The organism is Enterobacter sp. 50793107, from assembly GCF_001463365.1.
Taxonomy (GTDB): domain Bacteria; phylum Pseudomonadota; class Gammaproteobacteria; order Enterobacterales; family Enterobacteriaceae; genus Enterobacter; species Enterobacter cloacae.
Genome location: NZ_LNII01000166.1, coordinates 55879 through 113549, shown reverse-complemented (window position 1 = coordinate 113549; position 57671 = coordinate 55879). Strand labels below are relative to the sequence as shown.

At 57.0% G+C, this 57671-nt stretch carries 46 protein-coding genes (2 of these 46 only partly in view); 31 read left to right on the top strand and 15 right to left on the bottom strand.

The features are described from left to right. The 10 genes from livK to ugpQ form a co-directional block, all read left to right on the top strand. Positions 1 to 893, top strand: partial view of a high-affinity branched-chain amino acid ABC transporter substrate-binding protein LivK gene (gene livK, locus APU11_RS23865; RefSeq protein WP_028028112.1) — the 3' portion only. It extends 217 nt beyond the left edge of the window; the window shows 893 of its 1110 coding nt (coding positions 218-1110); its start codon lies off the left edge, out of view; it ends in the stop codon at positions 891 to 893. A 46-nt stretch (positions 894 to 939) separates the two neighbouring features. Continuing rightward, complete coding sequence (gene livH, locus APU11_RS23860; protein ID WP_013099131.1) at positions 940 to 1866, top strand: high-affinity branched-chain amino acid ABC transporter permease LivH; 927 nt, start codon at positions 940 to 942, stop codon at positions 1864 to 1866. Next, a complete protein-coding gene (gene livM, locus APU11_RS23855; protein ID WP_014833590.1) occupies positions 1863 to 3140 on the top strand; it encodes a branched chain amino acid ABC transporter permease LivM in 1278 nt (425 codons plus the stop codon). The genes livH and livM overlap by 4 nt, the downstream gene beginning before the upstream one ends. After that, on the top strand, positions 3137 to 3904 hold the full coding sequence (gene livG, locus APU11_RS23850) for a high-affinity branched-chain amino acid ABC transporter ATP-binding protein LivG (RefSeq protein ID WP_013099129.1): 768 nt from the start codon (positions 3137 to 3139) through the stop codon (positions 3902 to 3904). Before livM ends, livG begins: the two co-directional genes overlap by 4 nt. A 1-nt stretch (position 3905) precedes the next feature. Then, complete coding sequence (gene livF, locus APU11_RS23845) at positions 3906 to 4619, top strand: high-affinity branched-chain amino acid ABC transporter ATP-binding protein LivF (RefSeq protein WP_013099128.1); 714 nt, start codon at positions 3906 to 3908, stop codon at positions 4617 to 4619. Between the two features lie 255 nt (positions 4620 to 4874). Then, the gene (gene ugpB / locus APU11_RS23840; RefSeq protein WP_047351941.1) at positions 4875 to 6191 is read left to right on the top strand and encodes a sn-glycerol-3-phosphate ABC transporter substrate-binding protein UgpB; all 1317 of its coding nucleotides are present in this window, start codon (positions 4875 to 4877) and stop codon (positions 6189 to 6191) included. Between the two features lie 102 nt (positions 6192 to 6293). Continuing rightward, complete coding sequence (ugpA, locus tag APU11_RS23835) at positions 6294 to 7181, top strand: sn-glycerol-3-phosphate ABC transporter permease UgpA (RefSeq protein WP_045900947.1); 888 nt, start codon at positions 6294 to 6296, stop codon at positions 7179 to 7181. Then, positions 7178 to 8023, top strand: a complete 846-nt coding sequence (ugpE, locus tag APU11_RS23830) for a sn-glycerol-3-phosphate ABC transporter permease UgpE (RefSeq protein WP_013099125.1) — start codon at positions 7178 to 7180, stop codon at positions 8021 to 8023. Before ugpA ends, ugpE begins: the two co-directional genes overlap by 4 nt. A gap of 1 nt (position 8024) precedes the next feature. Further along, entirely contained in the window at positions 8025 to 9095 is a 1071-nt protein-coding gene (locus APU11_RS23825; RefSeq protein WP_058650520.1) for a sn-glycerol-3-phosphate import ATP-binding protein UgpC, read from the top strand. Beyond that, on the top strand, positions 9092 to 9838 hold the full coding sequence (ugpQ, locus tag APU11_RS23820; protein ID WP_058650519.1) for a glycerophosphodiester phosphodiesterase: 747 nt from the start codon (positions 9092 to 9094) through the stop codon (positions 9836 to 9838). The genes APU11_RS23825 and ugpQ overlap by 4 nt, the downstream gene beginning before the upstream one ends. Here the strand turns inward: ugpQ and APU11_RS23815 are convergent. Continuing rightward, positions 9822 to 10199 (bottom strand): DUF2756 family protein, encoded by a 378-nt coding sequence (locus APU11_RS23815; RefSeq protein ID WP_013099122.1) that lies wholly within the window; start codon positions 10197 to 10199, stop codon positions 9822 to 9824. The genes ugpQ and APU11_RS23815 overlap by 17 nt on opposite strands. A 122-nt stretch (positions 10200 to 10321) precedes the next feature. On the opposite strand from APU11_RS23815, the gene ggt reads away from it, so the two are divergent. Continuing rightward, positions 10322 to 12067 carry a gamma-glutamyltransferase gene (gene ggt / locus APU11_RS23810; RefSeq protein ID WP_072193873.1) on the top strand — a complete coding sequence of 582 codons (1746 nt, stop codon included), beginning with the start codon at positions 10322 to 10324 and terminating at the stop codon, positions 12065 to 12067. A 54-nt stretch (positions 12068 to 12121) separates the two neighbouring features. Here ggt and yhhY read toward each other — a convergent pair whose 3' ends face one another. Then, positions 12122 to 12610: an N-acetyltransferase gene (gene yhhY, locus APU11_RS23805; protein ID WP_013099120.1), complete on the bottom strand. Its 489-nt coding sequence runs from the start codon at positions 12608 to 12610 to the stop codon at positions 12122 to 12124. A gap of 309 nt (positions 12611 to 12919) precedes the next feature. Here yhhY and APU11_RS23800 point away from each other — a divergent pair, with 309 nt between their 5' ends. The 5 genes from APU11_RS23800 (at position 12920) to gntU (ending at position 17871) form a co-directional block, all read left to right on the top strand. Then, a complete protein-coding gene (locus APU11_RS23800) occupies positions 12920 to 13957 on the top strand; it encodes an oxidoreductase (protein WP_029883600.1) in 1038 nt (345 codons plus the stop codon). Between the two features lie 123 nt (positions 13958 to 14080). Beyond that, positions 14081 to 14776 (top strand): pirin family protein, encoded by a 696-nt coding sequence (locus tag APU11_RS23795; RefSeq protein ID WP_000639796.1) that lies wholly within the window; start codon positions 14081 to 14083, stop codon positions 14774 to 14776. A gap of 101 nt (positions 14777 to 14877) precedes the next feature. Continuing rightward, complete coding sequence (gene gntR, locus APU11_RS23790; RefSeq protein ID WP_014833579.1) at positions 14878 to 15873, top strand: gluconate operon transcriptional repressor GntR; 996 nt, start codon at positions 14878 to 14880, stop codon at positions 15871 to 15873. Positions 15874 to 15999: 126 nt separating this feature from the next. After that, the gene (gene gntK / locus APU11_RS23785; RefSeq protein ID WP_038420757.1) at positions 16000 to 16527 is read left to right on the top strand and encodes a gluconokinase; all 528 of its coding nucleotides are present in this window, start codon (positions 16000 to 16002) and stop codon (positions 16525 to 16527) included. A 3-nt stretch (positions 16528 to 16530) separates the two neighbouring features. Further along, entirely contained in the window at positions 16531 to 17871 is a 1341-nt protein-coding gene (gntU, locus tag APU11_RS23780; RefSeq protein WP_014833577.1) for a gluconate transporter, read from the top strand. A gap of 587 nt (positions 17872 to 18458) precedes the next feature. Here gntU and APU11_RS23775 read toward each other — a convergent pair. Together APU11_RS23775 and yhgN are read right to left on the bottom strand one after the other, a co-directional pair. Continuing rightward, entirely contained in the window at positions 18459 to 18905 is a 447-nt protein-coding gene (locus APU11_RS23775) for a hypothetical protein (protein WP_058650518.1), read from the bottom strand. Positions 18906 to 19297: 392 nt separating this feature from the next. Further along, positions 19298 to 19891: an NAAT family transporter YhgN gene (gene yhgN / locus APU11_RS23770; RefSeq protein WP_003861574.1), complete on the bottom strand. Its 594-nt coding sequence runs from the start codon at positions 19889 to 19891 to the stop codon at positions 19298 to 19300. A gap of 177 nt (positions 19892 to 20068) precedes the next feature. Here yhgN and asd point away from each other — a divergent pair, with 177 nt between their 5' ends. From asd to glgP, 6 genes are all read left to right on the top strand, one after another. Next, positions 20069 to 21172, top strand: coding sequence for an aspartate-semialdehyde dehydrogenase (asd, locus tag APU11_RS23760; RefSeq protein ID WP_058650517.1), 1104 nt, complete (start codon positions 20069 to 20071; stop codon positions 21170 to 21172). 239 nt (positions 21173 to 21411) lie between these two features. After that, positions 21412 to 23598 (top strand): 1,4-alpha-glucan branching enzyme, encoded by a 2187-nt coding sequence (glgB, locus tag APU11_RS23755; RefSeq protein WP_058650516.1) that lies wholly within the window; start codon positions 21412 to 21414, stop codon positions 23596 to 23598. Further along, positions 23595 to 25592, top strand: a complete 1998-nt coding sequence (gene glgX, locus APU11_RS23750) for a glycogen debranching protein GlgX (protein WP_058650515.1) — start codon at positions 23595 to 23597, stop codon at positions 25590 to 25592. Before glgB ends, glgX begins: the two co-directional genes overlap by 4 nt. Further along, a complete protein-coding gene (glgC, locus tag APU11_RS23745) occupies positions 25585 to 26880 on the top strand; it encodes a glucose-1-phosphate adenylyltransferase (RefSeq protein WP_013099110.1) in 1296 nt (431 codons plus the stop codon). Before glgX ends, glgC begins: the two co-directional genes overlap by 8 nt. Further along, on the top strand, positions 26880 to 28313 hold the full coding sequence (gene glgA / locus APU11_RS23740) for a glycogen synthase GlgA (protein WP_013099109.1): 1434 nt from the start codon (positions 26880 to 26882) through the stop codon (positions 28311 to 28313). Before glgC ends, glgA begins: the two co-directional genes overlap by 1 nt. Before the next feature lie 18 nt (positions 28314 to 28331). Continuing rightward, positions 28332 to 30779, top strand: a complete 2448-nt coding sequence (glgP, locus tag APU11_RS23735) for a glycogen phosphorylase (protein ID WP_013099108.1) — start codon at positions 28332 to 28334, stop codon at positions 30777 to 30779. Positions 30780 to 30865: 86 nt separating this feature from the next. Here glgP and glpD read toward each other — a convergent pair whose 3' ends face one another. Beyond that, positions 30866 to 32374: a glycerol-3-phosphate dehydrogenase gene (glpD, locus tag APU11_RS23730; RefSeq protein WP_020687762.1), complete on the bottom strand. Its 1509-nt coding sequence runs from the start codon at positions 32372 to 32374 to the stop codon at positions 30866 to 30868. Between the two features lie 250 nt (positions 32375 to 32624). Between glpD and glpE the strand changes: the two genes are divergently transcribed. Genes glpE through APU11_RS23710 form a run of 3 tightly spaced genes read left to right on the top strand, consistent with a single transcriptional unit; the run spans position 32625 to position 34610 of the window. Beyond that, positions 32625 to 32957, top strand: coding sequence for a thiosulfate sulfurtransferase GlpE (gene glpE, locus APU11_RS23720; protein ID WP_014833569.1), 333 nt, complete (start codon positions 32625 to 32627; stop codon positions 32955 to 32957). A 47-nt stretch (positions 32958 to 33004) separates the two neighbouring features. Beyond that, on the top strand, positions 33005 to 33835 hold the full coding sequence (glpG, locus tag APU11_RS23715) for a rhomboid family intramembrane serine protease GlpG (RefSeq protein WP_013099104.1): 831 nt from the start codon (positions 33005 to 33007) through the stop codon (positions 33833 to 33835). A gap of 16 nt (positions 33836 to 33851) precedes the next feature. Beyond that, the gene (locus APU11_RS23710; protein WP_013099103.1) at positions 33852 to 34610 is read left to right on the top strand and encodes a DeoR/GlpR family transcriptional regulator; all 759 of its coding nucleotides are present in this window, start codon (positions 33852 to 33854) and stop codon (positions 34608 to 34610) included. Positions 34611 to 34671: 61 nt separating this feature from the next. Here the strand turns inward: APU11_RS23710 and malT are convergent, their stop codons facing one another. Continuing rightward, positions 34672 to 37377 carry an HTH-type transcriptional regulator MalT gene (gene malT / locus APU11_RS23705; protein ID WP_038985030.1) on the bottom strand — a complete coding sequence of 902 codons (2706 nt, stop codon included), beginning with the start codon at positions 37375 to 37377 and terminating at the stop codon, positions 34672 to 34674. A 584-nt stretch (positions 37378 to 37961) separates the two neighbouring features. Here malT and malP point away from each other — a divergent pair. Both malP and malQ read left to right on the top strand, forming a co-directional pair. After that, the gene (gene malP, locus APU11_RS23700; protein ID WP_023619866.1) at positions 37962 to 40355 is read left to right on the top strand and encodes a maltodextrin phosphorylase; all 2394 of its coding nucleotides are present in this window, start codon (positions 37962 to 37964) and stop codon (positions 40353 to 40355) included. Between the two features lie 9 nt (positions 40356 to 40364). Further along, the gene (gene malQ / locus APU11_RS23695) at positions 40365 to 42443 is read left to right on the top strand and encodes a 4-alpha-glucanotransferase (RefSeq protein WP_023619865.1); all 2079 of its coding nucleotides are present in this window, start codon (positions 40365 to 40367) and stop codon (positions 42441 to 42443) included. A gap of 110 nt (positions 42444 to 42553) precedes the next feature. Here the strand turns inward: malQ and gntT are convergent, their stop codons facing one another. From gntT to gntX, 3 genes are all read right to left on the bottom strand, one after another. Then, complete coding sequence (gntT, locus tag APU11_RS23690) at positions 42554 to 43870, bottom strand: gluconate transporter (protein WP_013099097.1); 1317 nt, start codon at positions 43868 to 43870, stop codon at positions 42554 to 42556. Positions 43871 to 44259: 389 nt separating this feature from the next. After that, positions 44260 to 44835 (bottom strand): Fe-S biogenesis protein NfuA, encoded by a 576-nt coding sequence (nfuA, locus tag APU11_RS23685; protein WP_013099096.1) that lies wholly within the window; start codon positions 44833 to 44835, stop codon positions 44260 to 44262. A gap of 61 nt (positions 44836 to 44896) precedes the next feature. Continuing rightward, positions 44897 to 45580 carry a DNA utilization protein GntX gene (gene gntX, locus APU11_RS23680; RefSeq protein ID WP_038420751.1) on the bottom strand — a complete coding sequence of 228 codons (684 nt, stop codon included), beginning with the start codon at positions 45578 to 45580 and terminating at the stop codon, positions 44897 to 44899. Between the two features lie 35 nt (positions 45581 to 45615). Here gntX and bioH point away from each other — a divergent pair, with 35 nt between their 5' ends. Beyond that, positions 45616 to 46398 carry a pimeloyl-ACP methyl ester esterase BioH gene (gene bioH / locus APU11_RS23675; protein ID WP_060578731.1) on the top strand — a complete coding sequence of 261 codons (783 nt, stop codon included), beginning with the start codon at positions 45616 to 45618 and terminating at the stop codon, positions 46396 to 46398. Here the strand turns inward: bioH and feoC are convergent. The 5 genes from feoC to greB form a co-directional block, all read right to left on the bottom strand. Further along, positions 46370 to 46609, bottom strand: coding sequence for a [Fe-S]-dependent transcriptional repressor FeoC (gene feoC, locus APU11_RS23670; protein WP_013099093.1), 240 nt, complete (start codon positions 46607 to 46609; stop codon positions 46370 to 46372). The genes bioH and feoC overlap by 29 nt on opposite strands. Before the next feature lie 8 nt (positions 46610 to 46617). Next, entirely contained in the window at positions 46618 to 48936 is a 2319-nt protein-coding gene (gene feoB, locus APU11_RS23665; RefSeq protein ID WP_058650514.1) for a Fe(2+) transporter permease subunit FeoB, read from the bottom strand. A gap of 30 nt (positions 48937 to 48966) precedes the next feature. Beyond that, complete coding sequence (feoA, locus tag APU11_RS23660) at positions 48967 to 49194, bottom strand: ferrous iron transporter A (protein ID WP_010436417.1); 228 nt, start codon at positions 49192 to 49194, stop codon at positions 48967 to 48969. 334 nt (positions 49195 to 49528) lie between these two features. Further along, positions 49529 to 51859: a Tex family protein gene (locus tag APU11_RS23655; RefSeq protein WP_013099091.1), complete on the bottom strand. Its 2331-nt coding sequence runs from the start codon at positions 51857 to 51859 to the stop codon at positions 49529 to 49531. 86 nt (positions 51860 to 51945) lie between these two features. Next, positions 51946 to 52419 (bottom strand): transcription elongation factor GreB, encoded by a 474-nt coding sequence (gene greB / locus APU11_RS23650; protein WP_013099090.1) that lies wholly within the window; start codon positions 52417 to 52419, stop codon positions 51946 to 51948. 232 nt (positions 52420 to 52651) lie between these two features. On the opposite strand from greB, the gene ompR reads away from it, so the two are divergent. Both ompR and envZ read left to right on the top strand, forming a co-directional pair. Continuing rightward, positions 52652 to 53371, top strand: coding sequence for a two-component system response regulator OmpR (gene ompR, locus APU11_RS23645; RefSeq protein WP_006177890.1), 720 nt, complete (start codon positions 52652 to 52654; stop codon positions 53369 to 53371). Further along, complete coding sequence (gene envZ / locus APU11_RS23640; RefSeq protein WP_029882169.1) at positions 53368 to 54714, top strand: two-component system sensor histidine kinase EnvZ; 1347 nt, start codon at positions 53368 to 53370, stop codon at positions 54712 to 54714. The genes ompR and envZ overlap by 4 nt, the downstream gene beginning before the upstream one ends. A gap of 125 nt (positions 54715 to 54839) precedes the next feature. Here the strand turns inward: envZ and pckA are convergent, their stop codons facing one another. Further along, positions 54840 to 56459, bottom strand: a complete 1620-nt coding sequence (gene pckA / locus APU11_RS23635) for a phosphoenolpyruvate carboxykinase (ATP) (protein ID WP_014833557.1) — start codon at positions 56457 to 56459, stop codon at positions 54840 to 54842. A 335-nt stretch (positions 56460 to 56794) separates the two neighbouring features. Between pckA and APU11_RS23630 the strand changes: the two genes are divergently transcribed. Beyond that, positions 56795 to 57671 carry the 5' portion of a DUF4153 domain-containing protein gene (locus APU11_RS23630; RefSeq protein WP_058650513.1) on the top strand. The gene runs 872 nt beyond the window's last position, so only the first 877 of its 1749 coding nucleotides appear in the window; its start codon is at positions 56795 to 56797; its stop codon lies off the right edge, out of view.

Sequence of the window (57671 nt, the reverse complement as noted above, 5' to 3'; positions counted from 1 at the left end):
ACGACGCCTGCGATCCAAAACAGGCCGTCGCGGTGGCGAACAAAATCGTGAACGATGGCATCCAGTATGTGATCGGCCATCTGTGCTCATCGTCCACTCAGCCTGCGTCTGATATCTACGAAGACGAAGGTATTCTGATGATTACCCCTGGTGCCACCAACCCGGAGCTGACCCAGCGCGGCTACCAGCACATTATGCGTACCGCCGGTCTGGACTCCTCCCAGGGGCCGACCGCGGCGAAATACATCCTCGAGACGGTTAAACCGCAGCGCATTGCCATTATTCATGACAAACAGCAGTACGGCGAAGGCCTGGCGCGTTCCGTTCAGGACGGGCTGAAAAAAGGCGGCGCAAATATTGTCTTCTTCGACGGGATTACCGCGGGTGAGAAAGATTTCTCTGCGCTGATCGCCCGTCTGCAAAAAGAGAATATCGACTTCGTTTACTACGGTGGTTATTACCCGGAAATGGGCCAGATGCTGCGCCAGGCGCGCTCTGTCGGTCTGAAAACCCAGTTCATGGGTCCAGAAGGCGTGGGTAACGCCTCCCTGTCTAACATCGCCGGGGATGCCGCTGAAGGCATGCTGGTGACAATGCCAAAACGCTATGACCAGGATCCGGCGAACAAGGCTATCGTGGATGCGCTCAAGGCGCAGAAGAAAGATCCAAGTGGTCCATACGTCTGGATCACCTACGCCGCCGTGCAGTCACTGGCCACCGCGCTGGACCGTACTGGCAGCAAAGAACCGCTGGATCTGGTGAAAGATTTAAAAGCACACGGGGCGAACACCGTGATTGGGCCGCTGAACTGGGATGAGAAAGGCGATCTGAAGGGATTTGAATTTGGTGTCTTTAAGTGGCACGCCGACGGTTCGTCTTCGGCCGCCAAATAATTATCCCGCCGCCCGGACCGCCGGGCGGGTATAAAAAGGTTTGCATATGTCCGAGCAGTTTCTCTATTTCCTGCAGCAGATGTTTAACGGCGTCACGCTGGGAAGCACCTACGCGCTGATTGCCATCGGCTATACGATGGTGTACGGCATTATCGGCATGATCAACTTCGCCCACGGCGAGGTGTACATGATCGGTAGCTACGTCTCCTTTATGATTATCGCCGCCCTGATGATGATGGGTATCGACAGCAGCTGGCTGCTGGTCGCCGCCGGGTTTGTCGGCGCGATTGTGATTGCCAGCGCCTACGGCTGGAGCATCGAGCGGGTGGCCTACCGGCCGGTACGCAGCTCCAAGCGCCTGATTGCCCTGATCTCCGCGATTGGGATGTCTATCTTCCTGCAAAACTACGTCAGCCTGACCGAAGGCTCGCGCGATGTGGCGCTGCCAAGCCTGTTCAACGGCCAGTGGATTGTCGGCGCCAGCGAAAACTTCTCTGCCTCTATCACCACCATGCAACTGGTGATCTGGGTGGTGACCTTTATTGCGATGCTCGCTCTGACGCTCTTCATCCGCTACTCCCGCATGGGACGCGCCTGCCGCGCCTGCGCGGAAGATTTGAAGATGGCGAGCCTGCTCGGCATCAACACTGACCGCGTGATTGCGCTCACTTTTGTGATCGGCGCGGCGATGGCGGCCGTCGCAGGCGTCCTGCTCGGCCAGTTCTACGGCGTAATTAATCCGTACATCGGCTTTATGGCCGGGATGAAAGCCTTTACCGCGGCGGTACTGGGCGGTATCGGCAGTATTCCTGGCGCGATGATTGGCGGCCTGATTCTGGGCGTGGCAGAAGCGCTCTCCTCAGCGTATCTGAGTACCGAGTATAAAGACGTGGTGTCGTTTGCCCTGCTGATTCTGGTTCTGCTGGTGATGCCTACCGGTATTCTGGGTCGTCCGGAGGTAGAGAAAGTATGAAACCGATGCATTTTGCAATGGCGCTGCTCTCTGCCGCCATGTTCTTCGTGCTGGCGGGCGTCTTTATGGGCGTTCAGTTAGAGCTGAACGGCACAAAGCTTGTGGTAGACACCGCCGCTGACATTCGCTGGCAGTGGGTCTTTATCGGCACCGCCGTGGTGTTCCTGTTCCAGCTGCTGCGTCCGCTGTTCCAGAAAACGCTGAAAGGCGTCTCGGGACCGAAGTTTGTCCTGCCGGCTATCGATGGCTCCACCGTTAAGCAGAAGCTGTTCCTCGTGGCGCTGCTGGTGGCTGCGGTGGCGTGGCCGTTCGTGGTCTCGCGCGGCACGGTAGATATCGCCACCCTGACCATGATCTACGTTATTCTGGGTCTGGGTCTGAACGTGGTAGTGGGGCTCTCTGGCCTGCTGGTACTGGGCTACGGCGGTTTCTACGCCATTGGCGCGTATACCTTTGCGCTACTGAACCACTATTACGGTCTCGGCTTCTGGACGTGCCTGCCGCTGGCGGGGCTGGTCTCTGCCGCTGCAGGTTTCCTGCTTGGCTTCCCGGTGCTGCGCCTGCGCGGTGACTACCTGGCGATTGTGACCTTGGGCTTCGGCGAAATCGTCCGTATCCTGCTGCTCAACAATACCGAGGTGACTGGCGGCCCGAACGGGATTAGCCAGATCCCGAAACCAACCTTCTTTGGTCTGGAGTTCAGCCGTACCGCCCGTGAAGGCGGCTGGGATACCTTCAGCAACTTCTTTGGCGTGAAGTATGATCCGTCCGACCGCGTCATCTGGCTCTACATGGTGGCGCTGCTGCTGGTGGTCATCACGCTGTTCGTGATTAACCGCCTGCTGCGTATGCCGCTGGGCCGCGCGTGGGAAGCGCTGCGTGAAGATGAAATCGCCTGCCGTTCCCTGGGCCTCAACCCGACCCGCATTAAGCTGACTGCGTTCACCATCAGCGCCGCGTTTGCCGGTTTTGCCGGCACGCTGTTTGCCGCGCGTCAGGGCTTTGTCAGCCCGGAATCGTTCACCTTTGCCGAATCCGCCTTTGTGCTGGCGATTGTGGTGCTCGGCGGAATGGGTTCGCAGTTTGCCGTTATCCTCGCCGCCATTCTGCTGGTGGTCTCACGCGAGCTGATGCGTGACTTTAACGAATACAGCATGCTGATGCTGGGTGGTTTGATGGTGCTGATGATGATCTGGCGTCCGCAGGGTCTGCTGCCGATGACTCGTCCACAGCTGAAGCTGAAGAACGGGCAAGCAAAAGGAGAGCAGGCATGAGTCAGCCATTATTATCCGTTAACGGTCTTATGATGCGTTTTGGCGGCCTGCTGGCGGTCAACAATGTGAATCTGGATCTGCACAAGAAAGAGATCGTCTCCCTGATTGGCCCGAACGGTGCGGGAAAAACCACAGTCTTTAACTGCCTGACCGGTTTCTACAAGCCGACGGGCGGCACCATCATGCTGCGCGACCAGCATCTGGAAGGGCTGCCGGGCCAGCAGATTGCCCGCATGGGCGTGGTGCGTACTTTCCAGCACGTGCGTCTGTTCCGCGAGATGACGGTGATTGAGAACCTGCTGGTGGCACAGCATCAGCAGCTGAAAACCGGTCTGTTCTCCGGCCTGCTGAAGACGCCAGCCTTCCGCCGGGCGCAGAGCGAAGCGCTGGATCGTGCGGCAACATGGCTTGACCGTATCGGTCTGCTGCCGCATGCCAACCGCCAGGCAAGTAACCTTGCGTACGGTGACCAGCGTCGCCTTGAGATTGTGCGCTGCATGGTAACGCAGCCGGAAATCCTGATGCTCGATGAACCCGCTGCGGGCCTGAACCCGAAAGAGACCAAAGAGCTGGACGAGCTGATTGCTGAGCTTCGCGATCATCACGACACCACTATCCTGCTGATTGAGCACGATATGAAGCTGGTAATGGGGATCTCTGACCGTATCTACGTGGTGAACCAGGGAACGCCGCTGGCAAACGGCACGCCGGATGAGATCCGCAACAACCCGGACGTGATCCGCGCATACCTGGGTGAGGCATAAGATGGAAAAAGCGATGTTAACGTTTGACAAGGTAAGTGCCCACTACGGCAAGATCCAGGCGCTGCACGACGTCAGCCTGCATATCAATCAGGGCGAAATCGTCACCCTGATTGGGGCTAACGGCGCGGGCAAAACCACGCTGCTTGGTACCCTGTGCGGCGACCCGCGCGCCACCAGCGGTCGGATTGTGTTTGATGGCAAAGACATCACCGACTGGCAGACCGCCAGAATCATGCGTGAAGCGGTGGCGATAGTCCCTGAAGGGCGTCGCGTCTTCTCGCGCATGACGGTGGAAGAGAACCTGGCGATGGGCGGCTTCTTCGCTGACCGCGACCAGTATCAGTCCCGTATCAAGTGGGTGTACGAACTCTTCCCGCGCCTGTGGGAGCGTCGTATTCAGCGTGCGGGGACCATGTCCGGCGGTGAGCAGCAGATGCTGGCGATCGGCCGCGCCCTGATGAGCCAGCCGCGCCTGCTGCTGCTGGATGAACCGTCGCTGGGTCTTGCGCCAATTATCATTCAGCAGATCTTCGACACCATTGAACAGCTGCGTAAAGAAGGGATGACCATCTTCCTCGTCGAGCAGAATGCCAACCAGGCGCTGAAGCTCGCCGATCGCGGTTACGTGCTGGAGAACGGCCACGTGGTGCTTGAAGATACCGGCGATGCGCTGCTGGCCAATGAAGCGGTGCGGAGTGCGTATTTAGGCGGATAGGTAAAAGCAAAATGGCAACGCACGTTGCCATTTTTAGTGTTTTCTCCCTCTCCCTGTGGGAGAGGGCCGGGGTGAGGGCACCATACCGCACCCAACCACACCCCAAACCCCTTCACACAACCATCATCCCGCTGACCTTTTGTTGTCACTTATCTGTAAACAAACAGTTATTTTTCTGTCATTCGAGCATGTCATGTTACCTCGCGAGCATAAAACGCGTGATATCGCGCATCCGGCACAATAAGAGAGATGACAATGACATCGTTACGACACACAGCTTTGGGTCTGGCACTGGGTCTGGCTTTTGCGACGAACGCAATGGCTGTGACGACCATTCCGTTCTGGCATTCCATGGAAGGGGAGTTGGGTAAAGAGGTTGACTCCCTGGCGCAGCGTTTCAACGACTCCCATCCGGATTACAAAATTGTGCCGGTGTACAAAGGTAACTACGAGCAGAGCCTGAGCGCGGGCATTGCCGCCTTCCGTACCGGTAATGCGCCTGCCATTTTGCAGGTATACGAAGTAGGCACCGCGACCATGATGGCCTCCAAAGCCATCAAACCGGTCTACGAAGTGTTCAAAGAGGCGGGGATCAACTTCGACGAATCCCAGTTTGTGCCGACCGTAGCGGGTTACTACACCGATTCTAAAACCGGCCATCTGCTGTCTCAGCCGTTTAACAGCTCGACGCCGGTGCTGTACTACAACAAAGACGCCTTTAAGAAAGCCGGTTTAGACCCGGAGCAGCCGCCAAAAACCTGGCAGGATCTGGCGGAGTACACCGCGAAGCTGAAAGCGGCGGGGATGAAGTGCGGCTACGCCAGCGGCTGGCAGGGCTGGATCCAGATTGAAAACTTCAGTGCCTGGCACGGCTTGCCGGTAGCCACCAAAAACAACGGTTTCGATGGCACCGACGCGGTACTGGAGTTCAACAAGCCAGAGCAGGTGAAGCACATCGCGCTGCTGGAAGAGTTGAACAAGATGGGTGATTTCAGCTACTTCGGACGTAAAGACGAATCCACCGAGAAGTTCTACAACGGTGACTGCGCCATTACCACCGCCTCGTCCGGCTCGCTGGCGGATATTCGTCACTACGCCAAATTCAACTATGGCGTGGGCATGATGCCGTACGACGCAGACGTGAAAGGCGCGCCACAGAACGCCATCATCGGCGGAGCAAGCCTGTGGGTGATGCAGGGTAAAGACGCCGGCACCTACAAAGGAGTGGCCGAGTTCCTCGACTTCCTGGCGAAACCTGAAAACGCGGCCGAATGGCACCAGAAAACCGGCTACCTGCCGATCACCAAAGCTGCCTATGACCTGACCCGCGAGCAGGGCTTCTACAGCAAGAATCCGGGTGCGGATATCGCGACGCGTCAGATGCTGAACAAGCCGCCGTTGCCGTTCACCAAAGGCCTGCGTCTGGGCAACATGCCGCAGATCCGCACCATTGTCGACGAAGAGCTGGAAAGCGTCTGGACCGGCAAGAAAACGCCACAGCAGGCGCTGGATTCAGCGGTAGAGCGCGGAAATCAGCTGCTGCGCCGCTTTGAGCAGTCCACCAAATCGTAAAAAAATGCCCGGTGGCGCTGCGCTTACCGGGCCTACGACGTGCCATATGTAGGCCGGGTAAGGCGTAGCCGCCACCCGGCACTGTTCAGGAACCAAATCTCAATGTCATCATCCCGTCCGGTGTTTCGTTCCCGCTGGCTGCCGTATCTGCTGGTCGCGCCTCAGCTGGTCATCACCGTTATCTTCTTTATCTGGCCTGCGGGCGAAGCGCTCTGGTACTCGGTGCAAAGCGTTGATCCGTTTGGACTCTCCAGCCAGTTTGTTGGCCTGGACAACTTCACCGCGCTGTTCCACGACAGCTACTACCTGGATTCTTTCTGGACGACGATCAAATTCAGCGCGCTGGTCACCGTGAGCGGCCTTGTTGCCTCGCTGTTCTTCGCCGCGCTGGTGGATTACGTGGTGCGTGGCAGCCGTGTGTATCAGACCCTGATGCTGCTGCCCTACGCCGTAGCACCAGCGGTCGCCGCCGTGCTGTGGATCTTCCTGTTTAACCCCGGACGCGGGTTAATTACCCATTTTCTGGCGGAATTCGGATACGACTGGAACCACGCCCAGAACAGCGGCCAGGCGATGTTCCTGGTGGTGTTCGCCTCGGTGTGGAAGCAGATCAGCTACAACTTCCTGTTCTTCTTTGCCGCGCTACAGTCCATTCCGCGTTCGCTGGTGGAAGCCGCCGCCATTGACGGTGCAGGCCCGATCCGCCGCTTCTTCAGGCTGTCGCTGCCGCTGATTGCCCCGGTGAGTTTCTTCCTGCTGGTGGTGAACCTGGTGTATGCCTTTTTCGACACCTTCCCGGTCATCGACGCGGCCACCGCCGGTGGCCCGGTGCAGGCCACGACGACGCTGATTTATAAAATCTACCGCGAAGGTTTTGCCGGGCTGGATCTCTCGGCCTCCGCCGCGCAGTCCGTCGTGCTGATGTTCCTCGTCATCATCCTCACGGTGGTGCAGTTCCGCTATGTCGAAAGTAAGGTGCGCTACCAATGATTGAGAACCGTCGCGGGCTGACGATTTTCAGCCATACCATGCTGATTCTGGGGATTATCGTCATCCTCTTTCCGCTGTACGTGGCGTTTGTCGCCGCCACGCTGGACACCAAAGCGGTGTTCGACACGCCGATGACGCTGATCCCAGGCACGCATCTTTTTGAGAACATGAAAACCATCTGGACCCAGGGCGTGGGGGCCAACAGCGCGCCGTTCTGGCTGATGATGCTCAACAGCTTCATCATGGCGTTCGGCATTACGGTGGGCAAAATCACGGTGTCGATGCTCTCGGCCTTCGCCATCGTCTGGTTCCGCTTTCCGCTGCGTAACCTCTTCTTCTGGATGATTTTTATCACCCTGATGCTGCCGGTGGAGGTGCGTATCTTCCCGACGGTGGAAGTGATCGCCAACCTGAAGATGCTCGACAGCTACGCGGGCTTAACCCTGCCGCTGATGGCATCTGCGACCGCCACCTTCCTGTTCCGCCAGTTCTTTATGACGCTGCCGGACGAGCTGATTGAAGCCGCGCGCATTGACGGCGCCTCACCGATGCGCTTTTTCCGCGACATCGTGCTGCCGCTGTCGAAAACCAACCTCGCGGCGCTGTTTGTGATCACCTTTATCTACGGCTGGAACCAGTACCTGTGGCCGCTGCTGATTATTCAGGACGTCAACCTCGGCACCGCCGTGGCGGGCATCAAGGGCATGATCGCCACCGGCGAAGGCACCACCCTCTGGAACCAGGTGATGGCGGCGATGCTGCTCACCCTTATCCCCCCGGTCGTTATCGTTTTAGCCATGCAGCGTGCGTTTGTGCGTGGTTTAGTGGACAGTGAGAAATAAGATGGCAGGTTTAAAACTTCAGGCAGTGACCAAAAGCTGGGATGGCAAAACCCAGGTGATTCAGCCGCTCACCCTCGACGTGGCGGACGGGGAGTTCATCGTGATGGTCGGCCCGTCCGGTTGCGGCAAATCCACGCTGCTGCGCATGGTGGCCGGGCTTGAGCGCGTCTCCTCCGGCGATATCTGGATTGACCGCCAGCGCGTGACCGAGATGGAGCCCAAAGATCGCGGCATCGCGATGGTGTTCCAGAACTACGCCCTCTATCCGCACATGAGCGTGGAAGAGAATATGGCCTGGGGGCTGAAAATCCGCGGCATGGGCAAGGGGCATATCGAGGAGCGGGTGAAAGAGGCGGCGCGCATTCTGGAGCTGGATGGCCTGCTTAAGCGCCGTCCGCGCGAGCTCTCCGGCGGCCAGCGCCAGCGCGTGGCGATGGGGCGTGCCATCGTGCGCGATCCGGCGGTGTTCCTGTTCGATGAACCGCTCTCTAACCTTGACGCCAAGCTGCGCGTGCAGATGCGTCTGGAACTGCAGCAACTGCATCGCCGTCTTAAAACCACCTCCCTGTACGTGACGCACGATCAGGTCGAAGCCATGACCCTTGCCCAGCGGGTGATGGTGATGAACAAAGGCGTTGCCGAGCAGATTGGCACGCCGGTGGAGGTGTACGAAAAACCGGCCAGCCGTTTTGTGGCGAGCTTTATCGGCAGCCCGGCAATGAACCTGCTGGAAGGGCGGATCAGCAGCGCGGGCACCCACTTTGAGCTGGAAAGCGGGATGGCATTGCCCATCAACTGGTACTATCGTGGCTACGCCGGGCGTAAGATGACGCTCGGTATTCGCCCGGAGCATATTGGTTTAACCTCTCAGGCGGACGGCGGCGTGCCGTTGGTGATGGACACGCTGGAGATGTTGGGTGCAGATAACCTGGCGCATGGACGCTGGGGCGAGCAAAAAATGGTGGTGCGTCTGCCGCATCAGGAACGCCCGAAAGCAGGCAGCACGCTGTGGCTGCATCTGCCGGAAAATCACCTGCACTTATTTGACGGTGAAACAGGACAACGACTATGAGCAACTGGCCTTATCCCCACATCGTCGCCCACCGTGGCGGCGGTAAACTGGCGCCGGAAAATACCCTGGCGGCAATTGATGTTGGCGCACGCTACGGCCACACGATGATTGAGTTTGACGCCAAGCTGTCGAAAGACGGCGAAATTTTCCTGCTGCATGATGACAATCTCGAACGCACCAGCAACGGCTGGGGCGTGGCGGGGGAACTGCCGTGGCGCGATCTGCTGAAGGTGGATGCCGGAAGCTGGTTCAGCGGCGAGTACAAAGGCGAACCGTTGCCGCTGCTGGCGGAAGTGGCCGACCGTTGTCGTCAACACGGGATGATGGCTAACATCGAAATCAAACCGACGACCGGTACCGGGCCGCTCACGGGCAACGTGATTGCGCTGGCCGCGCGCGAGCTGTGGGAAGGCATGACGCCACCGCTGCTGTCGTCATTTGAGATTGATGCCCTTGAAGCGGCACAGGCTGCGGTGCCGGAGCTGCCGCGCGGGCTGCTGCTGGACGAGTGGCGCGAGGACTGGCGTGAGCTGACCACCCGCTTAGCGTGCGTGTCGATCCATCTCAATCATAAGCTGCTGGATGAGGCGAGGGTTAAGATGCTGAAAGCGGCAGGGCTGCATATTCTGGTGTATACCGTCAACAAACCCCAGCGTGCGGCTGAGCTTCTGCGCTGGGGTGTGGACAGCATCTGTACCGATGCGATTGACCTGATCGGCCCGGATTTTAGTTCTGTGGATTAAGCATACTGCCATTCGACTGCGACGGCAGCATATGCTGCTGTCCGCTGCCTGACGAACTCATCCCTCCCAGCATCCCGCCGTTTTTATTCGGCAGCGGTTGCTCGCGCATCTGCCCCTGCTGCACGCGCTGGGTGTTAGTGTTCATCTGATTTTGCAGGCTCTGCTGCTGCATTCGGGTCTGCGTGTTCAACTGCTGGTTCAGCATCCCTTTTTGCTGTTGCTGCTGACTCATCATCTCCGTCTGCATACGCTGCTGGCTCGGAATGACATAGCCCGGCTGGTTAGGGTTATTCATCGTATTGAGTGGCTGTGCAAGTGCGGCAAACGGGAGCAACGCCGTAAGGATCAGGAAGCGTTTCATGATCTTCTCCTTCTTTGAGGTTTCTCTTAAGTTTACCCCGAATTCACCATGACGATGATTTTTTAGGAGTTGTGAACCAGGCTTAAGCGGGGAATATGGCTCCCTTCACCTGGAGAACAATAATGATGAAACCAACCCTTTTGCGCTGGGTCGCCATCGCTGCGCTGATGGCAGGCGGTACATTTAGCGTGGCGGCTAACCCGCCTGCGGCTCCTCCGGTCTCTTATGGCGTGGAGGAAGATGTGTTTCATCCCGTGCGGGCCACGCACGGGATGGTGGCCTCGGTGGATGCGCTGGCAACGAAAGTGGGCGTCGATATTCTCAAACAGGGCGGTAATGCGGTGGATGCCGCGGTGGCGGTCGGCTATGCGCTGGCGGTAACACACCCGCAGGCGGGGAATCTGGGCGGCGGCGGCTTTATGATGCTGCGCACCAAAGACGGGAAGACGACGGCTATCGACTTCCGCGAAATGGCGCCTGCTCAGGCCTCCCGCGATATGTTCCTTGACGATCAGGGCAACCCGGACAGTAAAAAATCGCTGACCTCGCACCTTGCGTCCGGTACGCCGGGCACCGTCGCAGGCTTCTCGCTGGCGCTGGAAAAATACGGCACGATGCCGCTGAACAAAGTGGTCCAGCCTGCCATTAAGCTGGCGCGCGACGGCTTTGTGGTGAACGACGCCCTGGCCGATGACCTTAAAACCTACGGCAGCGAAGTCATTCCGAACCATGAAAACAGCAAGGCGATCTTCTGGAAAGACGGAGAGCCGCTGAAGAAGGGCGATAAGCTGGTGCAGAAGAACCTTGCCAAAAGCCTGGAGCTGATTGCGGAGCATGGCCCGGACGCCTTCTACAAAGGGGCGATTGCCGACCAGATTGCCAAAGAGATGCAAAAGAACGGCGGGCTCATCACCAAAGCGGATCTGGCGGAGTATAAGGCGGTGGAGCGCGAGCCAATTAGCGGCACCTACCGTGGCTATGAGGTCTTCTCCATGCCGCCGCCGTCCTCTGGCGGGATCCACATCGTGCAGATCCTCAATATTCTGGAAAACTTCGATATGCACAAGTTTGGCTTCGGCAGTGCCGATGCCATGCAGGTGATGGCCGAGGCGGAAAAACGCGCCTATGCCGACCGCTCGGAATACCTTGGCGACCCGGACTTTGTGAAGGTGCCGTGGCAGGCGCTGACCAACAAAGCGTATGCCAAATCCATTGCCGATCAGATCGACATCAATAAGGCTAAGCCGTCGAGCGAGATCCGCCCCGGCAAGCTGGCACCGTATGAAAGTAACCAGACCACCCACTTCTCGGTGGTGGATAAAGACGGTAACGCGGTGGCGGTTACCTATACGCTCAATACCACCTTTGGAACCGGTATTGTGGCGGGCAACAGCGGCATTCTGCTGAACAACGAGATGGATGACTTCTCTGCCAAACCGGGCGTACCGAACGTCTACGGGCTGGTCGGTGGGGATGCCAACGCGGTGGGGCCGAAGAAACGTCCGCTGTCGTCGATGTCACCAACCATTGTGGTGAAAGACGGCAAAACCTGGCTGGTAACCGGCAGCCCCGGTGGCAGCCGGATTATCACCACCGTGTTGCAGATGGTGGTGAACAGTATCGACTTTGGTATGAACGTGGCGGAGGCGACCAACGCCCCACGCTTCCATCACCAGTGGCTGCCGGATGAACTGCGCGTCGAGAAGGGCTTTAGCCCGGACACCCTCAAACTACTGGAGCAGCGCGGACAGAAGGTAGCGGTGAAAGAGGCGATGGGCAGCACCCAGAGCATTATGGTGGGGCCGGACGGGGCGCTGTTTGGCGCGTCAGACCCGCGGTCGGTGGATGATTTAACGGCGGGGTATTAATCTGTTGTGTAATTCCCTCTCCCGGTGGGAGAGGGTTAGGGTGAGGGCAACAAACTACTTCATTCGCGCCATATAATACGCATCCACATACTCGCCGTTGCGCAGGGCATAACGCTTGCCTGTGCCTTCAATCTCAAATCCGTGTTTTTTGTACACCGCAATCGCCGGCTCGTTATCGACAAACACCGTCAGCTCAATGCGGTCAACGCGCAGCCAGTTATCGCACATATCAATCATGGTGCGCATCAGTGCGCTGGCAACGCCCCGGTTTTGCCACTGCGCGCCTACACAGATCCCAAAATCAGCCACATGGCTGCGGCGCGGGCGTTGCGCAACGGCGATGCACAGGTGTCCGGCAACGGTGCCGTCGATACATGCGACCAGCTGTTTAATGCCCGGCTGGTCGGATAGCCGCTCTTGCCACATCTGCTCAGAGGGATGAGGAACCTGTAGCGTGTTGTGGTACACCTCCGGCTGGGCGTGGATCTGACGAATGGCGTCATAATCTTTCGGTTCCGCATGGCGTATCACTATCTCACTCATTCCTTATTCCTCAGTCAGTTAAACATCCTTTCCAACATCAGTGACTTTGAAATTTGAGTCAACCGCTATTTTTTGCAAAAAGTATTGGACAAGTGCGAATGAGAATGATTATTATTGCTCTGCATTCAGGAAGACCACTACGGGAACCTGAAAGCACGACATTGCTCACATTGCTTCCAGTATTACTTTAGCCAGCTTTTAGCTGGCTTTTTTTTGTCCATTTTCGCCCTCTCCCCGTGGGAGAGGGCTGGGGTGAGGGCAAAACATGCGCTATGGTAAAACCCAGTAACCTTCCAAAAGGACTGAGCTATGACCTTACATTGCGCATTTATTGGATTTGGTAAAAGTACGACCCGCTATCACCTTCCGTATGTTCTCAACCGTAAAGACAGCTGGCATGTGGCGCATATCTACCGCCGCAGCGCGAAGCCGGAAGAGCAGTCTCCGCAGTATTCCCATATTCATTTCACCAGCGATCTCAATGAAGTACTGGGCGACCCGCAGATTACACTGGTCATCGTCTGTACCCATGCCGACAGCCATTTCGACTATGCGAAACGCGCGCTCGAGGCGGGTAAAAACGTGCTGGTAGAAAAACCCTTCACCCCGACCATCGCTGAAGCGAAAACCCTCTTCGCACTGGCGAAAAGCAAAGGGCTGACCGTCACGCCGTATCAGAACCGTCGCTTCGACAGCTGCTTCCTGACGGCGAAAAAGGCGATTGAGAGCGGCAAGCTTGGCGACATCGTCGAAATGGAAAGCCATTTTGACTATTACCGCCCAGTGGCGGAGACCAAACCCGGCCTGCCGCAGGACGGTTCCTTCTACGGTCTTGGCGTCCATACCATGGACCAAATCATCTCCCTGTTTGGCCGCCCGGACCACGTGGCGTATGACATTCGCAGCCTGCGTAATAAAGCCAACCCGGACGATACTTTTGAAGCGCAGCTGTTCTACGGCGACCTGAAAGCCATCGTTAAAACCAGCCATCTGGTGAAAATCGACTACCCGAAATTTATCGTTCACGGCACGAAAGGTTCGTTTATCAAGTACGGTATCGATCAGCAGGAGACCAGCCTGAAGGCCAATATCATGCCGGGTGAAGCGGGCTTTGCGGCGGATGATTCGGTTGGCGTACTGGAGTATGTGAACGCAGAAGGTGTGACGGTCAGAGAAGAGCTGACGCCTGAAACCGGCGACTATGGTCGCGTCTACGACGCGCTGCATGCAACCCTGACCCGCGGTGTGGCGAATTACGTCAAGGAATCTGACGTTCTGACCAACCTCGAAATCCTCGAACGGGCCTTCGAACAGGCTTCTCCTGCCACGGTAACCCTTGCGAAATAAGCAAAAATGGCTCCTCTACACTTGTTCATAATTTTTGAACAGAGGAGTCAATTTTCACCCTCTATGATCCCAGGCTGTTTGCGTCCACACTTACTTCATCGAAACGAACTGAGGGTGAAAACAATGATCTACTTACGCAAAGCAAACGAACGTGGTCACGCGAATCATGGCTGGCTGGACTCATGGCATTCATTCTCGTTTGCCGACTACTACGACCCGAACTTCATGGGCTTCTCTGCACTGCGCGTGATTAACGATGACGTGATTGATGCAGGCCAGGGCTTCGGTACCCACCCGCATAAAGACATGGAAATCCTGACCTATGTGCTGGAAGGGGCGGTTGAGCACCAGGACAGCATGGGTAACAAAGAGCAGGTTCCGGCGGGCGAGTTCCAGATCATGAGCGCGGGTACCGGTGTTCGTCACTCGGAGTACAACCCGAGCAAAACGGAAAAACTGCACCTGTATCAAATCTGGATCATTCCAGAAGAAACCGGCATCACGCCGCGCTACGAGCAGCGCCGCTTCGACGCCAAACAGGGCAAACAGCTGGTGCTCTCCCCGGATGCGCGTGAAGGTTCGCTGAAAGTGCATCAGGATATGGAACTGTACCGCTGGGCGCTGGCAAAAGACGAACAGTCTGTACACCAGATCGCCGCGAACCGCCGCGTCTGGATCCAGGTGGTGAAAGGTGAAGTGTCCATCAACGGCACCAAAGCGACAACGGCAGATGGTCTGGCCATCTGGGATGAGCAAGCGCTCTCCGTGCATGCCGACAGCGAAAGTGAAATTCTGCTGTTTGATCTGCCACCGGTGTAATAAATCATAAATAAATGCCCATCCTTCCCTTTGACAGGGGAAGGATGGGCTTTGTCCGTGATAAACTGAGCAAATCTCTCTCTTCAAGATTTCTCAGGACGATGAAAAAGAAACGCCCCGTACTTCAGGATGTCGCCGATCGTGTTGGTGTGACCAAAATGACGGTCAGCCGTTTTTTACGTAACCCGGAACAGGTTTCCGTAGCGTTGCGTGGCAAGATTGCCGCTGCTCTCGATGAACTGGGTTATATCCCTAACCGCGCACCCGATATTCTCTCCAATGCTACCAGTCGTGCGGTGGGCGTCCTCCTGCCTTCTTTAACCAACCAGGTCTTTGCCGAAGTGTTGCGCGGTATTGAAAGCGTCACGGATGCGTTTGGTTACCAGACCATGCTGGCACACTACGGCTACAAACCGGAACTGGAAGAAGAACGTCTTGAATCGATGCTTTCCTGGAACATCGATGGCCTGATTTTAACTGAACGTACTCACACCCCCCGTACGCTGAAGATGATCGAAGTGGCCGGGATCCCGGTGGTGGAACTGATGGACAGCCAGTCGCCGTGCCTTGATATTGCCGTGGGTTTTGACAACTTCGAAGCGGCGCGGCAGATGACGGCGGCGATCATCGCGCGCGGTCATCGTCATATCGCCTACCTGGGTGCGCGTCTTGATGAACGTACTATCATCAAACAGAAGGGATACGAGCAGGCGATGCTTGACGCAAATTTAACCCCGTACAGCGTGATGGTGGAGCAGTCCTCTTCCTATACGTCGGGTATTGAGCTGATGCGGCAGGCACGGCGCGAGTATCCACAACTGGACGGTATTTTCTGTACCAACGATGACCTTGCGGTCGGTGCAGCGTTCGAATGCCAGCGTCTGGGGCTGAAGATCCCCGATGATATGGCGATAGCCGGTTTCCACGGCCATGACATCGGCCAGGTGATGGAGCCGCGTCTGGCGAGCGTCCTGACACCGCGTGAACGCATGGGCCGCATTGGCGCAGAACGCCTGCTGGCGCGCATTCGCGGTGAAGCGGTTACGCCAAAAATGTTAGATTTAGGTTTCACCTTGTCACCGGGTGGATCTATTTAATCCGACAAATTTGAAGTAGCTCACACTTATTCACATCGCGCACGTTTGGATATTGCTTCTCTTTTGCCCCGGCAGGACAATGTTACCGATAACTGTTACCCGTAACAATTGACTGAGGGACACCCTTTGAGCACGACTAATCATGATCACCACGTTTACGTCCTGATGGGCGTTTCCGGTAGCGGTAAATCTGCCGTGGCAAGCGAAGTGGCGCATCAACTTAATGCGGCGTTTCTTGATGGCGACTTCCTCCATCCGCGCAGCAACATCATGAAGATGGCCTCCGGCGAGCCGCTGAACGACGACGACCGTAAACCGTGGTTACAGGCGCTGAACGATGCCGCGTTTGCCATGCAGCGCACCAATAAAGTTTCCCTGATCGTCTGCTCTGCGCTGAAAAAAACCTACCGCGATCTGCTGCGTGACGGCAACCCGAACCTCTCTTTCATCTACCTGAAAGGCGATTTCGACGTCATCGAAAGCCGTCTCAAGGCGCGCAAAGGCCACTTCTTCAAAACCCAGATGCTGGTCACACAGTTCGAAGCGCTGCAGGAGCCAGGTGAAGATGAAAAAGACGTCTTAGTGGTTGATATCGATCAGTCACTGGAGGGTGTTGTTGCCAGCACCATCGAGGTCATTAATAAAAGGCAGTAAGTTTTGAGTACATTAACGCTAGTTTTGACAGCAGTGGGTTCGGTATTGCTGCTGCTGTTTTTAGTGATGAAAGCGCGTATGCATGCTTTTGTTGCTTTGATGGTGGTTTCTATTGGTGCAGGTCTCTTTTCCGGTATGCCGCTCGACAAGATCGCTGCGACGATGGAAAAAGGGATGGGGGGCACACTGGGCTTCCTGGCTATTGTGGTCGCGCTGGGCGCGATGTTTGGCAAGATCCTGCATGAGACGGGCGCGGTCGACCAGATTGCCGTCAAGATGCTGAAATCGTTTGGTCACAGTCGTGCACACTATGCGATTGGGCTGGCCGGTCTGATCTGCGCGCTGCCGTTGTTCTTTGAAGTGGCCGTGGTGCTGCTGATTAGCGTGGCGTTCTCCATGGCGCGCCATACCGGTACTAACCTTGTGAAGCTGGTTATTCCGCTGTTTGCGGGCGTGGCGGCAGCCGCGGCGTTTCTGCTGCCGGGGCCTGCGCCGATGCTGCTGGCTTCCCAGATGCACGCCGACTTTGGCTGGATGATCCTGATTGGCCTGTGCGCGGCAATCCCGGGAATGATTATCGCCGGTCCGCTGTGGGGCAACTTCATCAGCCGCTACGTTGAACTGCATATTCCTGATGATATTACCGAGCCGCACCTGGGCGAAGGTAAAATGCCGTCCTTCGGCTTCAGCCTGTCTCTGATCCTGCTGCCGCTGGTGCTGGTGGGTTTGAAAACCATTGCCGCGCGCTTTGTACCGGTGGGCTCTACCGCGTACGAATGGTTCGAATTTATCGGTCACCCGTTCACGGCAATTCTGGTGGCGTGTCTGGTGGCGATTTATGGCCTGGCGATGCGTCAGGGGATGCCGAAAGACCGCGTGATGGAAATCTGCGGTGCTGCGCTGCAGCCAGCGGGCATTATCCTGCTGGTGATCGGTGCGGGTGGCGTGTTCAAGCAGGTGCTGGTGGATTCAGGCGTCGGTCCGGCGCTGGGTGAAGCGCTGACCGGAATGGGACTGCCCATCGCGGTCACCTGCTTTGTGCTGGCGGCGGCGGTGCGTATTATTCAGGGCTCCGCGACCGTTGCCTGTTTAACGGCTGTTGGCCTGGTGATGCCGGTGATTGAACAGCTGAACTACTCCGGTGCGCAGATGGCGGCGCTGTCTATCTGTATCGCGGGTGGTTCGATTGTGGTGTCGCACGTGAACGATGCGGGCTTCTGGCTGTTCGGTAAATTTACCGGTGCGACCGAAGCGCAAACCCTGAAAACCTGGACGCTGATGGAAACTATCCTCGGCACTACGGGTGCGATTGTCGGGATGATTGCGTTTACGCTGCTGAGCTAACCCCGGTTTTCTCCCTCTCCCTGTGGGTTGAGGGATCCCCATAAAATAATGCCTGCACGGAGGACCCCCTCTCCCTTGAGGGAGAGGGTTGGGGTGAGGGGGAACATATGGCTGTAGAGGTAATTCCGTTCACTTTATGTTCCTTGCTACTCTGTAACGGCATGACTTGTGAACGTGCCAGGGCGGCTCAGTCGCCACCACCCTGGCGACCCGGGCTCCCGGCGGTAAATCGCCGCTCCGCGGTGCCTTCGGCTTATTCCTTCCGGCTTATCGGGGACGGGCGGATGTAACGTCCCTGTAAAGCCGCCCTCTCGGCGCATCCATGCGCCTCGCCCCGGCCTGCAGGAAACGCCTCAGCGATTTACAGCCGGACCAGGGCGTCGCTATAAGTCATTCATTTTCCTGAAGCAACATTCATCGCTTTCGGTAAAAAATTACTGGGGATCCCTCAGCCCTGTGGGAGAGGGTTGGGGTGAGGGCATCAGGCCGCAGAGATCTTATTTTGTCGGGTGGCGGCTTCGCCTTACCCGACCTACAAAAAACTCAGTTCCCGTAGGCCGGGTAAGCGCAAGCGCCACCCGGCTTTTTTACAGCAGCACTGTGCCTTCCGTTGTGCGCAGCCAGCGCGGCGCTTTAAGCGTATCGCTGTAAAATCGCACCAACTCCTGCAGCAGATCTCCCGCCACTCTCTCATCGCTTTCTGACAGCGAATGCGCTAACAGCATTTGCGTTAACAGCTGGCAATATCGCCCTAACTGATCAACTTCCGGTTCGAAGACCGGCACGTCCAACGGCAGGTCATCCACCGTCAGGCTGGCTTTTAAATATTCTGGTACAGGTTCAAGCAGCGTGGGCTGAAGCAGGGTGAGGCAGGCGGAAAGTCGTCCACACAGCGCCATCTTCTGGGTTGGATCGTCACATTCAACCAGCACGTCGACAAACCGCGCGCAGTTGTCTGCCAGCTCGGTGAAGTCGGTGGTGTGATCGAACGGTGTGGTGAATAAGGAGTGAGAAAAGCTAAGGGTAGTAGTCATAAGACCGCCTCTGATGCGTAAAATGGACCGCCACAGGAGGGACCAACCTCACTGGTGGCGGACTGAACGGAGTTGGTCCTACCGGCCTCATCAGCTACCGGCGCGCCTTGCGGCGCCACCGTCCAGCCCACCATTAAGGTGTAACTGACTACGCGATAAAGAAATTTTATCACGGATGAGGATAACAGAGGACCAACCCTGACGCCTGATTTTGCAGGCGCGGCAAGAAGATACTGCTTTGAAGATCGGGTGGCAAGAGAGGCTCTGGAAGGCGGCTCGCAAAACGAAATATTATTTATGGTGCGGCCTGTTGCCCTCACCCCGGCCCTCTCCCACGGGGAGAGGGAGCAAACACTAAAAACGGCAATCTTAGATTGCCGTTTTGCTTTTACCTAGCCCTTCATCCACGCACGTATCCCGTCCAGGAACATCTGCGTCGCCATCATCACCAGAATCAGCCCCATCAAGCGTTCCAGCGCATTGACCCCTTTCTCGCCCAGCAGGCGCAGGAACAGCGACGATTGCAGCAGAATGATGAACGTTCCGCCCCAGGCAATCAGCAAAGCAATCACCAGATGGCTCATCTGGTTGGGATACTGATGCGACAGTAGCATCAATGTGGCCAGAATGGTCGGCCCGGCGACCAGCGGGATCGCCAGCGGTACGATAAACGGCTCTTCACCCGCAGGCAGGCCGCTGCTGCTGCCTTCCGCGCTCGGGAAAATCATCTTAATGGCAATCAGGAACAGAATAATTCCGCCGGAAATGGAGACCGTTTCGGCACGCAGATTCAGGAAAGCGAGAATTTTTTCGCCAGCAAACAGGAAGATAAACATCACCAGCAGGGCGATGAGCAGCTCGCGGATCATGATCGCCCGGCGGCGCTTGGGTTCGGTGTGCTTCAGCACCGACATGAAAATCGGCAGGTTTCCCAGTGGATCCATTATCAGGATCAATAAAACCGCCGCAGAAATGATTTCACTCATGTAAATTAGCCCTGAATTTCTCTATGGTTATTAGGATGATTAGCTCTTTTTCTGATTGCCGGGCAATCATCGATTAATTTCGCTTGCGACTTTGGCAGCATTTTGTAATGTGAAGCATATCCCAGTTCAATACTGGCTTGCACAAACAGCACACACCCTCTGCAGGAAACAAATGCTATGAAAAACGTTGGTTTTATCGGCTGGCGCGGTATGGTCGGCTCTGTACTCATGCAACGCATGGTTGAAGAGCGCGATTTCGACGCTATCCGCCCGGTCTTCTTCTCCACTTCCCAGCTCGGCCAGGCTGCACCGTCCTTTGGTGGTACCACAGGGACGTTGCAGGATGCTTACGATCTGGAAGCGCTGAAGGCACTCGACATTATTGTGACCTGCCAGGGCGGCGATTATACCAACGAAATCTATCCAAAGCTGCGTGAAAGCGGCTGGCAGGGCTACTGGATTGACGCGGCCTCTTCGCTGCGTATGAAAGACGATGCCATCATCATCCTCGACCCGGTGAACCAGGGCGTGATCACCGACGGCCTGAACAACGGCGTGAAAACCTTTGTCGGCGGTAACTGTACCGTCAGCCTGATGCTGATGTCCCTCGGTGGCCTGTTCGCGCAGGACCTGGTTGAGTGGGTCTCCGTGGCGACCTACCAGGCCGCATCCGGCGGCGGTGCGCGTCACATGCGTGAACTGCTGACCCAGATGGGCCAGCTGCACCAGAGCGTTGCGACCGAGCTGGCAAATCCGGCGTCCGCGATCCTCGATATCGAGCGTAAGGTCACCGAGCTGACCCGCAGCGGCGAACTGCCGGTAGATAACTTTGGCGTACCGCTGGCCGGTGGCCTGATCCCATGGATCGACAAACAGCTGGATAACGGCCAGACCCGTGAAGAGTGGAAGGGTCAGGCGGAGACCAACAAAATCCTCGCTACCGCGAACACCATTCCGGTTGACGGTCTGTGCGTGCGTATCGGCGCGCTGCGCTGCCACAGCCAGGCCTTCACCATTAAACTGAAAAAAGATGTGTCTATTCCGACCGTGGAAGAGTTGCTTGCCGCACACAACCCGTGGGCGAAAGTGGTGCCAAACGATCGCGATATCACCATGCGCGAACTGACGCCTGCGGCCATTACCGGCACGCTGACCACGCCGGTTGGCCGTCTGCGCAAGCTGAACATGGGGCCAGAGTACCTCTCCGCGTTCACCGTGGGTGACCAGCTGCTGTGGGGTGCCGCAGAGCCGCTGCGCCGCATGCTGCGCCAGCTGGCGTAATAATTTGTTAACTACCGGGGGTGATTTTCACCCCCTTTTTTTGCGTACTACATGGAGTAAAACGCAGATGTCTTATTTTTTATCAGGAGGAACCTCGTCGTTGGCTATGCTTTAAGGAAGATTTATTTCTCACCTGAGGGTAGGGCGGAGCAGAGAGGATGAGCTGCACCGTTTAGGTCACATTAAAAGTCGTCCCGGAGCGAATAAAAAGGGCGACATAAAAAAACAGGATGAATACCATGTCCGATCGTATTTCGAGAGACGTGATTAATGCGCTTATTGCGGGTCATTTTGCCGACCCCTTTTCTGTGCTAGGGATGCACCGTACAGAGGCCGGGCTGGAAGTTCGCGCGCTGTTACCGGATGCCACAGAAGTGTGGGTCATCGAACCCAAAACCGGCCGCAAGGTGGGTAATCTGGAATGCCTCGACTCACGTGGCTTCTTCTCGGGCGTCATGCCCCGTCGTAAAAATCCCTTTCGTTATCAGCTTGCCGTCATCTGGCACGGTCAGCAAAACCTGATTGACGATCCCTATAGCTTTGGCCCGCTCTTAAAAGAGATGGATGCCTGGCTGCTGTCCGAAGGCACCCATCTGCGGCCTTATGAAACGCTGGGTGCCCATGCGGATACCATGGATGGTATTACCGGCACGCGGTTTGCCGTGTGGGCGCCAAACGCCCAGCGCGTCTCCGTCGTCGGGCAGTTCAACTACTGGGACGGTCGTCGTCACCCCATGCGCCTGCGTCGGGAAACCGGCATCTGGGAGCTGTTCATCCCCGGCGCGCATACCGGTCAGCTCTATAAATTTGAGATGATCGATGCCAACGGCAAGCTGCGCATTAAAGCTGACCCGTACGCCTTTGAAGCGGAGCTGCGCCCGAATACTGCCTCGCTTATTTGCGGCCTGCCGGAGAAGGTGGTCCAGACGGAAGAGCGTAAGCAGGCTAACCGCTTCGACGCGCCAATCTCCGTTTATGAGGTGCATCTCGGCTCCTGGCGTCGCCACACCGATGACAATTTCTGGCTGAGCTATCGTGAGCTGGCTGACCAGCTGGTACCGTACGCCAAATGGATGGGCTTTACCCATCTGGAGCTGCTGCCGGTTAACGAGCACCCGTTCGACGGAAGCTGGGGCTATCAGCCCACCGGGTTATACGCACCGACGCGCCGCTTTGGCACGCGCGACGACTTCCGCTATTTCGTTGATGCCGCACACGCCGCCGGGCTGAACGTCATTCTTGACTGGGTGCCGGGCCACTTCCCATCGGATGATTTTGCGCTGGCCGAGTTCGACGGCACAAAACTGTACGAGCACAGCGACCCGCGCGAAGGCTATCACCAGGACTGGAATACGCTGATCTACAACTACGGTCGCCGTGAAGTCGCGAACTACCTGGTCGGGAACGCGCTTTACTGGATCGAGCGTTTCGGCATTGATGCCCTGCGCGTGGATGCGGTGGCGTCGATGATCTATCGCGACTATAGCCGCAAAGAGGGCGAGTGGATCCCGAACGAGTATGGCGGTCGCGAGAACCTGGAAGCGATTGAGTTTCTGCGCAACACCAACCGCATTATTGGCGAGCAGGTCGAGGGCGCGGTGACGATGGCGGAAGAGTCCACCGACTTCCCGGGCGTTTCCCGTCCGCCGGCAATGGGTGGCCTGGGCTTCTGGTACAAGTGGAACCTGGGCTGGATGCACGACACGCTCGACTACATGAAGCTCGACCCGGTTTATCGTCAGTATCATCACGATAAGCTTACCTTCGGGCTGCTCTACAACTACACCGAAAACTTCATGCTGCCGCTGTCGCACGATGAAGTGGTGCACGGTAAAAAATCCATTCTCGACCGCATGCCGGGCGACGCGTGGCAGAAGTTTGCCAACCTGCGCGCCTACTACGGCTGGATGTTCGCCTTCCCGGGCAAAAAACTGCTGTTTATGGGCAACGAGTTCGCCCAGGGGCGCGAGTGGAACCACGATACCAGCCTCGACTGGCATCTGCTGGAGGGCGCTGACAACTGGCACCACGGCGTGCAGCGGCTGGTCCGCGATCTGAACCTGACCTACCGCCACCATAAAGCACTGCACGAGCTGGACTTCGATCCGTACGGTTTTGAGTGGCTGGTGGTGGACGACCATGAGCGCTCGGTATTTGTCTTTGTGCGCCGGGATAAAGCGGGTAACGAGATTATCGTTGCCAGCAACTTTACGCCGGTTCCACGTCATCATTACCGCTTTGGCATTAATCAGGCCGGTAAATGGCGCGAAATCCTCAACACCGATTCCATGCATTACCACGGCAGTAACGCCGGTAACGGCGGACTGGTCCAGAGTGATGCCATCGAAAGCCACGGGCGCCCCAACTCCCTGAGCCTGACGCTGCCGCCGCTCGGTACCATCTGGCTGGTGCGGGAGGGCGAATGACGCAGCTTACGGCAGGTAAACCCGAACCGCTCGGGGCGAGCTTTGACGGAAAGGGTGTGAATTTCACCCTCTTTTCTGCTCACGCGGAGCGGGTCGAAGTCTGTGTGTTTGATGGGGAAGGTAACGAACATCGTTACGATTTACCGGCGCGCACCGGGGATACCTGGCACGGTTACCTGGCCGGTGGGCGGCCAGGGATGCATTACGGTTTTCGCGTTCACGGTCCCTGGGCGCCTGCTCAGGGGCACTGGTTTAACCCGGCAAAGCTGCTGATTGACCCCTGCGCCCACCGCGTGGAAGGCGAGTTTAAAGACGACCCGATTTTCCACGTTGGCTACGAGGAACCCGACCACCGCGACAGCGCCCACGTGGCCCCAAAAAGCGTGGTGGTGGGCGATCGCTACGACTGGGAAGACGATGCCCCGCCGGGCACGCCGTGGGGCAACACCGTGATTTACGAGGCCCATGTTAAAGGGCTGACCTATCTCCATCCGTCTATTCCCAAAGAGATGCGCGGCACCTATAAGGCGCTCGGCCATCCGACCATGATCGCCTATCTGAAACATCTCGGGATCACTGCGCTGGAGTTGTTGCCCATCGCCCATTTCGCCAGCGAGCCTCGCCTGCAGCGACTGGGGCTGAGCAACTACTGGGGCTACAACCCGCTGGCGATGTTTGCGCTCGACCCCCGCTACGCCGTCCACCCGGACAAGGCGCGGGACGAGTTTCGTGATGCGGTGAAAGCGCTTCATGCGGCCGGTATCGAAGTGATTCTGGACGTGGTGCTGAACCACAGCGCGGAAAGCGATCTCGACGGTCCGACGCTCTCCATGCGCGGAATTGATAACCGTAGCTATTATTGGATCAGAGAGGATGGTGATTACCACAACTGGACCGGTTGCGGTAACACGCTCAACCTCAGCCATCCGGCGGTGACGCATTTTGCGTATGAATGCCTGAAATATTGGGTGGAAACGTTCCACGTCGACGGTTTTCGTTTTGACCTGGCGCCGGTGATGGGGCGCACGCCGGGGTTCAGCCAGCAGGCGCCGCTGTTTGAGGCGATCAAAAACTGCCCGGTGCTCTCGCGGGTGAAGCTGATTGCCGAGCCGTGGGACATTGGTGAAGGCGGCTACCAGGTGGGGAACTTCCCGCCGCTGTTTGCTGAATGGAACGACCACTATCGCGATGCCGTACGCCGCTTCTGGCTGGAGAGAAGCCTGTCGTTGGGGGAGTTCGCCGGACGCTTTGCCGCTTCCAGCGATCTGTTTAAACGTGATGGCAAACGACCGTCTGCCACCGTCAACCTGGTGACCGCGCATGACGGTTTTACGCTCCGGGACTGCGTTTGTTTCAATCAGAAACACAATGAGGCAAATGGCGAGGAGAATCGCGATGGCACTAACAATAACCATAGCTTTAATCATGGTATAGAAGGGTTAGGCGGAAGTCTGGATGTTATTGAGCGGCGACGCGCCAGCGTGCATGCGCTGCTGACGACGCTTTTGTTGTCGCAGGGCACGCCGATGCTGCTGGCAGGGGATGAACATGGCCACAGCCAGCACGGTAACAACAACGCCTATTGCCAGGACAACACCTTAACCTGGCTCGACTGGGGAGAAGCGAACAGCGGCCTGATCCACTTTACCGCGGCGCTGATCCACCTTCGTCAGCAGATCCCCGCGCTCACCGCCAACCGCTGGTGGGAGGAGGGCGACGGCAACGTTCGCTGGCTAAATAAAGACGCGCAACCGTTAAGCGCGCAAGAGTGGCAACACGGCGTACCGCGCCTGCAGATCCTGCTTTCGGATCGCTGGCTGGTTACGCTGAACGCGACGGATGACGTCGCTGAGATTGTTTTACCTGACGGGGAATGGCGCGCCGTTCCCCCCTTTGCCGGAGCGGATAATCCGGTAGTAATGGCTGTCTGGCACGGGCCTGCGCACGGAGTGTGCGTATTCCAAGATGATAAAAAAGGAGTTAGTCATGGTTAGATTAGAGAAGAACGATCCCTTAATGTTGGCACGCCAGCTCCCCTTAAAAACGGTTGCCCTGATCCTCGCTGGCGGGCGCGGAACCCGTCTTAAAGATTTGACCATCAAGCGCGCCAAGCCAGCTGTTCACTTTGGTGGTAAGTTCCGAATTATCGATTTTGCACTGTCCAACTGCCTGAACTCAGGTATTCGCCGCATTGGCGTCATTACGCAGTATCAGTCGCACACCCTGGTGCAGCATATTCAGCGCGGCTGGTCATTCTTCAGCGAAGAGATGAATGAGTTTGTCGATCTCCTGCCTGCCCAGCAGCGTGTTCACGGTGAAAACTGGTACCGCGGCACCGCTGATGCGGTGACCCAGAACCTCGATATCATTCGCCGCTACAACGCGGAGTACATCGTGATCCTCGCCGGGGATCACATCTACAAGCAAGACTACTCCCACATGCTCATCGACCACGTCGAGAAAGGGGCGCGCTGCACCGTGGCGTGTCTGCCGGTGCCCGTTGCCGAGGCGACGGCGTTTGGCGTGATGCACGTGGACGCGGACGATAAAATTATCGACTTCGTTGAAAAACCGGCCAACCCACCAACCATGCCGGGAGATGACACCAAATCGCTCGCCAGCATGGGGATCTATGTCTTTGATGCAGATTACCTTTATGAGCTGCTGGAAGAAGACGACAAAGACGAACACTCCAGCCACGACTTCGGTAAAGACATCATTCCGAAAATTACCAAAGCTGGCATGGCCTATGCACATCCTTTCCCGCTGTCCTGCGTGCAGTCAGATCCGAATGCGGAACCTTACTGGCGCGATGTGGGAACCCTGGAAGCGTACTGGAAAGCCAACCTCGATCTGGCCTCCGTCACGCCTGAGCTGGATATGTACGACCAGAACTGGCCGATCCGTACCCATATGGAATCCCTGCCGCCAGCGAAATTCGTTCAGGACCGCTCCGGCAGCCACGGCATGACGCTGAACTCGCTGGTCTCTGGCGGGTGCATTATCTCCGGCTCGGTGGTGGTGCAGTCGGTGCTGTTCCCGCGCGTGCGTATAAACTCATTCTGTAATATCGATTCGGCGGTGCTGCTGCCGGATGTCTGGGTCGGGCGTTCGTGTCGTCTGCGTCGCTGCGTGATCGACCGTGCCTGCGTCATTCCTGAAGGAATGGTGATTGGTGAAAACGCGGAAGAAGATGCACGTCGCTTCTACCGTTCTGAAGAGGGGATCGTGTTAGTCACACGGGAAATGTTGCGGAAGCTGCAGATCAAACAGGAGCGATGATGCAGGTTTTACACGTATGTTCTGAGATGTTCCCGTTGTTAAAAACGGGCGGCCTGGCGGATGTTCTTGGTGCATTACCCGCGGCGCAAATCGCTGGCGGAGTCGATACCCGAGTTCTGCTGCCTGCCTTCCCGGATATCCGGCGCGGCATTCCCGATGCAAAGGTGGTGACGCGCCGTGACACCTTCGCCGGACGCATCACCCTGCTGTATGGACATTACAATGGCGTGGGCATCTACCTGATTGACGCGCCGCACTTATATGACCGACCAGGTAGCCCGTATCACGATACGAACCTGTTTGCCTATACCGACAACGTGCTGCGTTTTGCGCTGCTCGGCTGGGTTGGGGCTGAAATGGCGGTAGGGCTGGATCCGTTCTGGCGCCCGGACATTGTGCACGCACACGACTGGCACGCGGGGCTCGCTCCGGCATATCTGGCGGCGCGCGGCCATCCGGCGAAATCGGTCTTTACGGTGCATAACCTGGCGTATCAGGGCATGTACTACGCCCATCACATGAATGACATCGATCTGCCATGGTCGTTCTATAACATGCACGGGCTGGAGTTTAACGGGCAGATCTCGTTCCTGAAGGCCGGGCTTTACTATGCCGACCACATCACGGCCGTGAGCCCGACCTACGCCCGTGAAATTACGCAGCCGGAGTTCGGCTACGGCCTGGAAGGGTTGCTCCGTCAGCGCCATCGTGAAGGGCGTTTGTCGGGGATCCTTAACGGCGTCGATGAACAGATCTGGAACCCGGAGACCGACCTGCTGCTCGCGGCCCGCTATGGCCGTGATTCCGTGGAAGACAAAGCGGAAAACAAACGCCAGTTACAAATTGCGATGGGGCTGAAGGTCAACGACAAAGTGCCGCTGTTTGCGGTGGTGAGCCGTCTGACCAGCCAGAAAGGGCTGGACCTGGTGCTGGAGGCCCTGCCGGGTCTGCTGGAGCAGGGCGGACAGCTGGCGCTGCTCGGCGCGGGCGACCCGGTATTGCAGGAAGGCTTCCTGGCGGCAGCGGCGGAACACCCGGGGCAGGTGGGCGTGCAGATTGGCTATCACGAAGCGTTCTCGCACCGGATCATGGGCGGCGCGGACGTCATTCTGGTGCCGAGCCGTTTCGAACCTTGCGGCCTGACGCAGCTCTACGGCCTGAAGTACGGCACCCTGCCGCTGGTGCGACGCACGGGCGGGCTGGCGGATACGGTATCTGACAGCTCACTGGAAAACCTGGCGGACGGTATCGCCAGCGGGTTTGTCTTTGAGGACAGTAATGCCTGGTCGCTGCTTCGGGCGATTCGGCGTGCTTTCGTCTTGTGGTCCCGTCCGTCGCTGTGGCGTTACGTTCAACGTCAGGCGATGTCCATGGACTTTAGCTGGCACGTTGCGGCGCAGTCATACCGCGATCTCTATCAACGCTTGATGTAACGAGGCGAAGTTACTGATATGAACGCTCCTTTTAGTTACTCTTCCCCCACGCTCAGCGTTGAGGCGTTGAAGCATTCTATCGCCTATAAGCTGATGTTTACCATCGGGAAAGATCCGGTCATCGCCAACAAACACGAGTGGCTCAACGCCACCCTGTTTGCGGTGCGTGACCGCATGGTTGAACGCTGGCTGCGCTCCAACCGCGCCCAGCTGTCGCAGGAAACGCGTCAGGTTTACTACCTGTCGATGGAATTTTTGATTGGCCGCACCCTCTCTAACGCGCTGTTATCGCTCGGTATTTACGATGACGTTAAAACCGCGCTGGAAGAGATGGGGCTGGACTTAGAAGAGCTGATTGACGAAGAGAACGACCCGGGGCTCGGTAACGGTGGCCTGGGGCGACTTGCCGCCTGCTTCCTCGACTCGCTGGCGACGCTGGCCCTGCCGGGGCGTGGCTACGGCATTCGCTACGACTACGGGATGTTCAAGCAGAACATCGTGGACGGACGTCAGAAAGAGTCCCCGGACTACTGGCTGGAATACGGCAACCCGTGGGAGTTTAAACGTCACAATACGCGCTATAAGGTGCGGTTTGGCGGACGTATTCAGCAGGAAGGGAAAAAGTCCCGCTGGGTGGAAACCGAAGAGATCCTTGCCGTCGCCTATGACCAGATTGTCCCGGGCTACGATACCGATGCGACCAATACGCTGCGTCTGTGGAACGCGCAGGCCAGTAGCGAGATTAACCTGGGTAAATTTAACCAGGGCGACTACTTCGCGGCGGTGGAAGATAAAAACCACTCCGAGAACGTCTCCCGCGTGCTCTACCCGGACGACTCGACCTATTCCGGGCGCGAGCTGCGCCTGCGTCAGGAGTATTTCCTCGTCTCCGCGACGATTCAGGATATCCTCAGCCGTCACTATCAGCTGCACAAGACCTACGCCAATCTGGCGGAAAAAACCGCCATTCACCTCAACGATACCCATCCGGTGCTGTCGATCCCGGAGCTGATGCGTCTGCTTATCGACGAGCATAAGTTCAGCTGGGACGATGCGTTTGAGGTGACCTGTCAGGTCTTCTCTTACACTAACCACACGTTGATGAGCGAAGCGCTGGAAACCTGGCCGGTGGATATGCTCGGCAAAATTTTGCCGCGCCATCTGCAGATCATCTTTGAAATTAATGACTACTTCCTCAAGACGCTGCAGGAGCAGTATCCGAACGATACCGGCTTGCTGAGCCGCGCTTCTATCATTGATGAATCGAACGGTCGTCGCGTACGCATGGCCTGGCTGGCGGTGGTGATCAGCCACAAGGTGAACGGGGTTTCAGAGCTGCACTCGAACCTGATGGTGCAGTCGCTGTTTGCGGACTTTGCGAAGATCTTCCCGACGCGTTTCTGCAACGTGACCAATGGCGTCACGCCGCGTCGCTGGCTGGCGCTGGCAAACCAGCCGCTTTCTGAGGTGCTGGATGAGCACATTGGCCGCACCTGGCGAACCGATCTCAGCCAGCTGAGCGAGCTTGAACAGCACATTGATTTTCCGGCGGTGAACAAAGCCGTACGAGAAGCCAAGCTGCTGAACAAGAAACGTCTGTCAGTCTGGCTGGCGTTGCATCTGAACGTGGTGGCGAACCCGAAAGCGCTGTTCGACGTACAGATCAAGCGTATTCATGAGTACAAGCGCCAGCTGATGAACGTGCTGCATGTGATCACCCACTATAACCGCATCAAGGCCGATCCGACGGCGGAGTGGGTGCCGCGCGTGAAGATCTTTGCCGGTAAGGCGGCGTCCGCCTACTACATGGCGAAGCACATCATTCACCTCATCAACGATGTGGCGAAGGTGGTCAACAACGATCCGGATATCGGCGACAAGCTGAAGGTGGTCTTTGTTCCTAACTACAGCGTCAGCCTGGCGCAGCTGATCATTCCGGCGGCCGATCTCTCTGAGCAGATCTCCACCGCCGGGACGGAAGCGTCCGGCACCAGTAACATGAAGTTTGCCCTTAACGGCGCGCTGACCATCGGCACGCTGGACGGGGCCAATGTCGAAATGCTGGAGCACGTGGGGGCGGAAAATATCTTTATCTTCGGGAATACCACGGAAGAGGTGGAGGCGCTGCGCAAGAAAGGCTACTCGCCGCGTGAGTATTACGAAGAGGATGAGGAGCTACGTCAGGTGCTGACGCAAATCGCCACCGGGGTGTTTAGCCCAGACGAGCCAGGGCGCTATCGGGACCTGGTGGATTCGCTGATTAACTTTGGCGACCACTATCAGGTGCTGGCGGATTACCGCAGCTACGTGGATTGTCAGGACAGGGTGGACGAGCTTTATCGTCAGCAGGAGAAGTGGACCTGCGTCGCGATGCATAACATCGCTAATATGGGGTATTTCTCGTCCGACAGGACCATTAAGGAGTATGCCGAGAATATCTGGCATATTGATCCGGTGCGGTTGTAAAAACAAAGCCCGGTGGCGCTGCGCTTACCGGGCCTACGGGATCGAGTAGGCCGGGTAAAGCGGAGCCGCCACCCGGCTTTTTTACATCACGACGCCAACGACAGCTCACGCTTCCCCGCATGCTGCAGCAACCACTGCGCCACACGCGACTGCTGTTCGGCATTCAGCCACATACCCTCTTTGGTACGACGCCAGATGGCATCATCCAGACGGCGAACCCACTCATGTTCCACCAGATAGCGCAGTTCGGCTTCGTACAGCTCGTGGCCAAAATGTTCGCCCAGGTCGGCAATCTCTTTCGCGTCACCCAGGATCAATTCCGTGTTGCTGCCGTAGGTACGGGCATAGTGGCGCGCCATGCCTTCCGTGATGAATGGATAGCGACGACGCAGCTTCGCGGCGTAATCATCGCGGTTGTCGCCGATATCACCGCCAGGCAGTACCGCGCCTTTGGTCCATGCCGGGCCAATGCCTTTGTAGTACGGCGCCAGTTTTTCCAGCGCGTGCTCGGCCAGCTTACGGTAGGTGGTGAGCTTGCCACCAAACACGGAGAGCAGCGGTGCCTGACCGTCCACGTCGTGAATATCGAGCGTATAGTCACGGGTAATCGCCTGCGGTGAGTCAGATTCGTCATCGCACAGCGGACGCACGCCGGAGTAAGTCCAGACCACGTCATCGCGGGACAGCTGTTTCTTGAAGTGCGCGTTATACACCTTCAGCAGGTAGTTCACTTCGCTCTCGTCGATCTCGACGTTTTTCGGATCGCCTTTGTACTCCACGTCGGTGGTGCCGATGATGGAGAATTCGTCCATCCACGGGATCACAAACACAATGCGCTTGTCTTCGTTCTGCAGAATGTAGGCCTGCTTCTGGGTGTGCACGCGTGGTACCACAATGTGGCTGCCTTTGATCAGGCGGATACCGTACGGAGATGGCAGATGCATCCCCTCGTCGAAGAACTGTTTCACCCATGGGCCAGTGGCGTTCACCAGACCGCGCGCTTTCCAGCTGAACTTCTCGCCGGTATCCACGTCTTCCGCTTCGACGATCCACAGGCCGTTTTCACGGCGCGCAGCGGTGGCGCGGGTGCGGGTTTTCACTTCGCCGCCTTTCTTCTCAACCATCTGTGCGTTAGCCAGCACCAGACGCGCATCGTCCACCCAGCAGTCGGAATATTCGAAACCGCGCACGATTTCAGGCTTAAGGACCGATTCTGAGCCAAAACGCAAACCGTTTGAACCCGGCAGGCTGGTGCGTTTACCCAGATGATCGTACATAAACAGACCGATTCGAATCATCCACGCCGGACGCAGATGCGGGCGATGGGGCAGGCGGAAGCGCATCGGGATGGCCAGGTGCGGTGCCATCTTCAGCAGCACTTCACGTTCGGCCAGCGCTTCACTGACCAGACGGAATTCATAGTGTTCCAGGTAGCGCAGGCCACCGTGAATCAGTTTGGAGCTGGCGGACGACGTCGCGCAGGCGAGGTCGTTAGCTTCCAGCATCAGTACGGATAATCCGCGTCCTGCGGCGTCTGCCGCAATACCGGCACCGTTGATGCCACCGCCTATCACAATCAGATCTTTGGTTTCCATAACACCCTCACGCACTTTCGTTAAAGCTCAGAAATGTTCGATATCGCTCATAATAGCAAAGGAACGCGCTTTTGGTAACATCAAAAAAACAATTTAGAGTGATATGGATAACATAATGGCGTTTACCCGCCGCCAGGACGTACACTACGGGGTAAAATAGTGCGACTAACTTTTCTCCCTCTCCCCGTGGGAGAGGGCTGGGGTGAGGGCATCAGAGCGCACCCAACCTGAACAACAGAAAGAGAACACCATGGATCAGTTTGAATGTATTAACGTAGAAGAAGCCCACCAGAAGATGCACCAGGGAACGGCGGTGCTGGTGGATATCCGCGATCCGCAGAGTTTTGCGATGGGCCACACCCCGGGTGCGTTCCACCTCACCAACGATACGCTGGGCGCGTTTATGCGCGATAACGACTTCGATACGCCGGTGATGGTGATGTGCTATCACGGCAACAGCAGCAAAGGTGCGGCGCAGTACCTTATTCAGCAGGGCTATGATGCGGTCTACAGCGTCGACGGCGGTTTCGATGCCTGGCATCGTCATTTCCCGGCAGAAGTGGAATACGCTTTTGAGCGCTGATCCCGCTATACTGTCCCCTTTTGTGTGGAAATAAGCGACCGCCGCCCATGTTGATGATCACCTCTTTTACCAATCCGCGCGTCGCCCAGGCGTTTGTCGACTATATGGCAACCCAGGGCATCATCCTGACCGTTCAGCAGCACACGAAAACCGATGTCTGGCTGGCGGATGAAAGCCAGGCCGATCGCGTGAATGCGGAACTGGCCCGCTTTCTTGAGAATCCCGGCGACCCCCGCTATCTCGCCGCGAGCTGGCAGTCGGGGCAGACGGGGAGCGGACTGCACTATCGGCGCTTCCCCTTCCTTGCCACCATTCGCGAGCGCGCAGGTCCGTTTACGCTGCTACTGATGGCGGCCTGCATTATCGTCTTCATCATTATGAACGTGGTGGGCGACCAGAGCGTGATGATCGCGCTTGCGTGGCCGTACGACCCGTCTCTCGATTTTGACGTCTGGCGCTATTTCACCCACGCGCTGATGCACTTCTCGGTGATGCATATTCTCTTTAACCTGCTGTGGTGGTGGTATCTCGGTGGCGCGGTGGAGAAGCGTCTGGGCAGCGGCAAGCTGATTGTTATCACCCTTATCAGCGCTCTGCTGAGCGGCTATGTGCAGCATAAATTCAGCGGCCCGTGGTTCGGTGGTTTATCCGGCGTGGTGTATGCCCTGATGGGCTATGTCTGGCTCAGAGGCGAACGCGACCCCGAAAGTGGCATCTATCTGCAGCGCGGATTGATAACCTTTGCGTTAATATGGCTAATTGCCGGATGGTTTGATCTGTTTGGTATGTCTATCGCCAATGGTGCACACGTCACCGGGCTGGCCGTCGGGCTGGCAATGGCGTTTGCCGACACGCTCCATGCGCGAAAACGAACATAATTCCCAGGGATATTTCATGAAACAAACACAACGTCATGACGCCATTATCGAACTGGTAAAAAAACAGGGATACGTCAGCACCGAAGAGCTGGTGGAACAGTTTGCCGTCAGCCCACAAACCATCCGCCGCGACCTGAACGATCTTGCCGATCAAAACCGTATTTTGCGCCATCACGGCGGGGCGGCGCTGCCGTCCAGTTCGGTTAACACCTCGTGGCATGACCGCAAAGCCACGCAGACGGCAGAGAAAGAGCGCATTGCCCGTAAAGTGGCGAGCCAAATCCCCAACGGGGCGACGCTGTTTATTGATATCGGCACCACGCCTGAAGCGGTCGCCCATGCGCTGCTGGATCACGAAAACCTGCGCATCGTGACCAACAACCTGAACGTGGCCAATACCCTGATGCAGAAAGATGATTTCCGCATCATCCTCGCCGGGGGCGAACTGCGCAGCCGCGACGGCGGCATCATTGGTGAAGCGACGCTCGATTTTATCTCTCAGTTCCGTCTCGACTTCGGCATTCTGGGGATCAGCGGCATCGACAGCGACGGCTCACTGCTGGAGTTTGATTATCACGAGGTGCGCACCAAGCGCGCGATCATTGAAAACTCACGTCACGTGATGCTGGTGGTGGACCACTCCAAATTTGGCCGTAACGCGATGGTCAACATGGGCAGCATCAGCATGGTAAATGCGGTTTATACCGATGTGATGCCACCGGCGGGCGTGATGCAGGTGATTAAAGATAATAATGTGCAGTTAGAGTTATGTTGAGACGCCTTTCTCCCTCTCCCTGTGGGAGAGGGCCGGGGTGAGGGCATCAGCCCGCACAAACCTACACCCCATACCCCATCATCTTCAACAACTGCTGCGCATGCTGCACCGCATCCTGACGGTGCGCCACGCCCAGCTTCTGATACAGATTGCGGATATGCGTTTTGATGGTGGTTGCCGCCACCGCCAGCTCACCGGCAATCTGCTCATTGCTGTAGCCTGAATAGATAAGCCCCAGCACCTGCCATTCGCGCTGCGTCAGCGGGCTGGTGCGAATAAGTTCAGGCACTTCCGGATGGTTCAGCAGGCGTTCAACGAAGTTCTCGTCGAAGTGGGCGAACTTGTGGCGATGGTGCTGGTTAATCTCGCGCAGGATACGCTGGGCGCGGTGCTGATCCAGCTCCGGCAGCGTGTTGAGCTGAATAAGCTGACGCAGCTGTTGAGCCATCACTTCGCCCTCAATCACAAAGTGACTGATAAACCCGGTACGGTTCGCCAGCTGCAACGCCTCCAGCAGCACGCGCTGGGCATCATTTTTACGCCCGGCCTGCCAGTAGAGCTGGTTAAGCAGCAGCAGGTTACGGTTGAGATCGCTCATCAGACGCAGGCTGCGGGCGTTCTCGTTCAGCTCTTCCAGCACAATCTCAGCCGGTTCAAACTCACCGAGCAGGATCTGCGCGCGGGCAATGTTTCGCCACTGGCTTTGCAGGAAGTGGTTATTTGCAAATTCAGGTTTTGGCGTCTGGCGCAGCCAGTTGGCGGCGGATTTCTTATCACTCGTCATCTGCCAGTAAATCACCCGCACCTTATCGGCGTTCGAAACCCAGTCGCTGTGATACTGACCATTGCCGAGCAGGTTCTCCAGACGGTTCAGGTGGTTGCGGGCATTATCCAGATCCCCACGCGCCAGCGAGCATTGCACCAGCAGGGCCAGGCACTGCAGTTGCTGCTGCGGCTGGAAGCCGGAAAGCACCTCTACGCCCTGACGGGCACAGCTCTCTGCTTCATCCAGGCGTGACCACGCCCACAGAAGCTGGGCGCGAATACGCAACAGGAACTCGTGCATTGGCAGCTGTTCAAGATGCTGTTCGCGAATCAGCTGGAACGCCTTTTCCTGATTCTCCCAGGCCGCCTGCAGGAATCCCTGAGCAAATAAAATTTCGCTTTGCTGGATCAGGCTCCACAGCGCGTAATGCCAGACATCATGACGGCGGGCCATCTGTTCGGTTTGTTGCATCAGCGACAGGGAGCGCGTCAGCTCACCCTTGCAGTGCAGTACCTCGCCGTGTACCGACGTCGCCACAATGCGGCTGTAGAAATTGGCCAGCGGCAGCTCATCCAGCGCGACCATCGCCAGCCGCTCTGCTTCTTCCGGATCGCCATCGTTGATTGCTACCTGGGCCCGCAAGGCGTTAAATTCGCCGTGCAGGGTGGTATCCATATCGCTTTCCATCTCCTGCTCGGCACGCGCCAGCAGGGTATTCACTTCGCTGTAGCGGTGCTGGCTCTGCATCAGCCAGGCCTGTAGCAGCACCAGACGCGGGTTCTCCAGCAGGCTCTCCCACGGCAGCGCTTTCAGCGACTCTTCCAGCAGCGTCAGTTCGCTGTGGTTAAACAACCCCCACGCGTGGTTGAGGAGGATATCGCGCAGCATGCCGGCATCACCGGCGGCGAGCGCATGATGGATAGCCTCGCTCGGGAAGCCTTGCGCCATCCAGCTCTCAGCGGCAGCCCGGTGGATGTCCGGCAATTCAGTCGCCAGCTCCCACTGGCAACGCTGGCGCAGGAAACTGCCAAACAGCGGGTGATAGCTGAACCATTCGCCGGGATCGTCCATCCGCGTCAGGAACAGCCCCTGGCGTTCAATCTCTTCAAGCTGCAGCTGACCGTTTTCGCAGCCAGTCACGCGCACAATCAGCGCGTCGTTCATGGAACGCAGCAGGGAGCTCTTCAGCAGGAAATGGCGGGTCGAAGGATCGACGCTGTTCAGCACCTCATCCACCAGGTAATCAGAAAGATGGCTGGCGTTGATCCCCGCCAGGCGACGCGCGGACTGATGTGTCGGGCTGTTGTTTTGCCGGGCGGAGAGGGCAATCAGCTGCAGCGCTGTCGCCCAACCGGCGACATCGTCGCACAGGCGGCTGCTTTCAGCGGCCTCAATCGGTGAGTTCAGGCGGCAGTCGAAGAACTGTTTGGCTTCCTGATGGGTAAAGGCCAGCTGCTGGCTACCCACTTCCAGCAGCTGATCGCGCACGCGCAGATTGGCAATGCCCAGCTGCGGCAGGTTACGCGACAGCACCACCAGGGTCAGGTTTTCCGGCTGATGGCGCAGGAAGAAGCGCATGGACTCATGGATCACCGGGTTAGTGATCAGATGATAATCATCAATGACCACGTAAAGCGGGCGGTGCCACTCAGCCAGTTCAATAAACAGCTGAGAGAAAAGGGAGGACAGGCTGGCGTACTGGCGCTTTTGCACCATCACTTCGCTGGCCACGCAGTGCCCGTTGGTGGCCTGCTGAATGGCGGCAATCAGATAGCTGGCAAAACGTTCTTGCTGGTTATCGCCCTCATCAAGGGAGTACCAGCCAAGATCGCTTTTACCTGCGGCCCATTGCGAAATGAGCGTTGTTTTTCCATAACCTGCAGGGCTCGTAACCAGCGCCAGTCGGAAATTATGCGCGCCGGAAAGTTTAGCCAACAGACGCTCGCGGACCACTGTATGGTCAAGACGAACCGGGCGACTTAATTTAGACGGAATCAACATAGGTTTCACTTCACTGTGGGGAACGAGAGAATTTATTTTTTTTGCGCTTCGTAATTAATAGATATAAGGTCGGCCAGAAAGAGAACTATTGCAAGTTATGTCTGGTTTTGGTGGCTCTGAATTTGCACTCTGTCACAAAACATTCAGAGAGATGATGGAACTTTCTGGAAAGGGCTGTGATGCCGCGTCAATGCTGGCTTGTATGGCTGTGCTGCGGCTGCGCTGAAACTGGTTTCAGAAAGGTATAGTGACGTCAAATTTAATAAACGCGGGGTAAAGTTTAGTGAAATTAATAATCTTCTTCGTCTGACCCGGTTGCAGAAATATTATTCTACGTAAGTAATCATTTCAGCGCGTTTTAATTTCACCCGAAACTGCATTTCATTTTCCTGACACGCTTCCCGGTTATCTTTTTATCTTCCTGAAACACTCCGACTATGCTCTCAGAGTGGCCTCGATCACACTTTTATGCTCATCCCCGCTACTCCTCCCTGCCTAATCCCCTGCGGGAGGAGGAAGAGGAGAAATGAGCCAGGCACACTAGCGCCAACTTGTGTTTTCTTTCTAAAGGATGCCGATCCCCTATGTCACAGCCTACCTTCAACAAAGCTCAATTCCAGGCTGCCCTGACGCGTCAGTGGCAGCGTTTTGGCCTTCATGCTGCAAACGAGATGACGCCTCACCAGTGGTGGCAGGCGGTGAGCGGTGCGCTCGCAGAGCAGCTGGATGCTCAACCTCTGGCAAAACCGGTAAAAGGTCAGCGCCACGTCAACTACATCTCGATGGAATTCCTGATCGGTCGTCTGACCGGCAACAACCTGCTGAACCTCGGCTGGTATCAGGAGGTTGGGGATGTGCTGAAAGAACACGACATTAACCTGACCGACCTGCTGGAAGAAGAGATTGACCCGGCGCTGGGCAACGGTGGTCTGGGACGTCTGGCGGCCTGTTTCCTCGATTCGATGGCAACGGTTGGGCAGTCGGCCATTGGTTACGGCCTGAACTATCAATACGGTCTGTTCCGTCAGTCATTTGCAGACGGGCATCAGATGGAAGCGCCGGACGACTGGCACCGTAACACCTACCCGTGGTTCCGCCACAACGCGCAGCTGGATGTGCAGGTGAACATTGGCGGTAAAGTATCAAAACAGGGTCTCTGGGAACCGGCATTTACGTTTATCGGCGAAGCCTGGGACCTGCCGGTGCTCGGTTACCGTAACGGCGTGGCGCAACCGCTGCGTCTGTGGCAGGCGAAGCATGCGCATCCGTTTAACCTGACCAAATTTAACGACGGCGATTTCCTGCGTGCCGAACAGCAGGGCATCGACGCCGAGAAGCTGACCAAAGTGCTCTACCCGAACGACAACCATCTGGCGGGCAAGAAACTGCGTCTGATGCAGCAGTACTTCCAGTGCGCCTGCTCCGTGGCGGATATTCTGCGTCGTCACCACCTGGCGGGCCGCAAGCTGGCACAGCTGCCTGACTTTGAAGTGATTCAACTTAACGACACGCACCCGACCATCGCTATTCCTGAACTGCTGCGTGTGCTGATCGACGAGCACCAGCTGAGCTGGGATGATGCCTGGGCGATCACCAGCCGCACCTTTGCTTACACCAACCACACCCTGATGCCAGAAGCGCTGGAGTGCTGGGACGAGAAGCTGGTGAAAACGCTGCTGCCGCGCCATATGCAGATCATCAACAAGATTAACGACCAGTTTAAAACGCTGGTTGATAAAACCTGGCCGGGCAACAAAGCGGTCTGGGCGAAGCTGGCCGTGGTGCATGACAAACAGGTGCGCATGGCAAATATGTGCGTGGTGAGCGGCTTTGCGGTGAACGGTGTGGCGGCGCTGCACTCGGATCTGGTGGTGAAAGACCTGTTCCCGGAATATCACCAGCTGTGGCCGACCAAATTCCATAACGTAACTAACGGCATCACGCCGCGTCGCTGGATCAAACAGTGCAACCCGCTGCTGGCCGGTCTGCTGGACAAAACGCTGAAGAAAGAGTGGGCCAACGATTTGGACCAGCTGATCAACCTGGAAAAATACGCGGACGACGCGAAATTCCGCGAACAGTACCGCGCCATCAAGCGGGATAACAAAGTGCGTCTGGCGGCGTTTGTGAAAGCGCGTACCGGGATCGAGATTAACCCGAACGCCATTTTCGACATCCAGATTAAGCGTCTGCACGAATATAAACGTCAGCACCTGAACCTGCTGCATATCCTCGCGCTGTACAAAGAGATCCGCGAGAACCCGCAGGCTGACCGTGTGCCGCGCGTGTTCCTGTTCGGCGCGAAAGCGGCACCGGGCTACTACCTGGCGAAAAACATTATCCTCGCCATCAATAAAGTGGCGGAGGCTATCAACAACGATCCGAAAGTGGGCGACAAGCTGAAAGTGGTGTTCTTGCCGGACTACTGCGTCTCTGCCGCAGAGATGCTGATCCCGGCGGCGGATATCTCCGAGCAGATCTCGACCGCGGGTAAAGAAGCGTCTGGTACCGGCAACATGAAGCTGGCGCTGAACGGCGCGCTGACTGTTGGTACGCTCGACGGTGCGAACGTAGAGATTGCCGAGAAGGTTGGAGAAGAGAACATCTTTATCTTTGGTCATACCGTTGAAGAAGTGAAAGCCCTCAAGGCCAAAGGCTACGATCCGGTGAAATGGCGTAAGAAGGACAAAGTGCTGGATGCGGTGCTAAAAGAGCTGGAAAGCGGTAAATACAGCGATGGCGATAAGCATGCGTTTGACCAGATGCTGCACAGCATGGACAAACACGGCGGCGACCCGTATCTGGTGATGGCGGACTTCACGGCCTACGTGGAAGCGCAAAAACAGGTCGACGTGTTGTACCGTGACCAGGAAGCGTGGACCCGGGCGTGCATTCTGAACACCGCCCGCTGCGGAATGTTCAGCTCTGACCGTTCAATCCGTGATTATCAGACTCGTATCTGGCAGGCAAAACGCTAAGGAAGCGCGATGGAGAGTAAACGTCTGGACAGTGCCGCGCAGGCGGCGGGGATCAGCCTTAGTTACATTAATGCTCACGGCAAACCACAGTCTATTGGCGCCGACACCAAAAGACGTTTGCTGGATGCCATGCACAAAACCGACGCGAAAGCGTCGGCCACGCCGGTACCGAACGTTAAAGTCTTCACCGCGGGCAAAAAGATGTCGCTGGCGGTGGAAGGACGCGGCGAGTTTACCTGGCTGCTGACCACCGAAGAGGGACATCAGCACAAGGGTCACGCCACTGGCGGCAAAGCACTCACCCTTCCGGCGAAGCTGCCGGAGGGTTACCACACCCTAACGCTCACCCAGGACGAGCTGCGCTTTCACTGCCGGTTGATCGTGGCGCCAAAACGTTGTTATGAGCCGCAGGCGTTGCTCGAAGGCAAAAAGCTGTGGGGTGCCTGCGTGCAACTCTACACCCTGCGCTCTGACAGCAACTGGGGCATCGGCGATTTTGGTGACCTGAAAAAGATGCTGGCATCGGTGGGGGAGCGCGGCGGCGCGTTTATCGGCCTCAACCCGATCCACGCCCTCTATCCGGCTAACCCGGAGAGTGCCAGCCCGTACAGCCCGTCGTCCCGTCGCTGGCTGAACGTGATTTACATCGACGTGAATGCGTTAGACGATTTCAAAAACAGCCCGGAAGCGCAGGCGTGGTGGGCACTTAGCACCACTCAGCAGGCGCTGAAGCAGGCGCGCGAAGCAGACTGGGTGGACTATTCCACCGTGACGGCGCTGAAGATGGCTGCCCTGCGTCTGGCGTGGAAAGGCTTTTCTCAGCGTGATGACGAGGAGATGGCCGCCTTCCGTCAGTTTGTGGCGCAGGAGGGCGAGAGCCTCTACTGGCAGGCGGCGTTCGATGCGCTGCATGCGTATCAGGTGAAAGAGGACGAAATGCGCTGGGGCTGGCCGGTCTGGCCGGAGGCGTATCAATCCGTCGACACGCCTGAAGTCAAAGCGTTCTGTAAAAAATACGCCGATGAAGTGGACTTCTACCTGTGGCTGCAGTGGCTGGCGTACAGCCAGTTTGCCGACTGCTGGCAGGTGAGCCAGGGCTATAAGATGCCGATCGGTCTGTATCGCGACCTGGCCGTTGGCGTGGCAGAAGGTGGGGCGGAAACCTGGTGTGACCGTGAGCTGTACTGCCTGAAGGCCTCCGTAGGCGCACCACCGGATATTCTGGGCCCGCTCGGCCAGAACTGGGGCCTGCCGCCGATGGATCCGCACGTGATGGCGGCGCGTGCCTACGAGCCGTTTATCGATCTGCTGCGCGCCAACATGCAGAACTGCGGCGCGCTGCGTATCGACCACGTGATGTCCGTGCTGCGCCTGTGGTGGATCCCCTACGGTGAGACGGCCGATCACGGGGCGTATGTTCAGTATCCGGTTGACGATCTGCTGTCGATCCTGGCGCTGGAAAGCAAGCGCCATCAGTGCATGGTGATCGGCGAAGATCTCGGTACCGTGCCGGTAGAAATCGTCAGTAAGCTTCGCGACAGCGGCGTTTACTCCTATAAAGTGCTCTATTTTGAAAACGACCATGAGAAAACCTTCCGCGCGCCGCAAGCGTACCCTGAACAGTCAATGGCAGTCGCGACGACGCATGACCTTCCTACGCTTCGTGGCTATTGGGAAAGCGGCGATCTGACGCTCGGTAAAACCCTGGGTCTCTATCCGGATGAAGATGTCCTTCGCGGCCTGTATCAGGATCGCGAGCTGGCGAAGCAGGGTCTGCTGGATGCACTGCATAAGCACGGCTGTCTGCCGAAACGCGCCGGGCATAAAGCGTCGCTGATGTCGATGACGCCGACGCTCAACCGCGGATTGCAGCGCTACATTGCCGACAGCAACAGCGCCCTGCTGGGCCTGCAGCCGGAAGACTGGATTGATATGGCGGAGCCGGTGAACATCCCGGGCACCAGCTATCAGTACAAGAACTGGCGCCGCAAGTTATCCACCACGCTTGAGACGATGTTTGCTGATGACGGGGTGAACAGGCTGATTAAGGATTTGGATAAGCGGCGAAAAGCAGTCGCGAAGAAGTGATAAAAAACCCGCCAGTGGCGGGTTTTTTATTGCCCGGCGGCGCTACGCTTACCGGGCCTACATGGAGCGAGTAGGTCGGGTAAGGCGAAGCCGCCACCCGACTTATGGCATCAGACCACCATATTCAACAGCAGCACCCCGACCAGACCGCACACCGAAATAATGGTTTCCAGCGCGGACCAGGACTTGATGGTTTCACCGATAGTCAGGTTGAAGTACTCCTTGAACAGCCAGAAGCCCGGATCGTTCACGTGTGAGAAAATCACGCTACCGGAACCGACGGCAATAACCATCAGCTCAGGGCTGACGCCCGTGGTGGCAATCAGTGGCGCAACGATACCGCCCGCGGTGATTGCCGCAACGGTTGCAGAACCCAGCGCGATACGCAGAACTGCGGCGATAGACCAGGCCATCAGAAGCGGCGACACGTTGGTTTCATGCATCATGGCCGCGATGTATTTATCCACACCGCTATCGACCAGAACCTGCTTGAACGCACCGCCACCGCCGATGATCAACAGCATCATGGCAATGATTTTGATGGAAGAGGTCAGCGTGTCGTTGATCTGATCCATGGAACGACCGCGGTTCAGGCCGAAGGTGAACATCGCGATCAACACAGCAATCAGCGTGGCCATCACCGGGTCGCCGAGGAACTCAGCAACGGACAGGAACGCGTGACCTTTCGGCAGAACCATCTCTGCCACGGCGCGCATCGCCATCAGGATCACCGGGACCAGAGAGGTCCAGACGCTGACGCCAAAGCCAGGCATTTCTTCTTCGGTGAAGGTTTTCGCGCTGTACAGACCTTCCGGAATCGGCTTATCAATGCCTTTCAGGAAGCGGGCATAAACAGGGCCTGCCAGAATCACGGTTGGGATGGCCAGAATCGTACCGAACAGCAGGGTTTTACCCATATCGGCGTGGAAAATGGTGGCGATAGCGGTTGGGCCCGGGTGCGGTGGCAGGAAGCCGTGCGTCACGGACAGCGCTGCTGCCATTGGCACACCGACATACAGCAGCGGAATGCTCGCCGCCGCCGCAATGGTGAAGACCAGCGGCAGCATCAGCACGAAGCCCACTTCATAGAACAATGCGAAACCGACGGTAAAACCGGTTAACACAACTGCCCACTGGATGTTCTTCTTACCAAATTTGTCGATAAGCGTGGTGGCAATACGCTGTGCACCACCGCAGTCCGCCAGCATTTTGCCGAGCATGGCGCCAAAGCCCATGATCAACGCCAGGCTGCCGAGCGTACCGCCGACACCCGCTTTAATGGAGCTAATAACTTTGACCAGCGGCATCCCTTGCATCAGACCGACTGCAAGTGCCACCAGAACCAGAGCGATAAACCCGTTCATTTTGAAACGGATCATCAAGAGCAGTAATAACACAACACCGATAGCAACGATGACTAATGGCATGATTTACCTGGCCTTTGAATTGTTATGGGTAACGTCATTGTTTCAACGACACGTTCCGGTTGTCCCAACTGGGAACAGAGTGGTTAACGGCACTAATACTGATACCTTGGAAACTATTTAGTTTAGTCGGCTGTTATGAGTGTGTTTAGTGCCCATGAGAATGATACGGGTAACATGACGTGATTGAGAATCACCCTGGAGGGCAAAATTTAAATTATGAGACGCAGGTCAACATATGGAGGTAAACGCAAAACGGTAACCGCAAGGTTACCGTTTTTAATGTTTTCACCCTCTCCCGTGGGAGAGGGGCGGGGTGAGGGCATCAGACCGCACTATTTTTGTAGGCCCGGTAAGCGCAGCGCCACCGGGCAATACAGACGGGCAATGAATCAGTAGTAAGAGTGCTCGCCGCGCTGGTGTTCGGTCAGGTCACGCACGCCTTTCAGTTCAGGGAACTCGTTCAGCAGCTGCTTCTCGATCCCTTCTTTCAGGGTCACATCGACCATGGAACAACCGTTACAGCCGCCGCCAAACTGCAGAATTGCGTAGCCTTCGTCGGTGATTTCCATCAGGGAAACGCGACCACCGTGACCGGCCAGCTGCGGGTTGATCTGGGATTGCAGCAGATACTCTACGCGCTCCATCAGCGGGGCATCGTCAGATACTTTACGCATTTTGGCGTTTGGCGCTTTCAGCGTCAGCTGCGAGCCCAGCTGGTCGGTGACGAAGTCGATCTCCGCATCTTCAAGATACGGCGCGCTCAGCTCATCAACATATGCCGTGAGCTGGTCAAATTTAAGGGCAGTGTCAGTTGCTTCCACCGCGTCTGGCGGACAATAGGAGACACCACATTCTGCATTCGGAGTGCCTGGATTGATCACAAACACGCGGATCTGCGTCCCTTCTTCCTGATTTGCCAGCAGTTTGGCAAAGTGCGCTTGTGCAGAATCGGAAATACGGATCATAGCTTTGGCCTAATAGTTGACTAAATTACCTGGGTATAATCATACGCCCATTGGAGAAGGGCTACAAGGTACGGCACAGACACCATACCTGAACCGACGCGGCGCCGCTTTGCAAAAGCAGTCGGGAAAGTTCAGCAACGGTACTGCCTGTGGTGACGACATCATCCACAATCGCGATATGGAGCCCTTTGACGGCGAATTCAAGGCGAAAGGCGTTTTTGAGGTTCCTTTTGCGAAGCCGGGCGCTCAGCTGATGCTGAATGGCAGTGGCATGGCGGCGCGTCAGCGCAGCGGCTGGGTACTGACAGCCGAGCCACCGGGCGAGCGGGCGACAGAGCAGGTCGCTCTGGTTGTAGCCGCGTCGCCAGTGACGGCGCCGGTATAAGGGCACATTCAGCACCATATCCACTTTCGGCAGCGCGCGCGTGCGCCGTGCCTGCAACACCGCCAGCAATAACAGGCGGGCGAGAGGGCGAGCCAGCGCAATCTGGCCGGAAAACTTCAGCGCGTGGATAAGCCTGCTTAACGGTGGAACGTAATCATCGATCGCCACCAGGGCGCTCCACGGTGGTGGCTTTTTCAGGCAGCGACCGCAGGGAAACTGTGGACTGTACGCCGGTAAACCGCACTGCGGGCAGGTCGTGATGCGGCTTGCCAGCGAACGCGTGCAGACGGAACAGACTCCCCACGCGCTCAGCGCAAGTGGCATTCGACATAGCCAGCACAAGCCGGGCACTGTTAGCATAGACAACCTCCATGTAAAAAAGAGAACAGTAACTGATGAAGACGCTGTGGTGGCAGACCGTAGGGACGGGAAATCGCCATCTTGTGCTGCTGCACGGATGGGGACTGAATGCGGAAGTATGGCATTGCGTAAATGAGGAACTTGCCTCGCATTTCACGCTGCATCTGGTGGATTTACCCGGTTTTGGCCGCAGCCGGGGCTATGGGGCGATGTCGCTTGACGAAATGGCGCAGCAGGTTCTGGCCGCCGCACCGCAACAGGCCATCTGGCTCGGCTGGAGTCTGGGCGGGCTGGTGGCAAGTGAGGTTGCATTAACGAACCCTGAACGCGTGCAGGCGCTGGTAACGGTGGCCTCGTCGCCGAACTTCAGTGCGCAGGAGGAGTGGCCGGGTATTAAGCCGGACGTACTGAGCAACTTCCAGCGGCAGTTGAGCGAAGATTACCAGCGAACGGTAGAACGCTTCCTGGCCCTGCAGACGATGGGGACAGAGAGCGCCCGTAAGGATGCCCGTCTGCTGAAGCAAACCGTGCTGTCGCTGCCGATGCCGGATGTGGAGGTGCTGAACGGGGGACTCGAATTACTGAAAACGGTCGACCTGCGTGAGCCGATGACCGCGCTGGCGGTGCCGCACCTGCGCATTTATGGTTATCTGGATGGGCTGGTTCCACGCAAAGTGGTGCCACTGCTGGATGAACTGTGGCCAGAGAGTCAATCGCTGACAATCGCCAAAGCGGCCCATGCGCCGTTTATCTCGCATCCTGCCGAGTTTTGTTCAGCGTTGATCGCCTTCAATCACGAAGTGCCCACCACTCCCTGAGACAGGCTTTCCCTTCCGGGCAATGTTTACAACTGCCGGACAGACAACCGTCCGGCTCTTCCTGAATACGTATGGCTTTCCCCATCGCTTCCAGTCTTTCCAGCATGGCATCGATCATCGGCTGCGGCGTATGCAGGCTGAGGCTCAGCTGTTTTGCCTCCATACGCCCCTGCAACGCCAGTAAATCACGAACCTGAATCAACGATGCCATGGCTCCCCCTAGTGACAATCGCCCGCCGGGCTGTTGCAGCAGGTCGCGGCGGTTTTACGGTTTGCCAGCAGGTTGATATCGACGCGGCTGCGTGCCCGGCGTAGCAGACCGAGAACGAGCACGTTAAACAGCACAACCGCCAGGATGCAGACCAGGCTGTAGCGCGGATGCTGGCTGAAGTTAACGGTCTGGTAAAAGAGCGTCGCCAGCGAGTAGGCGATGTTTAAGCCCCACAGGATGGAGAACCCCATCCAGCCGCGGCTGGACTCACGGGCTATCGCCCCCATCACCGAGATGCACGGAATATAGAGCAGGACAAAGATGAGGTAGCTGTAGGCCGCTGACGCGCTGCCAAATTTCTCGCTCATCACGCCCATGGCACCGGTGGCCATTTCGCCGTCGCCTTTGCTGGCTTCAATCGGGTTCGCCAGTACGCTCAGGCTGAAGGTGTCTTTCAGGCTCTGCCAGGTCTCTTCCACCGCGCCGAGCAGTTCATCACCGAGGTGGAACGCCGCCGGGTTAAACTCTTCTTCCTGGATATTCTCAGCGGTGTAAAGCGTGTTCAGGGTGCCGACCACCACCTCTTTTGCCATCGCGCCGGTGAACAGGCCAACGGTCGCCTGCCAGTTGTCTTCATGCACGCCAATCGGTTTAAACACCGGGGTAATGATGCGGCTCACGGAGGCGAGGGCGGAGTCGTTGATGTTATCCGCCGCCTGCCCGCTCAGGGTGAAACTGTTCAGCGCGCTCAGGAAGATGCTGACGATGACAATCACTTTACCGGCGCGCAGCACAAAACCTTTCAGGCGCTGCCAGGTCTGGATCGCCAGGCTTTTCAGATGCGGCACGTGATACACCGGCAGTTCCATCACAAACGGCGACGCTTCCCCGCGCATGATGGTGTGTTTAAGCATGAGCCCGGTCAGGATCGCCATCACGATGCCCAGCACATACAGCGAGAAGACCGCCAGTGCCCCTTCCTGACCAAAGAAGGCCGCGGCAAAGACCGCAAAGATAGCCAGTCGCGCCCCGCAGGACATAAATGGCGCCATCATGATGGTCATCAGACGTTCGCGGGGTGCATCAAGCGTGCGCGCACCCATTACCGACGGGACGTTACAGCCGAAGCCGACAATCAGCGGGACGAAGGATTTACCCGGCAGACCCAGGGCCTGCATCAGACGATCCATCACGAAAGCCGCACGCGCCATGTAACCGGAGTCCTCAAGGAACGAGAGGAACAGGTACATCATGCCGATTTGCGGTACCAGCGGCAGAACGGTGTTGATACCACCACCGATCCCCTGGGCGAGGAAAATGGTCAGCCATTCCGGGAAGTGCAGGGTGTAGCCCAGCCACTGAATACCGTGGACAAATATCGCCACAGAACCAGCATCGAAAATAGGCTGTAGCGCGCCACCGATGTTAATAGCGAGCAGGAACATCAGGTACATGACCAGTAAAAAGATCGGCAAACCGAGGAAGCGGTTAAGCACAATCTTGTCCACGGCGGCCGTAAAGCGGCTTGGCTCAGCAGTCAGGGCATTACTGACCACGTCGCAAATGGCGGCGATGGCCTGATAGCGCGCGTCGGCGATGTGCAGGGCCGGGTCATCGAGCTCATCGCTCAGACGCGCCAGCGCCACGTCCAGTTTGTCTGCGGCATGGACCGCATAGGCACGGCTGTAGATATCGCCTTCCAGCATCTGCAGGCCGAGCCACAGGCGCTGTCTGGCGGGCATGCTGTTGTCCATTTCCTGCGCCAGCAGACCGGCTTCGCGCAGAAGCGGTTGCGCATAGTGCACCAGCTCAACGTCGGCGTTGCCCGCGTGGCGGTCAATGGCCAGCTTCAGTGCGTCAATTCCGCGGGCACGGGTAGAAACCAGCGGCACTACCGGGCAGCCCAGACGCGCGGAGAGGGCGTCGACGTCGATACGCAGCTTTTGTTTCTCTGCGATGTCGAGCATGTTGAGCGCCACAATGCAGGGGATCCCCAGCTCAAGCAATTGCAGCGTCAGATAGAGGTTACGTTCCAGGTTAGATGCATCGACCACGTTGATTAACAGGTCCGCATCGCCACTCAGAATATAGTGACAGGCAATCTGCTCATCGAGCGAGGTTTGTGACGAAATGGTGGTTAAGGAGTAGGTGCCGGGCAGATCCACCAGGGTGACCTGATTGTCTGTCGTGGTGAACTGGCCTTCTTTACGTTCAACCGTTACGCCCGCCCAGTTACCCACACGCTGGCGTGCACCGGTGAGCTGGTTAAATAACGTTGTCTTGCCGGAATTAGGATTGCCAATTAAGCCAATAGTTAATTTTTTCATTGTTTTCGACTCACTGAAACCGCTGGCTTGTTATTGGGATAAGGCTTCGACTTCAATTAATGCGAGGTCTTTTTTACGCAGTACCAGATTCACGCGCCGGGTTTCGATATGAACGGGATCACCTAACGGGGCCACGCGCACTACCTGGAATGACGAGCCGGGGAGCATGCCCAGCGACAGCAGCTTTTGCCGATAGGCCGGGCTAATTTCGCGGGTAAAACCGGTAATTTTCCATGCACTGTCTGGAGTGAATTGCATAATGCCTGATTCCACGGAAGGTTAAATTATCTACTATGGGATGATAATGAGAATAGTTTTTATCAGCAATATGAAAACTGTGACGGAATGTTGTTAAGCGTATTAATTTACGGCCTGTTTGACCTTGCTCAATATTTGCTGAATTACGGGGCAGGGAATAATAAATGTATTTGTTAACGGAGTGATAAATGGTGGTTTAAATATGGATATGCAATCGGTTTCATCTCTTGCGATATAATTTGTCCCCTCACCCCAACCCTCTCCCACAGGGAGAGGGTGTTCAAGTTCCCTCTCCCCTTTGGGGAGAGGGTTAGGGTGAGGGGCATTTACAACCTTAGCGTTTCTTACCCATCGCGGCCGCCAGCGCATCCATCATTGCGCTGTTACCCGCAGGCTGCGCATCACGCCCACGCGGCTTCGCGCCTTTGGCGGCAGGGCGCTGCTGCTCACGGCTACCGCCGTTACTGCCGCGGCGCGCATTGGTTTCACCTGGCTGCTCGTCCAGACGCATGGTCAGGGCGATTCGCTTGCGCTGCAGGTCCACTTCCAGCACTTTCACCTTCACGATATCGCCCGCTTTGACCACCGTATGCGGATCTTCAACGAACTTATCGGCGAGCGATGAGATATGCACCAGGCCATCCTGATGCACGCCGATATCGACAAAAGCGCCAAAGTTAGTGACGTTGGTGACGGCGCCTTCCAGCACCATGCCCGGCAGCAGGTCGTTCATGGTCTCGATGCCGTCGGCAAAGGTCGCGGTTTTGAACTCAGGACGCGGATCGCGGCCCGGTTTTTCCAGCTCTTTGATGATGTCGGTCACGGTCGGCACGCCGAACTGCTCGTCGGTGAAATCGACCGCTTTCAGGTTGCGCAGCGCGTTGCTGTCGCCCATCAGGTCTTTGAGTGCCTGCTGAGTCGCTGCCAGAATGCGCTCAACCACCGGGTAGGCTTCCGGGTGAACGGTTGAGGCATCCAGCGGGTTATCGCCGTGGTTGATGCGCAGGAAGCCCGCACACTGCTCAAACGCTTTCGGCCCCAGACGGCTTACCTTCAGCAACTGCTGGCGGTTCTGGAACTGACCGTTCTCATCACGCCAGGCAACGATGTTCTGCGCCATCATGCGGGTTAAGCCTGCCACGCGGGTCAGCAGAGGAACGGAGGCGGTGTTCAGGTCCACGCCCACGGCGTTTACGCAATCTTCCACCACCGCATCCAGCTTACGCGCCAGCTGCGTCTGGCTCACGTCGTGCTGATACTGGCCCACACCGATGGATTTCGGGTCGATCTTCACCAGTTCCGCCAGCGGATCCTGCAGACGACGGGCGATAGAGACCGCACCACGCAGGGAGACGTCCAGGTCCGGGAACTCCTGGGCCGCCAGCTCTGACGCAGAATAGACGGACGCCCCGGCCTCGCTGACGATCACTTTCTGCGCCGTCACTTTCGGGAACTGTTTCTGCACGTCGAGGTAGAAACGTTCGGTTTCGCGGGAGGCCGTACCGTTGCCGATAGCCACCAGCTCAACGTTATATTTCTCGCACAGTGCGGCCACCACTACAGCAGCCTTCGCCGCCTGACCGGTATGCGGGTAAATGGTGTCGGTTGCCACCAGCTTGCCGGTACCGTCAACCACCGCCACTTTTACGCCGGTACGCAGACCCGGATCGAGACCCATGGTCGCACGCAGGCCAGCAGGTGCGGCCATCAGCAGATCATGCAGGTTACGGGCAAAGACGTTGATTGCTTCGTCTTCCGCACGCTCGCGCACGGTGCCCATCAGTTCGGTTTCGAGGTGCATCAGCACCTTAATGCGCCATGTCCAGCTCACCACGCCTTTACGCCAGCTGTCCGCCGGGGCGTTATTCAGGCGCAGGCCGAGGTGATCGGTGATGATCTGCTCGCAGTGGCTCTCTTTTGGCGGCTCATCAAACTGCGGGTCGGCGTTGAGAGAGAGCTGCAGCACGCCTTCATTACGGCCGCGGAACATGGCCAGCGCACGGTGAGAAGGCACAGTTGAAATCGGTTCGTGGTGATCGAAGTAGTCGCGGAATTTCGCGCCTTCCTCTTCTTTGCCTGCCACCACGGTAGAGACGATGTGGGCGTTCTTCCACAGATAATCACGCACACGGGAGAGCAGGGCGGCATCCTCGGAGAAGCGCTCCATCAGAATGTAGCGTGCGCCATCAAGGGCCGCTTTGGTGTCTGCCACGCCTTTGTCAGCGTCGATAAATTTGGCCGCTTCGGTTTCCGGGTCGTGTGACGGTTCGTTCCACAGCAGCTCGGCCAGCGGCTCCAGACCTGCTTCAATTGCAATCTGCCCGCGCGTACGGCGCTTCGGTTTGTAGGGCAGATAGAGGTCTTCGAGTTCAGTTTTGCTCAGGGTGCCGTTAATGGCCTTTTCCAGATCGCTGGTCAGTTTGCCCTGTTCGCCGATGGATTTGAGGATTGCCTGACGGCGGTCTTCCAGTTCACGGAGGTAGCCCAGACGGGTCTCCAGGTTACGCAGCTGCGTGTCATCCAGACCGCCGGTGACTTCCTTACGATAACGTGCAATAAACGGCACGGTGTTCCCTTCATCAAGCAGGCGAACGGCAGCTTCTACCTGTTCGGCTCTGGCCTGAAGTTCACCCGCAATAATGCGGCAGAGCGAATCTTTCATCATGGCTTTATCATCTTGTGGGTCAAAAATCAGGGGATAGTTATACGGGCTGACACGGTAAAATGCCAGCCGTGGAGGGCGCTCTCGGACTATTTTACGTAGGTGATCTCATTGACGTACCAGCTCGCTTCTCCGGCAGGCGTCTGGACAACGGCTAAATCACCCACCTCCTTTTTCAGCAGCGCGCGGGCCATCGGCGAGTCGATGGAGATGTAATCCTTACGGCCAAAAATTTCGTCGTACCCGACAATGCGAAAGCGCAGGGTATTGCCATCATCATTCTCGATCTCTACCCACGCGCCGAAGAAGACTTTGCCCTCCTGCTGCGGTGAATAATCGACAATTTTAAGATTCTCGAGACATTTGGTCAGATAGCGTACCCGACGGTCGATCTCACGCAGCCGCTTTTTGTTGTACTGGTAGTCAGCATTTTCGCTGCGGTCGCCCAGGCTTGCCGCCCAGGTAACTTTTTTGGTCACTTCCGGACGCTCTTCGCGCCACAGATAATCCATCTCTTTTTTGAGTTTTTCGTACCCTTCGCGGGTGATCAGGGGCGTTTTCATACTGTGACCTTCAGACTCGACTTCATTGCAAACATTGCGCACATTACGTATCACGTAGTCTATCAGACAGCGTTAATAATCATTTATGTGATGAATTGTGCAGATAAGCTGCTGTTAAATATGCTTTGTAACAATTTCGACTAGAATTTATACCAGAATTCGCTGGTCGAACCCGTGCACTTTTTTAGAATACGCTGTTATTAGACTATCCGAACCTTTGGGAGTACACACAATGCAAGAGAACTACAAAATTCTGGTCGTGGATGACGACATGCGCCTGCGTGCGCTGCTGGAACGTTATCTGACCGAGCAGGGCTTCCAGGTTCGTAGCGTCGCGAACGCTGAGCAGATGGACCGCCTGCTGACCCGTGAATCCTTCCATCTTATGGTCCTCGACCTGATGCTGCCGGGCGAAGACGGGCTCTCTATCTGCCGCCGTCTGCGCAGCCAGAGCAACCCCATGCCAATCATTATGGTGACGGCGAAAGGGGAAGAGGTTGACCGTATCGTGGGCCTCGAAATTGGCGCTGACGACTACATTCCTAAACCGTTTAACCCGCGTGAACTGCTGGCGCGTATTCGGGCCGTGCTGCGCCGTCAGGCGAACGAACTGCCAGGCGCACCGTCGCAGGAAGAAGCGGTGATTGCGTTCGGGAAGTTCAAGCTGAACCTCGGTACGCGTGAGATGTTCCGTGAAGACGAGCCAATGCCGCTCACCAGCGGCGAGTTCGCGGTACTGAAAGCGCTGGTCAGCCACCCGCGTGAGCCGCTCTCCCGTGACAAGCTGATGAACCTGGCGCGCGGCCGTGAATACTCGGCAATGGAACGTTCCATCGACGTGCAGATCTCTCGTCTGCGCCGCATGGTGGAAGAAGATCCGGCGCATCCTCGTTATATTCAGACCGTGTGGGGTCTGGGCTACGTGTTCGTCCCGGACGGCGCTAAAGCATGAGGCGAATGCGCTTCTCACCGCGAAGCTCGTTTGCCCGTACCCTGCTTTTGATTGTCACCTTGCTGTTTGTCAGCCTGGTGACAACCTACCTGGTGGTGCTGAACTTTGCGATCCTGCCGAGCCTTCAGCAGTTTAATAAGGTCCTGGCGTACGAAGTGCGTATGCTGATGACCGATAAACTGCAGCTGGAGGACGGCACGCAGTTAGTGGTTCCTCCGGCGTTTCGCCGTGAAATCTACCGTGAACTGGGCATTTCGCTCTATTCGAATGAAGCGGCGGAAGACGCGGGTCTGCGCTGGGCACAGCACTATGAATTCCTCAGCCAGCAGATGGCGCAGCAGCTGGGGGGCCCGACGGAGGTGCGTGTTGAGGTCAACAAAAGCTCGCCGGTTGTCTGGCTGAAAACCTGGCTGTCGCCCAATATCTGGGTGCGCGTTCCGCTGACCGAAATCCACCAGGGCGACTTCTCGCCGCTGTTCCGCTACACCCTTGCCATCATGCTGTTAGCGATAGGCGGCGCGTGGCTGTTTATCCGCATACAGAACCGACCGCTGGTCGACCTGGAACACGCTGCGCTCCAGGTCGGTAAAGGGATTATTCCGCCGCCGCTGCGTGAATATGGCGCATCGGAGGTGCGTTCGGTGACGCGCGCGTTTAATCATATGGCGGCTGGCGTCAAACAGCTGGCGGATGACCGTACGCTGCTGATGGCGGGCGTCAGCCATGATCTGCGTACGCCACTCACGCGTATCCGACTGGCGACGGAGATGATGGGCGAAGAGGACGGTTATCTCGCCGAGTCCATCAACAAGGATATCGAAGAGTGTAACGCCATCATTGAGCAGTTTATTGACTACCTGCGTACCGGGCAGGAGATGCCGATGGAGATGGCTGACCTGAACGCGGTGCTGGGCGAAGTGGTGGCGGCTGAAAGCGGCTACGAGCGTGAGATTGATACCGACCTTCAGGCCGGTGAAATTCAGGTTCGCATGCATCCGCTCTCCATCAAGCGCGCGGTGGCAAACATGGTGGTGAATGCGGCCCGCTACGGTAATGGCTGGATTAAAGTCAGCAGCGGATCGGAACTCAACCGCGCCTGGTTCCAGGTGGAAGATGACGGTCCGGGTATCAAGCCCGAGCAGCGTAAGCATCTGTTCCAGCCGTTTGTGCGCGGCGACAGCGCGCGCAGCACCAGCGGAACCGGTTTAGGCCTGGCGATTGTGCAGCGTATTGTTGATAACCATAACGGGTTGCTGGAGATTGGTACCAGCGAGCGGGGTGGGTTGAGCATTCGCGCCTGGTTGCCGGTGCCGGTGACGCGGGGGCAAGTGAAAGAGGGTTAAAAAAGGGTGGCTTAAGCCACCCTTTTTTGTAGGTCGGGTAAGGCGAAGCCGCCACCCGACAAGGTACGGTCGCTGCGGCCTGATGCCCTCACCCCAACCCTCTCCCACCGGGAGAGTGAGAAGGGCTACAGCTTCGGTCCCGCACTCACCAGCGCTTCACCCGCTGGGGTATCGGTATACTTCTCGAAGTTCTCAATAAACAGCTTCGCCAGCGTTTCCGCTTTCTCACGCCACTGTTCCGGGGAACCGTAGGTGTTACGTGGGTCAAGGATATGCGTATCCACGCCCGGCAGCGCCGTTGGAATAGCCAGATCAAACATCGGCAGGGTGAAGGTTTCAGCGTTATCCAGAGAACCATCCAGAATGGCGTCGATAATGGCGCGGGTATCTTTGATGGAGATACGCTTGCCGGTACCGTTCCAGCCGGTGTTAACCAGGTACGCCTGCGCCCCGGAGGCCTGCATGCGTTTTACCAGCACTTCTGCGTACTGCGTCGGGTGCAGCGACAGGAAGGCCGCGCCGAAGCAGGCGGAAAACGTTGGGGTTGGCTCCGTCACGCCCCGCTCGGTGCCCGCCAGTTTGGCGGTAAAACCGGAGAGGAAATGATACTGCGTCTGGCTGGCGGTCAGGCGGGAAACCGGCGGCAGCACGCCGAACGCATCCGCCGTCAGGAAAATCACCTTCGTCGCATGACCCGCTTTCGACACCGGCTTCACAATGTTGTCGATGTGGTAGATCGGGTAGGAAACGCGGGTGTTTTCGGTTTTGGATGCGTCGTCGAAGTCGATAGAGCCGTCGGCACGTACGGTGACGTTTTCCAGCAGCGCATCGCGGCGGATGGCATGGAAGATATCCGGCTCAGCTTCTTCAGACAGACGAATGGTCTTCGCGTAGCAACCGCCTTCGAAGTTAAACACGCCGTCGTCATCCCAGCCGTGCTCGTCATCCCCAATCAGACGACGTTTTGGATCGGTAGACAGGGTGGTTTTACCGGTGCCGGACAGGCCAAAGAACACCGCCACATCCCCTTTTTCACCGACGTTCGCTGAGCAGTGCATAGAGGCGATACCGCGCAGCGGCAGCAGGTAGTTCATGACCGAGAACATGCCTTTCTTCATCTCGCCGCCGTACCAGGTACCGCCAATCAGCTGGATACGCTCGGTCAGGTTAAAGGCGATAAAGTTCTCGGAGTTCAGGCCCTGCTCTTGCCACTGTGGGTTGGTGCATTTGGCACCGTTCATCACGATGAAATCGGGTTTGAACGTCTGCAGCTCTTCGTCGGTTGGACGAATAAACATGTTTTTCACGAAATGTGCCTGCCAGGCCACTTCGGTGATAAAACGCACGGAAAGACGGGTGTCGGCGTTAGCTCCGCAGAAAGCGTCGACAATGAACAGACGCTTGCCGGAAAGTTGTTGGGTGACGAGCCCTTTCAGATGCTGCCAGGTTTCCGGGGAGAGCGGTTTGTTATCGTTCTTCCCTTTGCCCTTGTCAGCCCACCACAGCGTGTCGCGGGTGGTTTCGTCTCGGACGATATACTTATCTTTCGGCGAACGACCGGTAAAGATACCGGTATCGACGGCGATAGCACCAAGGTTAGTCAACACACCTCGCTCGTATCCTTCCAGTGCTGGATTGAGCTCTTCCTGATACAGCGTATCGTAATCGGGGTTGTAGACGATTTCCTGGACGTCGTGAATACCATAAGCCTTGAGATCTTGCGGGGTTAAACCAGTAACACGCATATCACTGCTCCTTAGCCAATATGTACTGCCTGAAATTGTAGGGTTTTTCTGAGGTTGTTAACCGCGACGGGGCTCATAGATTTACGTATCTGGTCAAAACCCTTACTAACGGAAAACGCTGCGACTCCAGTCACAGGGCAGGCGGATTATCGCAGGAATCGCTTTTTTGTTGGGGAAAATGTTCCGAAAAGGTTAATGGCTGGTGATTTTATCGGAAAGAATGTGAATGTAATCGCATACACGTAAGAAAATTACGTAAGGGTTACAGTATGAAAACGATTCATGTCGTCCGCGGATTGATGAAACAATACGCTTTTCTGGAAAAGGGATGAGAGATGGAAAACAGTGAAACGTTATCCCCTTCAACGCGCCTGGCCATCGTGCTGGTGGGCGCTCTACAGGGGCTGATTTGCTACGGGATCAGCGAGTACATCGCGTATGCGAAATTGCCATCCGATACGGTGTGGTCTTTGTGCGTGATGCCTGCAACGGTGGCGATGACCGCCACTGTCGCGCTTTCCGTGACGTCATTCAGAAAACCGTTACTCTGGCTGGCGCTCGCGATCGTTGGCGCTGTTGTCGCCGGTATGGGCGCCTGGCTTAAGTGGAGCGTGTCCGGGCTTGAACACTGGGAAATTAAAGAGGCCGTGCTCGTCTGGGGCTTTCATCTTCTTTTGATGATGCTATTGATGTTGCCATGGCTGCAAAGGCGTCTGTCGCCTGCGACGACGGCCTCGTTCTACAGTGATTTTTACGATAAGCACTGGCACAACGCGCTGACTATACTCACTATTTTTATCTCCAACGGCCTCTTCTGGCTGGTGCTTTTCCTCTGGGCTGAACTCTTCAAACTCATTGGCATTCAGTTTTTTGATCGCCTTTTCTTCCAGTCTGACTGGTTTATTTCAGTGGCGATTGGCGTGGTTTCTGCCAGTGTCGCCGTGCTGGCGCGTATGCAGGTGCGCTTGATGCGCGCATTACAAAATCTGCTTACCCTGATCGCCACCGGCCTGTTGCCTCTGATGGCGGCCTTAGCCCTGCTGTTTATTGGCGCATTGCCCGTGATGGGCTTTGAGGCCATTTCCGCACGGATATCCGCGGCGGGCCTGCTGACCGCCTTAGCGCTACTGCTCCTTTTTCTGGTGACGATTGTCTGGCATCCGCAGCGTCAGACGCTACCTTACTATGCGCTTCTCAACGGGATGGTTTGTC

Bases quoted from the DNA above. Each gene is read 5' to 3' on its own strand.
- APU11_RS23800 (WP_029883600.1), top strand. From the start codon at position 12,920: ATGACCTTACATTGCGCATTTATTGGATTTGGTAAAAGTACGACCCGC.
- APU11_RS23795 (WP_000639796.1), top strand. From the start codon at position 14,081: ATGATCTACTTACGCAAAGCAAACGAACGTGGTCACGCGAATCATGGC.
- ompR (WP_006177890.1), top strand. From the start codon at position 52,652: ATGCAAGAGAACTACAAAATTCTGGTCGTGGATGACGACATGCGCCTG.
- feoC (WP_013099093.1), bottom strand. From the start codon at position 46,609: ATGGCATCGTTGATTCAGGTTCGTGATTTACTGGCGTTGCAGGGGCGT.
- glpE (WP_014833569.1), top strand. From the start codon at position 32,625: ATGGATCAGTTTGAATGTATTAACGTAGAAGAAGCCCACCAGAAGATG.
- nfuA (WP_013099096.1), bottom strand. From the start codon at position 44,835: ATGATCCGTATTTCCGATTCTGCACAAGCGCACTTTGCCAAACTGCTG.
- glgA (WP_013099109.1), top strand. From the start codon at position 26,880: ATGCAGGTTTTACACGTATGTTCTGAGATGTTCCCGTTGTTAAAAACG.
- APU11_RS23815 (WP_013099122.1), bottom strand. From the start codon at position 10,199: ATGAAACGCTTCCTGATCCTTACGGCGTTGCTCCCGTTTGCCGCACTT.
- livH (WP_013099131.1), top strand. From the start codon at position 940: ATGTCCGAGCAGTTTCTCTATTTCCTGCAGCAGATGTTTAACGGCGTC.
- bioH (WP_060578731.1), top strand. From the start codon at position 45,616: ATGAAGACGCTGTGGTGGCAGACCGTAGGGACGGGAAATCGCCATCTT.
- ugpA (WP_045900947.1), top strand. From the start codon at position 6,294: ATGTCATCATCCCGTCCGGTGTTTCGTTCCCGCTGGCTGCCGTATCTG.
- yhgN (WP_003861574.1), bottom strand. From the start codon at position 19,891: ATGAGTGAAATCATTTCTGCGGCGGTTTTATTGATCCTGATAATGGAT.
- ggt (WP_072193873.1), top strand. From the start codon at position 10,322: ATGATGAAACCAACCCTTTTGCGCTGGGTCGCCATCGCTGCGCTGATG.
- APU11_RS23655 (WP_013099091.1), bottom strand. From the start codon at position 51,859: ATGATGAAAGATTCGCTCTGCCGCATTATTGCGGGTGAACTTCAGGCC.
- pckA (WP_014833557.1), bottom strand. From the start codon at position 56,459: ATGCGTGTTACTGGTTTAACCCCGCAAGATCTCAAGGCTTATGGTATT.
- yhhY (WP_013099120.1), bottom strand. From the start codon at position 12,610: ATGAGTGAGATAGTGATACGCCATGCGGAACCGAAAGATTATGACGCC.
- APU11_RS23775 (WP_058650518.1), bottom strand. From the start codon at position 18,905: ATGACTACTACCCTTAGCTTTTCTCACTCCTTATTCACCACACCGTTC.
- glgC (WP_013099110.1), top strand. From the start codon at position 25,585: ATGGTTAGATTAGAGAAGAACGATCCCTTAATGTTGGCACGCCAGCTC.
- greB (WP_013099090.1), bottom strand. From the start codon at position 52,419: ATGAAAACGCCCCTGATCACCCGCGAAGGGTACGAAAAACTCAAAAAA.
- malQ (WP_023619865.1), top strand. From the start codon at position 40,365: ATGGAGAGTAAACGTCTGGACAGTGCCGCGCAGGCGGCGGGGATCAGC.
- ugpB (WP_047351941.1), top strand. From the start codon at position 4,875: ATGACATCGTTACGACACACAGCTTTGGGTCTGGCACTGGGTCTGGCT.
- malP (WP_023619866.1), top strand. From the start codon at position 37,962: ATGTCACAGCCTACCTTCAACAAAGCTCAATTCCAGGCTGCCCTGACG.
- APU11_RS23825 (WP_058650520.1), top strand. From the start codon at position 8,025: ATGGCAGGTTTAAAACTTCAGGCAGTGACCAAAAGCTGGGATGGCAAA.
- livM (WP_014833590.1), top strand. From the start codon at position 1,863: ATGAAACCGATGCATTTTGCAATGGCGCTGCTCTCTGCCGCCATGTTC.
- gntX (WP_038420751.1), bottom strand. From the start codon at position 45,580: ATGCTAACAGTGCCCGGCTTGTGCTGGCTATGTCGAATGCCACTTGCG.
- glgP (WP_013099108.1), top strand. From the start codon at position 28,332: ATGAACGCTCCTTTTAGTTACTCTTCCCCCACGCTCAGCGTTGAGGCG.
- livG (WP_013099129.1), top strand. From the start codon at position 3,137: ATGAGTCAGCCATTATTATCCGTTAACGGTCTTATGATGCGTTTTGGC.
- malT (WP_038985030.1), bottom strand. From the start codon at position 37,377: ATGTTGATTCCGTCTAAATTAAGTCGCCCGGTTCGTCTTGACCATACA.
- ugpQ (WP_058650519.1), top strand. From the start codon at position 9,092: ATGAGCAACTGGCCTTATCCCCACATCGTCGCCCACCGTGGCGGCGGT.
- glpG (WP_013099104.1), top strand. From the start codon at position 33,005: ATGTTGATGATCACCTCTTTTACCAATCCGCGCGTCGCCCAGGCGTTT.
- ugpE (WP_013099125.1), top strand. From the start codon at position 7,178: ATGATTGAGAACCGTCGCGGGCTGACGATTTTCAGCCATACCATGCTG.
- envZ (WP_029882169.1), top strand. From the start codon at position 53,368: ATGAGGCGAATGCGCTTCTCACCGCGAAGCTCGTTTGCCCGTACCCTG.
- livF (WP_013099128.1), top strand. From the start codon at position 3,906: ATGGAAAAAGCGATGTTAACGTTTGACAAGGTAAGTGCCCACTACGGC.
- gntT (WP_013099097.1), bottom strand. From the start codon at position 43,870: ATGCCATTAGTCATCGTTGCTATCGGTGTTGTGTTATTACTGCTCTTG.
- glgB (WP_058650516.1), top strand. From the start codon at position 21,412: ATGTCCGATCGTATTTCGAGAGACGTGATTAATGCGCTTATTGCGGGT.
- gntR (WP_014833579.1), top strand. From the start codon at position 14,878: ATGAAAAAGAAACGCCCCGTACTTCAGGATGTCGCCGATCGTGTTGGT.
- glgX (WP_058650515.1), top strand. From the start codon at position 23,595: ATGACGCAGCTTACGGCAGGTAAACCCGAACCGCTCGGGGCGAGCTTT.
- feoB (WP_058650514.1), bottom strand. From the start codon at position 48,936: ATGAAAAAATTAACTATTGGCTTAATTGGCAATCCTAATTCCGGCAAG.
- asd (WP_058650517.1), top strand. From the start codon at position 20,069: ATGAAAAACGTTGGTTTTATCGGCTGGCGCGGTATGGTCGGCTCTGTA.
- APU11_RS23710 (WP_013099103.1), top strand. From the start codon at position 33,852: ATGAAACAAACACAACGTCATGACGCCATTATCGAACTGGTAAAAAAA.
- glpD (WP_020687762.1), bottom strand. From the start codon at position 32,374: ATGGAAACCAAAGATCTGATTGTGATAGGCGGTGGCATCAACGGTGCC.
- feoA (WP_010436417.1), bottom strand. From the start codon at position 49,194: ATGCAATTCACTCCAGACAGTGCATGGAAAATTACCGGTTTTACCCGC.